The 56,917-nt window shown below is 64.7% G+C and carries 50 protein-coding genes (1 of these 50 cut by a window edge); 27 read left to right on the top strand and 23 right to left on the bottom strand.

From position 1 onward, the window contains the following. The 3 genes from ilvC to ilvB all read right to left on the bottom strand — a co-directional run. Positions 1-864, bottom strand: partial view of a ketol-acid reductoisomerase gene (gene ilvC, locus C725_RS12930; RefSeq protein WP_008603620.1) — the 5' portion only. Its footprint begins 156 nt before the window's first position; only the first 864 of its 1,020 coding nucleotides appear in the window; its start codon is at positions 862-864; the stop codon falls past the left edge of the window. Positions 865-956: 92 nt separating this feature from the next. Continuing rightward, positions 957-1,463 (bottom strand): acetolactate synthase small subunit, encoded by a 507-nt coding sequence (gene ilvN, locus C725_RS12925; RefSeq protein ID WP_008603619.1) that lies wholly within the window; start codon positions 1,461-1,463, stop codon positions 957-959. Then, on the bottom strand, positions 1,463-3,202 hold the full coding sequence (gene ilvB, locus C725_RS12920) for a biosynthetic-type acetolactate synthase large subunit (RefSeq protein WP_008603618.1): 1,740 nt from the start codon (positions 3,200-3,202) through the stop codon (positions 1,463-1,465). Before ilvB ends, ilvN begins: the two co-directional genes overlap by 1 nt. A gap of 196 nt (positions 3,203-3,398) precedes the next feature. On the opposite strand from ilvB, the gene C725_RS16250 reads away from it, so the two are divergent. Beyond that, positions 3,399-5,369, top strand: coding sequence for a CHASE3 domain-containing protein (locus C725_RS16250; RefSeq protein WP_008603617.1), 1,971 nt, complete (start codon positions 3,399-3,401; stop codon positions 5,367-5,369). 7 nt (positions 5,370-5,376) lie between these two features. On the opposite strand, the gene miaA is transcribed toward C725_RS16250, so the two are convergent. Further along, positions 5,377-6,273, bottom strand: coding sequence for a tRNA (adenosine(37)-N6)-dimethylallyltransferase MiaA (gene miaA / locus C725_RS12910; protein ID WP_008603616.1), 897 nt, complete (start codon positions 6,271-6,273; stop codon positions 5,377-5,379). Here miaA and serB point away from each other — a divergent pair. Next, entirely contained in the window at positions 6,260-7,141 is an 882-nt protein-coding gene (gene serB, locus C725_RS12905) for a phosphoserine phosphatase SerB (protein ID WP_008603615.1), read from the top strand. The two genes, miaA and serB, sit on opposite strands and share 14 nt — an antisense overlap. A gap of 7 nt (positions 7,142-7,148) precedes the next feature. On the opposite strand, the gene C725_RS16245 is transcribed toward serB, so the two are convergent. After that, positions 7,149-7,349 (bottom strand): hypothetical protein, encoded by a 201-nt coding sequence (locus tag C725_RS16245; protein WP_008603614.1) that lies wholly within the window; start codon positions 7,347-7,349, stop codon positions 7,149-7,151. A gap of 245 nt (positions 7,350-7,594) precedes the next feature. Continuing rightward, positions 7,595-8,569, bottom strand: coding sequence for an SPOR domain-containing protein (locus tag C725_RS12895; RefSeq protein ID WP_008603613.1), 975 nt, complete (start codon positions 8,567-8,569; stop codon positions 7,595-7,597). Between the two features lie 164 nt (positions 8,570-8,733). Here C725_RS12895 and C725_RS12890 point away from each other — a divergent pair, with 164 nt between their 5' ends. The 3 genes from C725_RS12890 to C725_RS12880 are packed head-to-tail and all read left to right on the top strand — an operon-like array spanning position 8,734 to position 11,511. Then, a complete protein-coding gene (locus C725_RS12890) occupies positions 8,734-9,450 on the top strand; it encodes a ParA family protein (protein WP_008603612.1) in 717 nt (238 codons plus the stop codon). 32 nt (positions 9,451-9,482) lie between these two features. Beyond that, positions 9,483-10,142, top strand: coding sequence for a hypothetical protein (locus C725_RS15470; protein WP_008603611.1), 660 nt, complete (start codon positions 9,483-9,485; stop codon positions 10,140-10,142). Positions 10,143-10,164: 22 nt separating this feature from the next. After that, positions 10,165-11,511: an SPOR domain-containing protein gene (locus C725_RS12880; protein ID WP_008603610.1), complete on the top strand. Its 1,347-nt coding sequence runs from the start codon at positions 10,165-10,167 to the stop codon at positions 11,509-11,511. A 19-nt stretch (positions 11,512-11,530) separates the two neighbouring features. Here C725_RS12880 and C725_RS12875 read toward each other — a convergent pair whose 3' ends face one another. Together C725_RS12875 and wecB are read right to left on the bottom strand one after the other, a co-directional pair. Then, the gene (locus C725_RS12875; protein WP_008603609.1) at positions 11,531-12,724 is read right to left on the bottom strand and encodes a TIGR04063 family PEP-CTERM/XrtA system glycosyltransferase; all 1,194 of its coding nucleotides are present in this window, start codon (positions 12,722-12,724) and stop codon (positions 11,531-11,533) included. Continuing rightward, positions 12,721-13,830 (bottom strand): non-hydrolyzing UDP-N-acetylglucosamine 2-epimerase, encoded by a 1,110-nt coding sequence (wecB, locus tag C725_RS12870; protein WP_008603608.1) that lies wholly within the window; start codon positions 13,828-13,830, stop codon positions 12,721-12,723. Before wecB ends, C725_RS12875 begins: the two co-directional genes overlap by 4 nt. A 187-nt stretch (positions 13,831-14,017) precedes the next feature. Between wecB and C725_RS16440 the strand changes: the two genes are divergently transcribed. The 4 genes from C725_RS16440 (at position 14,018) to C725_RS12855 (ending at position 17,816) form a co-directional block, all read left to right on the top strand. After that, a complete protein-coding gene (locus tag C725_RS16440) occupies positions 14,018-14,155 on the top strand; it encodes a hypothetical protein (RefSeq protein ID WP_008603607.1) in 138 nt (45 codons plus the stop codon). Position 14,156: 1 nt separating this feature from the next. Further along, positions 14,157-15,551 carry a DUF5935 domain-containing protein gene (locus tag C725_RS12865; RefSeq protein ID WP_008603606.1) on the top strand — a complete coding sequence of 465 codons (1,395 nt, stop codon included), beginning with the start codon at positions 14,157-14,159 and terminating at the stop codon, positions 15,549-15,551. A gap of 85 nt (positions 15,552-15,636) precedes the next feature. Then, positions 15,637-16,626 carry a DNA topoisomerase IB gene (locus tag C725_RS12860; RefSeq protein ID WP_008603605.1) on the top strand — a complete coding sequence of 330 codons (990 nt, stop codon included), beginning with the start codon at positions 15,637-15,639 and terminating at the stop codon, positions 16,624-16,626. 26 nt (positions 16,627-16,652) lie between these two features. Then, the gene (locus C725_RS12855; RefSeq protein ID WP_243442751.1) at positions 16,653-17,816 is read left to right on the top strand and encodes a mechanosensitive ion channel family protein; all 1,164 of its coding nucleotides are present in this window, start codon (positions 16,653-16,655) and stop codon (positions 17,814-17,816) included. Between the two features lie 92 nt (positions 17,817-17,908). Here the strand turns inward: C725_RS12855 and C725_RS12850 are convergent, their stop codons facing one another. Continuing rightward, the gene (locus C725_RS12850; protein WP_008603603.1) at positions 17,909-20,896 is read right to left on the bottom strand and encodes an L-glutamate gamma-semialdehyde dehydrogenase; all 2,988 of its coding nucleotides are present in this window, start codon (positions 20,894-20,896) and stop codon (positions 17,909-17,911) included. A gap of 64 nt (positions 20,897-20,960) precedes the next feature. On the opposite strand from C725_RS12850, the gene C725_RS12845 reads away from it, so the two are divergent. The 6 genes from C725_RS12845 to C725_RS12820 all read left to right on the top strand — a co-directional run bounded on the left by C725_RS12845 (position 20,961) and on the right by C725_RS12820 (position 28,263). Beyond that, positions 20,961-21,422, top strand: coding sequence for a MaoC family dehydratase (locus tag C725_RS12845; protein WP_008603602.1), 462 nt, complete (start codon positions 20,961-20,963; stop codon positions 21,420-21,422). A gap of 37 nt (positions 21,423-21,459) precedes the next feature. Further along, positions 21,460-22,638 carry an acetyl-CoA C-acyltransferase gene (locus C725_RS12840; RefSeq protein WP_008603601.1) on the top strand — a complete coding sequence of 393 codons (1,179 nt, stop codon included), beginning with the start codon at positions 21,460-21,462 and terminating at the stop codon, positions 22,636-22,638. 120 nt (positions 22,639-22,758) lie between these two features. Beyond that, entirely contained in the window at positions 22,759-23,262 is a 504-nt protein-coding gene (locus C725_RS12835) for a pyridoxamine 5'-phosphate oxidase family protein (protein WP_008603600.1), read from the top strand. A gap of 381 nt (positions 23,263-23,643) precedes the next feature. Further along, the gene (locus tag C725_RS12830) at positions 23,644-25,101 is read left to right on the top strand and encodes a TolC family protein (protein WP_051051419.1); all 1,458 of its coding nucleotides are present in this window, start codon (positions 23,644-23,646) and stop codon (positions 25,099-25,101) included. Further along, the gene (locus C725_RS12825) at positions 25,098-26,960 is read left to right on the top strand and encodes a type I secretion system permease/ATPase (protein ID WP_008603597.1); all 1,863 of its coding nucleotides are present in this window, start codon (positions 25,098-25,100) and stop codon (positions 26,958-26,960) included. The genes C725_RS12830 and C725_RS12825 overlap by 4 nt, the downstream gene beginning before the upstream one ends. Before the next feature lie 4 nt (positions 26,961-26,964). Next, positions 26,965-28,263, top strand: coding sequence for an HlyD family type I secretion periplasmic adaptor subunit (locus tag C725_RS12820; protein ID WP_008603596.1), 1,299 nt, complete (start codon positions 26,965-26,967; stop codon positions 28,261-28,263). Positions 28,264-28,294: 31 nt separating this feature from the next. Here C725_RS12820 and C725_RS12815 read toward each other — a convergent pair whose 3' ends face one another. Further along, positions 28,295-28,843, bottom strand: a complete 549-nt coding sequence (locus C725_RS12815) for a DinB family protein (RefSeq protein ID WP_078056285.1) — start codon at positions 28,841-28,843, stop codon at positions 28,295-28,297. Between the two features lie 85 nt (positions 28,844-28,928). Then, positions 28,929-31,493 (bottom strand): DVUA0089 family protein, encoded by a 2,565-nt coding sequence (locus tag C725_RS12810; RefSeq protein ID WP_008603594.1) that lies wholly within the window; start codon positions 31,491-31,493, stop codon positions 28,929-28,931. A gap of 155 nt (positions 31,494-31,648) precedes the next feature. On the opposite strand from C725_RS12810, the gene C725_RS16240 reads away from it, so the two are divergent. From C725_RS16240 to kdsA, 3 genes are all read left to right on the top strand, one after another. Beyond that, on the top strand, positions 31,649-32,185 hold the full coding sequence (locus tag C725_RS16240; RefSeq protein WP_149864679.1) for a hypothetical protein: 537 nt from the start codon (positions 31,649-31,651) through the stop codon (positions 32,183-32,185). Between the two features lie 151 nt (positions 32,186-32,336). Further along, a complete protein-coding gene (gene kdsB / locus C725_RS12800; RefSeq protein ID WP_008603592.1) occupies positions 32,337-33,107 on the top strand; it encodes a 3-deoxy-manno-octulosonate cytidylyltransferase in 771 nt (256 codons plus the stop codon). Continuing rightward, positions 33,107-33,943: a 3-deoxy-8-phosphooctulonate synthase gene (gene kdsA, locus C725_RS12795; protein WP_008603591.1), complete on the top strand. Its 837-nt coding sequence runs from the start codon at positions 33,107-33,109 to the stop codon at positions 33,941-33,943. The genes kdsB and kdsA overlap by 1 nt, the downstream gene beginning before the upstream one ends. 3 nt (positions 33,944-33,946) lie before the next feature. Here kdsA and C725_RS12790 read toward each other — a convergent pair whose 3' ends face one another. Further along, on the bottom strand, positions 33,947-34,606 hold the full coding sequence (locus tag C725_RS12790) for an ABC transporter ATP-binding protein (protein ID WP_008603590.1): 660 nt from the start codon (positions 34,604-34,606) through the stop codon (positions 33,947-33,949). Between the two features lie 53 nt (positions 34,607-34,659). On the opposite strand from C725_RS12790, the gene C725_RS12785 reads away from it, so the two are divergent. After that, positions 34,660-35,775: a polysaccharide biosynthesis/export family protein gene (locus tag C725_RS12785; RefSeq protein WP_008603589.1), complete on the top strand. Its 1,116-nt coding sequence runs from the start codon at positions 34,660-34,662 to the stop codon at positions 35,773-35,775. Between the two features lie 12 nt (positions 35,776-35,787). Here C725_RS12785 and C725_RS12780 read toward each other — a convergent pair whose 3' ends face one another. The 5 genes from C725_RS12780 to C725_RS12760 are packed head-to-tail and all read right to left on the bottom strand — an operon-like array spanning position 35,788 to position 41,575. Continuing rightward, positions 35,788-36,939 (bottom strand): KpsE/RkpR family capsule polysaccharide export protein, encoded by a 1,152-nt coding sequence (locus C725_RS12780; RefSeq protein WP_008603588.1) that lies wholly within the window; start codon positions 36,937-36,939, stop codon positions 35,788-35,790. 10 nt (positions 36,940-36,949) lie between these two features. Further along, complete coding sequence (locus C725_RS12775; RefSeq protein WP_008603587.1) at positions 36,950-37,741, bottom strand: ABC transporter permease; 792 nt, start codon at positions 37,739-37,741, stop codon at positions 36,950-36,952. Beyond that, entirely contained in the window at positions 37,738-38,898 is a 1,161-nt protein-coding gene (locus C725_RS12770; RefSeq protein WP_008603586.1) for a glycosyltransferase family 4 protein, read from the bottom strand. The genes C725_RS12775 and C725_RS12770 overlap by 4 nt, the downstream gene beginning before the upstream one ends. A gap of 5 nt (positions 38,899-38,903) precedes the next feature. Further along, complete coding sequence (locus tag C725_RS12765) at positions 38,904-40,088, bottom strand: capsule biosynthesis protein (RefSeq protein WP_008603585.1); 1,185 nt, start codon at positions 40,086-40,088, stop codon at positions 38,904-38,906. Then, complete coding sequence (locus C725_RS12760; RefSeq protein WP_008603584.1) at positions 40,085-41,575, bottom strand: capsular polysaccharide export protein, LipB/KpsS family; 1,491 nt, start codon at positions 41,573-41,575, stop codon at positions 40,085-40,087. The genes C725_RS12765 and C725_RS12760 overlap by 4 nt, the downstream gene beginning before the upstream one ends. Before the next feature lie 154 nt (positions 41,576-41,729). Here C725_RS12760 and C725_RS12755 point away from each other — a divergent pair, with 154 nt between their 5' ends. Then, the gene (locus C725_RS12755; RefSeq protein WP_008603583.1) at positions 41,730-42,329 is read left to right on the top strand and encodes a DedA family protein; all 600 of its coding nucleotides are present in this window, start codon (positions 41,730-41,732) and stop codon (positions 42,327-42,329) included. On the opposite strand, the gene mmsB is transcribed toward C725_RS12755, so the two are convergent. Then, positions 42,326-43,213 carry a 3-hydroxyisobutyrate dehydrogenase gene (gene mmsB, locus C725_RS12750; RefSeq protein WP_008603582.1) on the bottom strand — a complete coding sequence of 296 codons (888 nt, stop codon included), beginning with the start codon at positions 43,211-43,213 and terminating at the stop codon, positions 42,326-42,328. The two genes, C725_RS12755 and mmsB, sit on opposite strands and share 4 nt — an antisense overlap. A gap of 141 nt (positions 43,214-43,354) precedes the next feature. Here mmsB and C725_RS16435 point away from each other — a divergent pair, with 141 nt between their 5' ends. Further along, a complete protein-coding gene (locus C725_RS16435) occupies positions 43,355-44,095 on the top strand; it encodes a hypothetical protein (RefSeq protein ID WP_008603581.1) in 741 nt (246 codons plus the stop codon). A 121-nt stretch (positions 44,096-44,216) separates the two neighbouring features. Further along, positions 44,217-44,861, top strand: a complete 645-nt coding sequence (locus C725_RS12740; protein WP_008603580.1) for a D-Ala-D-Ala carboxypeptidase family metallohydrolase — start codon at positions 44,217-44,219, stop codon at positions 44,859-44,861. Positions 44,862-44,962: 101 nt separating this feature from the next. Here C725_RS12740 and C725_RS12735 read toward each other — a convergent pair whose 3' ends face one another. From C725_RS12735 to C725_RS12725, 3 genes are read right to left on the bottom strand one after another with little or no spacing between them, the layout of a single operon-like run. Next, positions 44,963-45,739 (bottom strand): enoyl-CoA hydratase-related protein, encoded by a 777-nt coding sequence (locus C725_RS12735; protein ID WP_008603579.1) that lies wholly within the window; start codon positions 45,737-45,739, stop codon positions 44,963-44,965. A gap of 60 nt (positions 45,740-45,799) precedes the next feature. Then, positions 45,800-47,740, bottom strand: coding sequence for a S9 family peptidase (locus tag C725_RS12730; RefSeq protein WP_008603578.1), 1,941 nt, complete (start codon positions 47,738-47,740; stop codon positions 45,800-45,802). Between the two features lie 13 nt (positions 47,741-47,753). Further along, on the bottom strand, positions 47,754-48,896 hold the full coding sequence (locus C725_RS12725; RefSeq protein WP_008603577.1) for an acyl-CoA dehydrogenase family protein: 1,143 nt from the start codon (positions 48,894-48,896) through the stop codon (positions 47,754-47,756). 214 nt (positions 48,897-49,110) lie between these two features. Between C725_RS12725 and C725_RS15465 the strand changes: the two genes are divergently transcribed. After that, positions 49,111-51,585, top strand: coding sequence for an ATP-binding protein (locus tag C725_RS15465; RefSeq protein ID WP_008603575.1), 2,475 nt, complete (start codon positions 49,111-49,113; stop codon positions 51,583-51,585). A gap of 35 nt (positions 51,586-51,620) precedes the next feature. Beyond that, positions 51,621-52,016, top strand: a complete 396-nt coding sequence (locus tag C725_RS12715; RefSeq protein ID WP_008603574.1) for a response regulator — start codon at positions 51,621-51,623, stop codon at positions 52,014-52,016. A 31-nt stretch (positions 52,017-52,047) separates the two neighbouring features. Here the strand turns inward: C725_RS12715 and C725_RS12710 are convergent, their stop codons facing one another. Continuing rightward, positions 52,048-52,443: a response regulator gene (locus tag C725_RS12710; RefSeq protein WP_008603573.1), complete on the bottom strand. Its 396-nt coding sequence runs from the start codon at positions 52,441-52,443 to the stop codon at positions 52,048-52,050. Between the two features lie 429 nt (positions 52,444-52,872). Here C725_RS12710 and C725_RS12705 point away from each other — a divergent pair, with 429 nt between their 5' ends. From C725_RS12705 to C725_RS15870, 3 genes are all read left to right on the top strand, one after another. Next, the gene (locus C725_RS12705) at positions 52,873-54,738 is read left to right on the top strand and encodes a ribonucleoside-diphosphate reductase subunit alpha (protein WP_038283283.1); all 1,866 of its coding nucleotides are present in this window, start codon (positions 52,873-52,875) and stop codon (positions 54,736-54,738) included. A gap of 242 nt (positions 54,739-54,980) precedes the next feature. Beyond that, positions 54,981-56,018 carry a ribonucleotide-diphosphate reductase subunit beta gene (locus C725_RS12700; protein WP_008603570.1) on the top strand — a complete coding sequence of 346 codons (1,038 nt, stop codon included), beginning with the start codon at positions 54,981-54,983 and terminating at the stop codon, positions 56,016-56,018. Between the two features lie 104 nt (positions 56,019-56,122). Then, positions 56,123-56,773 carry an MT-A70 family methyltransferase gene (locus C725_RS15870; protein WP_078056283.1) on the top strand — a complete coding sequence of 217 codons (651 nt, stop codon included), beginning with the start codon at positions 56,123-56,125 and terminating at the stop codon, positions 56,771-56,773. Here the strand turns inward: C725_RS15870 and C725_RS16955 are convergent. Continuing rightward, a partial coding sequence (locus C725_RS16955; RefSeq protein WP_420804925.1) for a BglII/BstYI family type II restriction endonuclease occupies positions 56,774-56,917 on the bottom strand: 144 nt, incomplete at its 5' end.

Below are 56,917 nucleotides of genomic sequence, written 5' to 3'. Positions count from 1 at the left end.
GACGAAGCGGCCCGCCTGAATATCGGCCAGCACACGCTTCATCTCCGCCTTCGTTTCGTCCGTGATGATGCGCGGACCCGTCTTGTAGTCGCCATATTCCGCCGTGTTCGAGATGGAGTAGCGCATATTGGCGATGCCGCCCTCGTACATCAGGTCGACGATCAGCTTCACTTCGTGCAGGCATTCGAAATAGGCCATTTCCGGTGCATATCCGGCTTCGGTCAGCGTCTCGAAGCCGGCCATGACAAGTGCGGTCACGCCGCCGCACAGAACGGCCTGTTCGCCGAACAGGTCTGTTTCGCATTCCTCCTGAAAGGTCGTCTCGATGATGCCGGAGCGACCCCCGCCCATGCCGCTGGCATAGGCGAGCGCGATGTCATGAGCATTGCCGGTCGCGTCCTGCGCAACGGCGACGAGACAGGGAACGCCGGCACCGCGCTGGAATTCGCTGCGCACCGTATGGCCCGGTCCCTTTGGCGCGATCATGATGACGTCCAGATCGGGCCGCGCCTCGATCAGGCCGAAATGAACGTTCAGTCCATGCGCGAAGGCTAGGGCGGCGCCCTTCTTCATGTTCGGGGCCAGGTCGTCTGCATAGATGGCGGCCTGCGTCTCGTCCGGCGCGGCCAACATGACGATGTCCGCCCACTTCGCCGCCTCAGCGTTGCTCATCACCTTGAAGTCCGCGCCCTCGGCCTTCTTCGCGGTGGCCGATCCCTCGCGCAGCGCGATCGCGACCTCGCCGGCGCCGCTGTCGCGCAGGTTCTGCGCATGGGCGTGGCCTTGGCTGCCATAGCCGACAATGGCAATCTTCTTGGCCTTCAACAGGCCCAGATCGGCGTCGGAATCGTAATAGACCTTCATTCTTCTTCGCTTCCTTGAATGGTTCGGGGGTTCAGTGCTTTTTCCGGATGTTCAGGTGCCGTGCATGAGGCAAGACTTTCGCCGGCGCTCCATCAGGCAGCGTCCTTGCCGCGGCTGATCGCGACGATACCGGATTTGCCGATCTCGACGAGGCCGATCTGACGCATCAGGTCGACGAACTGGTCGACCTTCTCCGCCGATCCGGTGATTTCGAACACGAAGCTTTCCATCGTCGCATCGACGACGCGTGCGCGGTAGATATCGGCCAGCCGGATCGCCTCCAGCCGGGCATCGCCCTTGCCGGCAACCTTTACCAGCGCCATCTCGCGTTCGACATGGCCGCCGGACGCGGTCAGATCGGTGACCTTGTGAACGGGAATCAGCCGGTCGAGCTGCGCGATGATCTGCTCGATGACGTGATCGTCGCCAGTCGTCACGACGGTGATGCGGCTGACGTCGTGGCGTTCCGAAATGTCCGCCACGGTGAGACTCTCGATATTGTAGCCCCGCGCGGAGAACATGCCGACGATACGGGCAAGGGCTCCCGGTTCGTTGTCGACCGTGATCGCCAGCGTATGCGGTGTTTCTTTCCCGCGCATCAGACCAGCGCCTCCGCATCGCGTTCGACCCGCCCGGTGACCTCGGTGCCTTGGAGGATCATTTCCGTGTGGGCGGCGCCGGACGGGATCATGGGGAAGCAATTCTCCACCTTCGCCACGCGGCAATCGACGAAAACCGGCCCGTCATGCGCGATCATTTCCGCAATACTGTCATCCAGCGAGGAGGGATCCTCGATCCGCATCCCCTTCCAGCCATAGGCCTCTGCCAGCTTTACAAAGTCCGGCAGGCTTTCGGAATAGCTGTGCGCGCGGCGTCCGGAATAGGTCAGGTCCTGCCATTGCCGGACCATACCCATATATTCGTTGTTGAGGACGAAGACCTTGACCGGCAGCCGGTACTGGCTGGCAGTCGCCAGTTCCTGGATGTTCATCTGGATCGATGCCTCGCCGGCAATGTCGATGACCAGCGCGCCCGGATTGCCGAGCTGCGCGCCGATGGCGGCCGGCAGCCCGTATCCCATCGTGCCGAGCCCGCCGGAGGTCAGCCATTTGTTCGGCTTCTCGAACCCGAAATACTGCGCTGCCCACATCTGGTGCTGCCCCACTTCCGTGGTGATGATCGGCGACCGCTTGGCCGTCAGCGCGTGCAGCCGCGATATGGCATGCTGCGGCAGGATATCGTCGCGTCCCTCCTGAACGTAATCGAGCGAGCCGCGTGCGCGCCAGCCCTTGATACGGTTCCACCATTCCTCATGCGCCGGCGCCTTGATACCGCGTGCGCGCCACAGGCGCATCAGATCCTCGAGCACATGGCCGACATCGCCGACGATACCCTGATCCACCCGGATATTCTTGTTGATGGATGAGCGGTCTATGTCGATGTGGATCTTCTTGGAATTGGGGGAAAAGGCGTCGATGCGGCCGGTGACGCGGTCGTCATAGCGCGCGCCGATGCAGAACATCACGTCGCACTGGTTCATGGCCATGTTCGCCTCGAACGTGCCGTGCATGCCCAGCATGCCCAGCCAGGCCTCGTGGAAGGCCGGAAAAGCGCCGAGACCCATCAGCGTCGCGGTGACGGGCGCATTCAGGCTGCGCTGCAAGTCGCCGACGAGCTGGCAGGCGCCGGGGCCGGAATTGATCGCGCCGCCGCCGACATAGAGGATCGGCCGCTCTGCGGAGGCAAGCATATCGACAGCGGCCTCTATGTCGGCGCGGTCGCCCTTCAGCGGCGGACGATAACCCTTGTGCAGATCGTGTCGCCCTTCATAGGGCGCGTCCTCGACCTGCACGTCCTTGGGAACGTCGATGACCACCGGGCCGGGTCGTCCCGTGGTGGCGATGCGGAACGCCTCCTTCACGGAACCGACGAGAAGGGCGGGGTCCTTCACCAGATAATTGTGCTTGGAGCAGTGACGCGTGATGCCGACGGTGTCGCATTCCTGGAATGCGTCCGTGCCGATCAGGTGCGTCGCGACCTGTCCGGTAATGACGACCACCGGTATCGAATCCATCAGCGCGTCGGTGATGCCGGTGACGGTGTTCGTCGCCCCCGGGCCGCTGGTGACCAACGCGACGCCAGGCCGCCCGGTTGAGCGGGCATACCCCTCGGCCGCGTGGATGGCGGCCTGTTCGTGGCGGACGAGGACGTGCTGGATGCGCGGATGTTCGAACAGCGCGTCGTAAATGGGAAGGACGGCGCCGCCCGGATACCCGAAGACCGTATCGACGCCCTGTTCAACGAGCGCGCGCACCAGATTTTCTGCGCCGGATGCCATTTTCCGTAGTTCCCATTTCCGTTTCTGCCCGCGGAAGCGGCTTTTACCGTCTGCGGAGAGGGGCCGCTACCAGACAGGGAATGTCCATTCAACATCATATCGAGACATTAAATGTCGCAAATCAACCCAATATTGCAATTCACCTCACCACAGAGGTGGGTCTACATCGCGCCCGCGAACCGCTAAGAGTATTGATATGAATCAATCCGTGCCGCGAACCGCGCGGCAACTTTATCTTTGGGTGGCGGCGCTTTTCGCTCTGGTTGCGGGCCTCGTCGGGATCGGTGTTCTCAGCGCGGCCGCGTTTCAGCAGGCGGTCGGCGACGACGGCGCGCGGCTGGAGGCTGGGCAGCTTTATTCGCAGTCGAACGCAACCATCTCGGCTGCAGCGGCAGTCTACGACGCCCTGCAGGATGCGGAGCGTGGCCAGCGCGGCTTTGCACTGACGCAAAATCCGGTGTTTCTCGATCCCTACAATGAGAATGTCTCACGCGTGCAGCCTCGTATCGATACGCTTGCGCGGCTCATCGGTGATGACGCGGTGGACGCTGCCACCATCGACTCGCTGCGCACCATTGCGCAGTTGAAGCTCGAGGAGATGGCGGGCGTTGTCGGCATGGTCGAACGTGGGGATGTTTCTGCCGCAAGGCAGGACATCAGTACCGGCTATGGCCGCCGCCTCATGGAACAGATTCGTGAAATGACGGAGGAAATTCGCCGTCAGGAAGAAGTTCGGCTGGAAGAGCGGCGCACGGCGCTCGCCACCGCCGAATCGGAGACCTCTGAATCAATTCAGCGCCTGGCCATCTTCGGAACGGCGCTTCTGGTGGCCGCGCTGGTGGCGGTCATAGCGCTCGCGGCGCTCCTGACCCGCGCCTACCGAGCGGCAGAGCGCGAGCATCTGATCGAGGCGCAGAATGAGGCTCTGGAAGCAGCCGTTGCGGAGCGTACGCAGGAACTCACGGTCGCCAACGAGCGGCTGATTGCCGAGGCGCACTCGCGCGAATCGGCGGAGGCACGCCTGCGTCAGGCCCAGCGCATGGAGGCGGTGGGCCAGCTGACCGGCGGCATCGCACACGATTTCAACAATATGCTCTCGGTCGTGATCGGGAGTCTCGATCTCCTGAAACGCCGCACGAGGGACGATGAGAAGCTCCAGCGCCTGATCGACAATGCGCTCGAGGGCGCCGACCGTGCCGCCACGCTTACGGCGCGGCTTCTTGCCTTCTCACGTCAGCAGTCGCTGAAGCCTCAGGTGACGGACACGAACGAGCTTCTCGGGAACCTGCGGGACTTTCTGCAGCGGACGCTGGGTGAGCAGATCCAGATCGACTTCGATTTCGCGACCGATGCGCCGCCCGTGTTCGTCGACACTGCAGAGCTTGAAAACGTCATCATCAATCTGGGAGCGAATGCCCGGGATGCGATGCCGGCGGGTGGGACGTTGAACATCGCCAGCGCTCGCGAGGAACTGAAAACGGCCCGCGATCTGAACGGCCATGTTCTGGCTCCGGGAATCTATGCCGCCATTTCCATCGCCGATACCGGAGAAGGTATGCCCGCCGACGTTCTGGCAAAGGTATACGAGCCGTTCTTCACGACGAAGCCGGTGGGCAAGGGGACGGGGCTCGGCCTCAGCCAGGTTCACGGGTTCGTCATCCAGTCGGGCGGCGCCATCGAGATTGAATCCGAACCCGGCAAGGGAACCACCATCCGCCTGTTCCTGCCAGAGGGGGAGCATCGGCAGGAGTTCGTTCGGCTGGATGCCGATCCGGTGGGATTCATGCCGGAAGCGCGGCCCGGAGAGCGCGTCCTGATCGTTGAAGACCAGGATCAGCTCCGGAACCTGACCGTCGATGTTCTTCGCGAGATGGGGTACGAGGTGGAAGCGGCAGAGTCCGCTGATGCTGCGCTTGAAATCCTGGCGCAGAAGGACGGTGCCTTTTCCCTGCTCTTCACCGACATCGTCATGCCGGGAAAAAGCGGCGACCAGCTCGCGCGCGCGGCTCGCAGCGACTACCCGGACATCAATGTTCTCTACACCAGTGGCTACACGCAGGCAGCCGGCGTCGATGCAAGGGAACTGGATCCGCCGGGCGATCTTTTGCGGAAACCCTACACGGTGGACCAGCTTGCGATCGCCATACGGCGTGCGGTCGACGGATAGGCTTGCCTCAGCCGCGCGTGAGGGCCTGTGCTGCCCAGCGCATCTGTGTGCGAAACCAGGTCTGCTGGCGCTTCGCGTAGCGCCGCGTATCCCGTTTTGCGAGTTCGGTCGCTTCGGCAAGGGTCGTCTGTCCCGCCAGATGGGCGGCGAGCGGCGGCACGCCGATGGCCTTCATCGCCGGTAGGTCCGCGCTGAGACCGCGCCCCATCAGCGCGCGAACCTCCTCCAGCGCGCCGCCGGCCAGCATGGCGTCGAAGCGCGCATCGCAGCGGGCATAAAGATCTGCCCGCGGTCGGTCGACGATCTCGACCGTCAGCCTCACGGACCCCGCGATCCCGCCCTGCCGGCGTTCCTGCCAGTCGGCCAGCGAGACGCCGGTGGAGCGCATGACCTCCAGCGCGCGCGCAAGCCTCTGCGTATCGCTGGGCCGCAGCCGTGCGGCCATTTTCTCGTCCTCCCGCGACAGTGCGGCTGCCAGCGCGGTGGTCGAGAGTTCGCGTACTCCGGCGCGCACGGGTGCATCGATCTCCGGAACCGGCGCAAGGCCGCGCAGCAGCGTATTGAGATAGAGGCCGGTGCCCCCGACGAGGATTGGCAGCCGGCCGCTCTCATGGGCCGCCACGATCTCCCGCTTCGCCATCTCCGCCCAGGTCGCGGCGGAACAGGCCTGCGCCGCATCGGTGAGGCCGTACAGCCGATGGGGCGCCTCCGCTTCCTCTTCCCGGTCGGGCCGCGCCGACAGCACCCGCAGATCGCTGTAAAGCTGCGATGCGTCCGCATTGATAATCACGCCGTTAAGGCTCTTCGCCAGCGCAAGCGCGCGCGCGGACTTGCCGCTGGCGGTCGGTCCTGCGATGACCGCCAGCGGCGGTTTTTCGGGAAGGTTTTCGATGTTTTCAGTCACTCTGGTCGGCACGCCGACACTATCGGACGCAGATGTGTCGCTCGCCAGCGAAATTTCCGGCGGCACCTTCGCAGGCTGGCTTGCAGATGACCGCGCGGCCGATCTGTCCTTGCCCGTAGAAAACGTCGATGCCGGGGCGCTGACGGTTCGAATCGAGGCGGCGCTGCCGCACGCCGACGTCTTCGTTCAGCGGCAATCCGAGCGGCAGCGCCGCCTGTTCGTCGCCGACATGGATTCGACCATGATTGCCGTCGAATGTATCGACGAGCTTGCCGACTTCGCCAACCTGAAGGCGGAGGTTGCCGCGGTGACGGAGGCGGCGATGCGCGGTGAACTCGATTTCGAGGCTGCCCTCCGCCGGCGCGTTTCGCTTCTGAAGGGACTCGATCGCAGCGCCATCGACCGCTGCCGCGAAGAACGGGTGCGCTTCACGCCGGGCGCCGAAACGCTGATCGCGACACTGCGGGCAGAGCGCGTACGCACGGTTCTGGTGTCCGGCGGCTTCACAGCATTCGCGCAGCCGGTCGCGGATGCGCTTGGGTTCGACGTGGTCCAGGCCAATGTGCTGGGGCTGGGCGCCGACCGTCTGACCGGCGACCTTGACGGGGCCGTCGTCGATGCGGTGGCCAAGAAGGCGCTGCTGCTCTCCGAAGCGCGGCAGATGGGCGTTCCTGTATCGGCGGCAATTGCCGTCGGCGACGGCGCCAACGACCTGCAGATGGTCAGGGCTGCCGGCCTTGGCCTCGCCTACAGGGCGAAGCCTGCCCTGGCGGAGGCGGCGGACGCACGCATACGGAACGGCGATCTGACGGCGATCCTGTTTGCTCTCGGCATCCCGCAGCGGCGCTGGACCTGTTCCGCGGATTAGCGGCGGCTTATCCGGCGCGCTGTGCAGGATCGGCGGGCCGCGTCATGTCATGAGCATGGACCGCGATGGCGAACGCGCTCGATTCTTCCGTCAGGATGAATTCGACCGCGATGCCGTCGAGCCTGTGGGCGGACACGTCCGCCACGATCGCCCCGACCTCCGGGTGGAAGAGATAGACCTCCGTTCCGAGGGGCGGGCGGGCAACCATCTCCAGAAAGGCACCCCGCGCCGAAAGGCTGCGGATTCGGCACGGCCATTGCCCGACTTCCGCGTCCAGAATGCAGACCGGTGGATCCGCAGGGCCTCGCGCAGAAGGAAACGACACGCAGCCGGCATTATTGGACCGGAGGGTATCGGACATCACGACTCCTGGTTGTGGCGGCTGACTGCAATCGGGCGAAGTGGGAACGCCTAAGCGGGCTCGCCAAAAATTCCGTTAACGCGCTTCGCCGCTCAGTTTGCCGCCGCCACGAAGCAGGGCTGACCCGCATCCTGGATCCGTGCGCATAGGGAGGCTGCCCCGCCCCGTGCGGGAAAGCCGCCGACCTGCAACCGGTATCCGCCCTCGAATTGGGCATAGACGGGGGAAAGGCCCGAAAGAACGGCCGGATGGCGGGCCTGCATGGCTTTCCAGCCCGCCTCTGCCAGTTCCCGGCGCGAGAAGGCACCAAGCTGCACGCGGTAGTCGCCGGTCGCGGCGGCCGGGCGGCTGCGGCTGGAGGATGCGGACGCAGTCGAAGCCTGCGGGCGCGGGGCGGGCACGGGCACGTTGGCAATGGCAGGCGCACCGGGCGTTCCCGCGGCCGGTGCCGGCGTTCCGGGGGCGCTCAGCTGCGCCGCGATCCGTTCGCCCGCCTGGCGCTCCTCCGGGCTGACCAGTTCGTCCATCCGGCGAAGTGCCTTTCCGGCCTGCGTCAGACCGGCGTTCGAGGCGACCAGCATGTAGCCATAGGCGCGCGGTACGTCCTTTTTCAGATCCTTGCCGTTGAAATAGCGAACGCCCAGCATGTAGCGCGCATAGGGATCGCCCTCTCGCGCCGATTGTTGCCACAGATCGATGGCTTCGGCCGTCTCTCCGCGTTTGGCGAGGAAGATGCCGACATAGGTTCGTGCCGGCGCATGGCCCTTGGCGGCTGCTCGGCGAAAGAAATCCTCCGCCTTCCCCATGTCCTGGGGCACCCCGCGGCCCTGTCGGTGCGCCAGGCCCAAATTGAACAGCGCGTGCGCATTGCCGCGCGCGGCAGCCGGCAGCCATGTCATGACCGCCGCGCGGTAATCACCGGCCTGCCACTCGGCGATACCGCGTTCGACATCGTCGCTTTCCTCCGCAGCCGTCTGCGCCGATGCGGGAAAGGCGCCAAGGGGCAGCGCCGACAGTGCCGCAAGAAAAAGGGCCGCCTGCACCGGGCCGAAACGCTTCATCATCATCACCTGTCCTGAACGCGTGCGGAGACGCCTGCTCCTTTCAATCGTCCGCGCCTATAGCAATAGGCTGCTTGAATACCCAGTGAACCCGCCTTTACCGAAAATTAGGCCATATCGGCGCATGTCTCCACCCTCGAACAGTGGGCCAAAAAGATTCGGGGGACATCATGCGGGTTCTGGCCATTGCGTCTCAGAAGGGCGGATCGGGCAAGACGACCCTGTCGGGTCACCTCGCGGTGCAGGCGGAGCGAGCGGGGGCCGGTCCGGTCGTCCTAATCGACATCGATCCGCAGGGCTCGCTCGCCGACTGGTGGAACGAGCGGCAAAGCGAGGCGCCCGCGTTCGCGCAGACAACCGTCGCGCGGCTGACGACGGATCTGGAGGCTCTGCGCGGGCAGGGCTTCAAACTCGCGGTCATTGATACACCTCCGGCGATTACGGTGGCGATCCAGAGCGTTCTCTCCGTTGCCGAACTCGTCGTCATTCCGACGCGCCCCAGCCCGCATGATCTGCGCGCTGCCGGTGCCACGGTCGATCTGTGCGAACGGGCCGGCAAGCCGCTGATCTTCGTCATCAATGCCGCGACCGCCCGGGCGAAGATCACCTACGAAGCCGCTGTCGCGCTGTCGCAGCACGGCACGCTGGCCCCCGTCACCATGCACCACCGCACGGACTATGCCGCCTCCATGATCGATGGCCGCACCGTCATGGAGGTCGATCCGAAGTGCAAGTCCGCGGGCGAGATGGAACAGCTCTGGTCCTATGTTGCCGGCCGGCTGGAACGGAATTTCCGCCGCACCGTGTTCAACGCGCCCGGGCACGCCGCCATTGCCGCCCCGCGGCCGCGCGGTGCCGGCGGCTTCGGCCGCAAGGCGGCGCTTTAGGTTCCGGTTCAGTCAGGGGGCGTTCGACGATCATGATGCAGGAAAAAGCCTTCGGCGCGCTGACCGGCAGCCTTCTGGCGCGCAAGGGCGGCGCCCGGCCCGCCATGCGGCCGCAGGCCTACCGCTTCGACGCGGGGGATCCCTCCGCCGCCGACGATGATTGCGGGTGGAACGATATGGGCGGCGCGGAGGCGATGAGCGCCGATATGCTGACCCCCGAACAGCGCGCCTCGCTGCTGCCGAGCGAAAAGGTTACCGGCATCGTCGCTCCGGCGGATACGGCCTCCGCGAGTTTCTCGGCTGCCGCATCCATGTCTCCGGCACGACGACAGCAGTGGGATCTCGCCGCCGGGCTGTCGGCAACGCCGCAAATGTCCGAGGGTGTCTGGGAGGCGGAAGCGGGCGCAAGGCTTGCGGCCGACGACCGTGCAGAGCAGGACGCCTTTCTCGCCCGGCTTCGCGCGGAATCGAGCGAAAGCAATCCGCAGGAGGAAGAGAGAGACGCTTCGGCGCCAAAAATGCGCGCCGTTCCGGGAATGAACGCAAAATCCGCCTTCACCCTTCGGCTCGACAAGCAGCGTCACCTGAAACTGCGTCTCGCCTGCGCCTTCTCCCACACCAGTGCCCAGCGCCTGCTGACGGAGGCGCTCGACGAATATCTCGAGCGCCATCACTCCGATCTGCCGGCCTGAAGGGCAAGAGGAACCGAAGATCATGCCAAAATTCGGGAGCAGGATAGCAGCGCTGACGGCCGTGCATATCGCCGTCCTGTTGCTGGCCGCGTGCGCCGGCGGCACGCCGGGTCCGACGACGCTCGGCGAGGCACCCGCGACCCGCGCGTTGATAGAACGGACACTTGCTGAGCGCGAAGCAAGAATGACGCGTCCATCGCCCTTCGAAAATCGCGGCGCAGCGGGCAGTGCCCATCGTTTTGCCGAGAATGCCGAGAAGGCCCGGATCGCTGGGAATTTCGATGAAGCCGCCGCGCTTGCAGAACGCGCCATTGCCGCCGATCCGCGAGCGGCAGGCGCGCGTCTGACGCTTGCGCAGGCCTATTTTTCCGGGGGCCGTTTCCGGTCCGCGCGTCAGGCCTATGCGGACCTGATCGCGCTTGCACCGCAGGACCCGGAGCTCAAGATCGGCGCGGCGATTGCCGCGCTCGCGCTCGGCGACACCGCCGATGCGCGATCGCTGCTTGCCGCTGCCGGTCCCATATCCGCGCGGGTCGCCGATATCGGGCTCGCCGAAGTCCTCCTGGGCGACATCTCGCAGGGGCTTGCGACGCTCGAGGGCGCCGTTCGCAGCGGCGCCTCGACGGCTCGCACGCGTCAGAACCTGGCGCTGGCCATGGCGCTTGCCGGTCGCTGGAACGACGCCCGGGCAACCGCCGCCATCGACCTGCCGCCGCAACAGGTGGAAAAGCGGGTGGCGGCCTGGGCGGCATTGGCGGTCAGCGACGACAGCGCGTGGCGTACCGTGACGCTGCTCGGCATTTCACCGCAGACGGTGGATCCGGGGCGGCCGCTGGAACTTGCCTATGCGCCGGAGGATACGCGGATTGCAGCCGCATCGCCCGAAGATCGGCCGCGGGCGGCGGTGGAGGCTGTGGTGACGTCCGCCGAGCTACCGGTGCCCGCCCCAGCACCGGAGCCTCGCGAGACGAACAGCGCTCCGGACGCCTTCGTTCGAACAGGCGAGGCCGCTCCGCTCCGGCCCCGCCGTTCGCAGGCGGCATCGAAACCTTCGCGGGCGAGAGCGCAGAACGGTACGGCGGCACGCATAGCGCTGCCAACGGCGGCGCAGGCGGGGGAATGGCTCGTACAGCTGGGGTCCTACATGAATGCGGAGGATGCGCGCAGCAACTGGCAGGTCCTGAAGTCGCGGAGCGCGTTTCTGGCCGACTATACCGCCATGCGCAGCCGTACGCATATCGACGGCACGACCTATTACCGCTTGTCCGTAGGCCGCTTCGACAGTGTGTCCGATGCGCAGACGCTGTGCCGTGCAGTCAAGGCTGCCGGCGATGGCTGCTTCGTTCGGGCGGGGAAGTTCAACAGCTAGATGGCCTCGCCCCCGGTCGTCAGCTGCGGCGGCGGTCAATCAGCCTTTCGTAGACCGGCGCATAATTGGCGACGGTCCGATCCCAGTTTCGCGCCTCCGCCACCCAGCGCTTGGCTGTCTGAATACGCTGCGGCCAGCTCTCCCGCTCGGCCAAAAGGTCGCTGACCGCCGTCGCGGCGGCTTGCGGGTTGCCGGCCTTGAACAGGGTTCCGGTCACGCCATCCTCGATCAGCTCCTTGTGACCGCCGACGTCGCTTGCGACGACGAGTTTTTCCTGCGCCATCGCCTCCAGCGGTTTTAAGGGCGTCACCAGCTCAGTCAGGCGCATCGGCTTGCGCGGATAGGCCAGGATGTCGACCAGCGAGTAATAGCGCGGCACATCCGCATGGGGCACGCGTCCGGTGAAGGTCACGCAGTCCGACAGGCCGAGCGCGTCCACCTGCGCCTTCAGGGCCGCCTCCATCGGGCCGCCGCCAACCAGCAGCAGCCGCGCAGCGGGACGACGCGCGCGAATGGAGGGCATGGCGGCGATCAATTCGTCCAGCCCCTCATAATCGTAGAAGGACCCCAGAAAGCCGATGACCTCGGCACCTTCAAAGCCCAGCCTTGCCGCCAGCGCCTCGTCTCGCGGTTCCGGCGTTCCGAACTGCGTCAGGTCGACCGCGTTCGGAACGGTAAACAGCTTGTCCTCCGCAATGCCGCGACGCTTCAGATCGTCAATCAGCCCGTTGCAGATCGCCCCCACCGCATCCGCTTGGCGGCAGGCGGACGTCTCCATGGCCTTCGTCAGGCGAAATTTGAAGTCGCCTTCACGCCCCGTGCCGTTTCCGACCGCCGCATCCTCCCAGAAGGCGCGGATTTCATAGACGATGGGAAGGCCCGCCGCCTGCGCTGCTCCCCGTGCGCCGAGGAACGTCAGGACGGGCGAATGGCAATGGACGATATCGGGTTTCTCGGCTGCGATCAGCTCGGCGGCCTTCCGCCTCGTTGCCCGGATCTCTCCCAGCAGCGGCAGGGGGCCGGGCGAGGGGGCTCGGTGAAAGGTCAGGCCATCGACATGTTCCGGGTTCGGCCCGCCCTGCCGGTGGCGGGGCGTCGTCATCATGACGGGGGTCCAGCCCCGCCGCTTCTGCCCCTCGATCAGCGCGCGCGTGCGAAAGGAATATCCGCTGTGCAGCGGCAGCGAATGATCGAGGACGTGCAGGATCTTCATGCCGGCTCGTTACCCCGCCCGGCGCGTCGCCGCAGATCCTCGACGCAGCGCAGTGCCGTTTCGCCGTCCCAGAATTCCGGTTTGGAACGCGTCGTCCGGTCCGCAGAGAGCGCGGCATCCAGCGCCGCAACCAGTCCGTCAGCTTTTACCAGCTGGTTCGTTCCCTCGTCGATGGTGATCGGCCGTTCGGTGTTGTCGCGCAGCGTCAGACAGGGAATGCCCAGATAGGTCGTTTCCTCCTGCAGGCCGCCGCTGTCGGTAATGACGATGGCGCTGTCCTTCATCAGCGACATGAAGGGCAGATAACTTTGGGGCGGCACCAGTCGCACGCCGGCGCGTTCCAGCCGCCCCTTCAGTCCGAACGCCTCCAGCCGGGCGGCCGTCCGGGGATGCTGGGGAAAAACGAGCGGCAGACGCTGCGCAGCCTCTGCCAGGGCATCGACGATGGGGGACAGCATCGCCTCCGTATCGACATTTGAGGGGCGGTGCAGCGTGACGATTCCATAATGGCCGGGACGCAGATCCATGCCAGCGGCTGCGGCCACCGCATCGAGACGGGGGCGGATCAGCTCCAGGCTGTCCATCATGATGTTGCCGACGCGGGTAATGCGGTCCGCCGGTATGCCCTCTGCAGCCAGATTCGCGTCGGCATCGGGGGACGGCGTCCACAGAACGTCGGCAAGAACGTCCGTCATCAGCCGGTTCAGTTCCTCCGGCATCGCCCGGTCGCGTGAGCGCAGGCCCGCTTCCAGGTGGACGGTGGGAATATGCAACTTCGTCCCGGTCAGCGCGCAGGCGGCGGTGGAGTTCACGTCGCCGACCACCACCAGCCAATCCGGCCGATCCTCCGATGCGATCTTTTCATAGGCGACCATGACGCCGGCCGTCTGCTCGGCATGGCTGCCGGACCCCACGCCCATATGATGGTCGGGGGCGGGCAGCGACAGGTCGCGGAAGATGTCGTCCGACATGTTCGCATCGTAATGCTGGCCGGTATGGATCAGCACGGGCGTGAAATCCCCCGCCGCTGTCAGCGCGTGATAAAGCGGCGCGACCTTCATGAAGTTCGGCCGCGCGGCGGCGATCAGGTGGACGCGTGATGTCACGAATTTCCCCGTTTGCTGGAGGGCGTCTGCGTTTCGGCATCAATTTATGGGCCGTTTGTTAATGCGTGCTTGTCTATGCGAAGCAAGGCGGGCCTTCGCAAGGGCCAGCGTGCTACGGATTTCGCTTTCTGTAGGCGCGGCGGCGGCGGGCTGCTATCGCGGTTGCACCGAATGACGAGTTGAACGGATGATCGACAATTTCGCCCTGATTGTTGCGCACGGCTGCATGGGATATTTCCTGTGGCGCGCCATCCGCTACGAGATGGACAAGCGCGCCAGTGAGCATGCCGAGCGGGCCAGCCGCATTCGCAAGGCGCGCCGCTGACATGCGCGATATTTTCCTCGTCCTGATCCTGCTCGCGTTCGTGATCAGCAGTTTCCGCGTGCCCTATTTCATGGCGCTCGGATATCTCTGGGTCGACTTCCTGCAGCCCCAGCGCATGGGCTATTACCTTTTCAACCAGCTTCCTGTTGCGATGATCCTGGGGGCCGGTGCGTTTCTCGCCTACATCCTGTTCGACCGGGAACGACGCCTGCGCCTCGACACGCTTCAGGTTCTGGTGCTGCTTCTCGTCGGCTGGGCCACGCTCGCCACCTTCGGATGGGGCGAGGTCGACGGATCGGCCAAGTGGGACTGGGTATCGAAGGCGCTGCTCTTCTCCGTTTTCCTGCCCTTCGTGCTGACGAACCGCGTGCGTATCGAGGCCGCGCTTGCCGTGATGATCTTCAGCATGAGCGCAATCACGATCTCCGGCGGCCTGAAAACGCTGATGGGCGGCGGCGGCTACGGCACCCTGAGCCTTCTGGTCAGTAATAACACCGGCCTCTACGAAGGAAGCATCCTCTCGACAGTCGGTTGTGCCACAATTCCACTGGTCTGGTGGTTATATAAGAACAATAGCTTCGTTCCTCCGTCGAAAATCACGTTCTTATTGGCGAGCGGACTAAGCCTTTCCTTTATTCTTATCACCTTTGGTTCCGAAGCTAGGACCGGTCTCTTGGCTCTGGGTGTTCTTTTGGTGATACTATGGTGGCAATCGAAACGAAAAATACTCTACGCAACAGCTATATCTATAGCGTTCTTATTAGCGCTACCCTTTGTTCCGAAGAGCTTCACAGATCGTATGGATACCATAGGCAGCTTTCAGGCGGATCAGTCCGCGTCAACGCGAATTGCAGTGTGGAATTGGACGCTTGATTATCTAAAAGACAATCCTTTGGGTGGTGGATTTGATCTTTATAAAATAAATTCGGTTGAGGTAACGCTTGTAGAAACCTCTGGATCTGAAGACTCTACAAACACCACTTATCGGACAGTTACGGATAAAGCTCGTGCGTTTCATTCAAGTTATTTTGAGGTTCTTGGAGAGACAGGTTATATCGGGTTTTTTATTTGGTCTTCTATCATGGTGGTTTTCTACTTATCCGGGATGCGTTTGCACAAGAAGAATAAAGATATAGTGGAAGAACAAGGGTCTGATCGCGTATCGGATGCGGAATGGTGTTCTTCGTTTGGCCGCGCGATTATGATCTACGTTCCTGTGTTAATGACCGGCTCTTTGTTTGTCGGGATCGCATTTCAGCCGGCGCTCTTTAACATTGTGGCTCTTACGGTAGCGGTAAAGAACTATCAGTTTTCGAAACTGGAACCTTATCAGCGAGGCGCCAAAGCTACGCGTTCCCGGAATGCGTCGTTACGAGGCCGTCGTGTGTCCGCGTAAGGGCTGATCGAATCATGATGATCTGCGGGGGGTCTTTCCAAGCGGGCGGGAACGGGCGGGGCCGGTCCGCGTTCCAACCGAACCTATGGCCGCCTCCGCATCCGATCTCCGCTATGTCGACGATACAGAGCCCGGTTACTCGCGACGCCGGCGTGGCAAGGGCTGGCACTATTTCGCACCGGATGGCGACCGGATTTCCGCGCCGGAGGAAATCGCGCGGCTGAACGCCCTCGCTGTGCCGCCCGCCTATACCGACGTCTGGTACTGCCGATGGGCGGACGGACATTTGCAGGCGACCGGACGCGACGACAAGGGCCGCAAGCAATATCGCTATCATGCCGATTACCGCGCGCAGCAGGAGGCGGACAAGTTCAGCCGCACGGCCGCCTTCGGCTGCGCACTTCCCGAGATCCGCGCGCGGGTCGAGGCCGATCTGCGCCGGCGGAACCTGTCGTTCGAGCGAATGCTGGCCGCGACGGTGCGCATGCTCGACATCGGTGCGCTGCGGGTGGGCAATCGCAGCTACGCGCGCAGCGGCGCCTATGGCGCCACGACGCTGACCAAGGCACATGCGGAGGTCAGCGGGAACACGGTGCACCTTCATTATAAAGCGAAGGGGGGCAAGGACCGCAACATCCGTCTCAGCGACGCCTCACTCGCGCGATTGGCAAAGCGTTGCCATGACCTGTCGGGCCAGCATCTCTTCGCGTGGACCGATGAGGGGGGACGGACGCGCGGTGTCTCGTCGGGCGAGGTCAACGATTATATTCGCTCCGCGATGGGCGGTGATTTCACGGCCAAGAACTTTCGGACCTGGCACGCCAGCGCCATCGCCTTCTGGGAAATCGTCAAATCGGACGGCGGGATCACGCTCAAGGATATGCTGACACCGGTTGCCGAAAGACTGGGAAACACCATCACGATCAGCCGCAAGTCCTATGTGCATCCGGCGCTGATCGAATGTGTGAAGAATGACGGGTGCGGCTCGGTCGCAGGGTTGAAACTGCCCCGCAAAACGAAATATCTGGCGTCCTACGAACGAGGCCTGATCGAATTTTTGGGCCGGTATGACTGACTGTCGCCAGGAGATTTCGATTGCAGGTGGAAGACGATGCGCGTGAGTTCGCGGCAAGCGGGTTCGGTTTTCTAGGGGATATTCGCCGTTGGATCGCTGAAGATTCGACGGAGGCGCTGATCTATGTCGGTGCAGGCGTTGTTCTGTACCTTCTTCTCACGATGGCACGCTCCGCACTTGCCCGGATGCTGGGAAATCCCGACGAACATGACGGGACCAGCTGGCGCGGGATCGTCGCGCGCGTCCTTTCGAAAACGCGCGAATGGTTCCTGATGCTGGTTTCGGCGGAAATCGTGTCGCTGATCGCCGCCCCGCCGGCAGGGTTCATGGCGGTCGTGAATTTCCTTTTCACCGTAGCCTTTGTCATACAGGCAGCGATCTGGGTGCGGGAAGTCGTCATCGCGCTGATCCAGCGTAAGGCGATGTCCGCGGACCATTCGGACGGAACGCTGGCCAATGCGCTCGGCCTCATCCGGCTGCTCGTCAATATCTTCGTGTGGGGCATCGCCCTCATTGTCATTCTCGACAATCTCGGTGTCGACGTCACTGCGCTGATCGCTGGCTTCGGCATCGGCGGTATCGCCATCGGCCTTGCGGCCCAGGGGATTTTCGCCGACCTGTTCGCGGCCCTGTCGATCATCTTCGACAAGCCGTTCAAGAAGGGCGACACCATCAATTTCAGCGGAACGACCGGTACGGTCGAGGCGATCGGCCTTAAGACGACCCGGCTGCGCGCGCTGTCCGGCGAGCAGATCGTCGTGTCCAACACGAACCTTCTCAGTGAGAATATTCACAATTTCGCATTGTTTCAGCGTCGCCGCGTGGTGATGCCCTTTGGCGTCATCTACCAGACATCGCCCGAACAGCTGAATGCCATTCAATCGATGGTGAAGGGGATCGTGGAGGCGGAAGAAGGAACGACGTTCGACCGCGTTCACGCAACCGGCTTCGGCGGCAGTTCCATCGATTATGAGATGGTCTTCTACTCGGAGAGTGCCGACTATGCGGAGATGATGCAGAGACGGCACAATATTATGGTGACGATGGCCGAGCGGTTCGCAGACGCGGATATCGACTTTGCATATCCGACGCAGATGGGCTTCCTCGCCGGGCCGGACGGCAAGCCGATTGATCCGCGGGAAACCTCGCCGGCGGTGAAGGCGAACAGCCCGAGCAGCGGCGGAGAATAGTTCGCCGCATCCGTAAGACGCGGCAAAGAAAAAGCCCCTGCGCGGCCGTTCGCTGCGCAGGGGCTTTTCGTTTTGAACAGGATGCGGGACCGTCAGGTCGCGTCGATCGACAACAGGCTGGCGTTCCCGCCCGCGCTGGTCGTGTCGACCGTCACGACCCGCTCGACGGCGAAGCGGGGCAGGTAGTTCGGCCCGCCCGCTTTCGGTCCCGTTCCGGAAAGCCGCTCGCCGCCAAAGGGCTGCGACGCAACGATGGCGCCGGTCATGGAGCGGTTCACGTACAGATTGCCGACGCGCGCCTCATTCGCGACCTGATCGGCAGCATCGACGATGCGGCTATGAACGCCCATGGTCAGCCCGAAGCCGAGCGCATTCACTCGGCGCACCGTTTCCGCCAGCTGCCCCTGTTTCCATGTGGTCACGTGCAGGATCGGCCCGAACCATTCTTGCTCAAGATCTTCGATCTCGCTCAGGCGCACGATGGAGGGCGGCACGAACGTATCCGTATCCGGCACATCGATCTGGTGCACGATCCGCTCACGCACGCGCTGCAGATAATCGTTCAGCTTGGTTTGCGCATCCGTGTCGATAACGGGGCCGATGTCGGTCGCTGGGTCGACCGGATCGCCGGCGATCATGGTATCCATGGCGCCCGCCAGCATGTGCAATGTCCGGTCGTAAACGTCTTCCTGCACCAGCAGCAGACGCAGGGCAGAGCAGCGTTGTCCCGCCGACAGGAACGCGCTGGCGATCACGTCCATGACGACCTGTTCCGGCAGTGCGGTGGAATCGACGATCATCGCATTCAGGCCGCCCGTTTCCGCGATCAGCGGTACGATCGGCCGCGTATCGTCTTCCGCCAGCGTGCGCTGAATCCCCTTCGCCGTCTTGGTCGAGCCGGTGAAGGCGATGCCGGCCACCCGCTTGTCGCTGACGAGTGCCTGGCCCGGTTCCGCCCCACCTGGCGCAAGGTGCAGGACACCGCGCGGAATGCCGGCCTTGTACGCAAGGTCGACGGCCGCCTTCGCGATACGCGAGGTTTGCGGCGCGGGCTTGGCGATGACGGTATTCCCTGCCACCAGCGCTGCGGCCATCTGGCCAGTGAAGATCGCCAGCGGGAAGTTCCACGGAGCGACGCAGCCGAAGACGCCGCGTCCTTCCAGCCGCAGGGTGTTCGTCTCTCCCGTCGGTCCGGGCAGCGGCATCTCCGTGAAGTCCGCACGGGCGCGGCGGGCATAGTATCGGCAGAAGTCGATGGCCTCGCGCACTTCGTCCACGCAGTCCTGATAGGTCTTCTTCGCTTCCTTCGCGCACAGGCCCATCAGCGGGATCATGTCCTCCTGCATCAGGTCGGCCAGTCGCTCCAGCGCGGCCGCACGCGTTTCCACCGGCAGGTCCGACCATTCGTGAAAGGCGAGGGAGGCCGTGTCGATCATCTCCGACACCTGCTCGGCCGTGGCGTCTTCGGGGCGCGGCGGCAGTTCGAAGTTCCGTATCGACTCATGAACCTCTTCCAGGATCTGGGAGTCGTTGAGGTCCAGTCCGGCGGAATTGCGGCGTGCCGGCTCGAAAATGTCCGAGGGCAGCGAGATTGCCGGGTGGGGGGTGCAGTTCACCTTCTCGATCTTTTCGACCGGGTCGGCGAGCAGGTCCGCAACCGGAATATTCTCGTCCGCAAGCTGGTGTACGAAGCTGGAATTCGCGCCGTTCTCGAGCAGACGCCGAACCAGATAGGCGAGAAGGTCGGAATGGCCGCCGACCGGCGCATAGATGCGGCAGCTATACCCGTCTTCCCGCACCAGCCGCTCGTACAGACCCTCGCCCATACCGTGCAGACGCTGGAACTCGAAGTCGCGGCGGTCGCCGGCCCAGTCTAGAATGGTCGCCACCGTCAGCGCATTGTGGCTGGCGAAGGCGGGGCGAATATGGTCCGATTCCAGCATGGCCTTCGAACAGGCGAGATAGCTGACATCCGTTGCGGGTTTGCGCGTGAATAGCGGGTAGCCTTCCAGCCCCTCCTGCTGCGTCAGCTTGATTTCCGTGTCCCAATAGGCGCCCTTCACCAGGCGCACGGACAGGCGGCGGTTCGTCTCCGCGCCCAGCGTGTCTGCCCAGCCGATCACGGCGCGGGCGCGCTTCGAATAGGCCTGCACGGCCATGCCAAGGCCGTCCCAATCCTTGATCCGCGGGCTGCGCGCGACCTGTTCGATCACGTCGAGCGAAATCTTCAGGCGTTCCGATTCCTCCGCATCGACCGTCATCAGGATGTTCGCTGCGGCCGCTTCCTCCGCGAGATTCTGTACCATCTCGGACAGTGCGGGGACGCAGGTTTCCGCATGCGCGGTCTCATAGCGGGGATGCAGTGCCGACAGCTTGACGGAAATCGAGTGGCCGTGATCGCGGTTCGATTGGCCCAGGCGGCGGATCGCGCTGCTATAGGCCTCGTAATAGCGCTCCGCATCCTCATAGGTGCGCGCCGCCTCGCCCAGCATGTCGAAGCTGGCGGTGAAGCCGCGGTGCGCCTTGTTGTCCATGCGTTCCATCGCTTCCTCGATGGTCTGACCCATGACGAACACCTTGCCCATGACGCGCATCGCCGCGGCGACGGCGGTGCGCACGAAGGGCTCCGACGTCCGGTTGATCAGGCGGGAAAGGGCGGTCTTCTTCGCCTCGTCGCCGACAAGCGCCCGCGTGACGACCAGCCCCCAGGTGGCGGAGTTCACGAGCGCGGAGGGGCTTTTCGACCGATGCGAGCCCCAGTCCGCGTCGCCGATCTTGTCGGCGATCAGCAGGTCGCGCGTCTGCTGATCGGGGACGCGGAGGAATGCTTCCGCCAGTGCCAGCAGCGCCACGCCCTCGTCCGTGTTCAGTCGGTATTCGTGCAGGAAGGTGGCGACCCAGCTGTCCCGCTCGGCGCGTTTGATGTCCGCCAGAAGGCCGAGAGCGGTATCCTCGATCCGTTCGCGCTCGGACGGTTCCACCCTTGCCGGCGGGATCAATCCCTTCAGCACTTCCGCTTCGGGCGCCCGGTGCATGGCGCGCATGTCTTGCAGATATTCGTCGAGGCTGGCGGTGGTCATAGGTGGCGAGTCGTCCTTCACAGGGTTAGAAAATCGGCCATAACAGCCGGTGGAGGGCACTTAAATGGCAGTTTCATCGATCACGCCGGACGAATTTGTCCAGCGGGACGGAAAAGACATCGGAACCTCTGACTGGTTCGAGGTAACGCAGGATGTCATCGATAAGTTCGCCGATGCCACCGGCGATCACCAATTCATCCATGTCGATCCGGAGCGGGCGAAGCAAACGCCCTTCGGATCGACCATTGCGCACGGGTTCCTGACGCTCTCCCTGATGCCGGTCCTGGCATATTCGGTTCTGCCGCCCGTCGAGGGAACGAAGATGGGGGTGAACTACGGGTTCGACAAGGTCCGATTGATGGCTCCGGTGAAATCCGGAAAGAAAATCCGGGCGAATTTCAAGGTTAAGGAGGCCAAGGAGCGCGGTAAGGGCATTCTCCAGGCGGTTTACGATGTGACCGTGGAAATAGAGGGAGAGAAGAAGCCTGCGCTGAAGGCGGAATGGATCACTTTAACCTACGTATAAAAAACTCCATTATTTGTTAGTCGAAGGGAAATATTCTATGCGCAACGCCGTTATCGTATCCACTGCCCGCACGCCGATTGGCAAGGCCTATCGCGGTGCGTTCAACAATACGCCCTCGCCGACGCTTGCCGGCCATGCGATCAGCGAGGCGGTGAAGCGCGCCGGCATCGACGGCGCCGAGGTCGATGATGTCGTACTGGGCGCGGCGCTGCAGCAGGGCGTGCAGGGGGGCAACATCGCGCGCCTGTCCGCTCTGCGTGCCGGGCTTCCCGTTTCGGTATCGGGCATGTCGGTGGACCGCCAGTGCGCGTCCGGCCTGATGGCCATCGCAACGGCCGCCAAACAGATCGTCGTCGACAATATGGACGTCGTCGTCGGCGGCGGCGTCGAGAGCATCTCCATGGTGCAGACGCCGGAAATGCGCACGGGTGTCGACAAGGAACTCGTCGAGATGCAGCCCGACATCTACATGCCCATGCTGCAAACGGCAGAGGTCGTCGCCTCCCGCTACAATGTCAGCCGAGAGGCGCAGGACGAATATGCGCTGCAATCGCAGGAGCGCACGGCCGCGGCGCAGCAGGCCGGCAAGTTCGATGACGAGATCGTGCCCCTGACGCGCAAGATGATGATGAAGAACAAGGAAACCGGAGAGGTCTCCGAGCACGAGATGACGCTGGAAAAGGATGAAGGCAATCGTCCCGAAACCCAGCTGTCCGGCCTTCAGGGACTGCAGCCGGTCCTCGGCCCCGACAAGAACATAACGGCGGGCAACGCCTCCCAGCTTTCCGACGGCGCCTCGGCCTCCGTCCTGATGGAGGCGAAGGAGGCCGAGCGCCGCGGCCTTACGCCGCTTGGCCGCTATGTCGGCATGGCGGTTGCGGGCCTTGCACCGGACGAGATGGGCATCGGTCCCGTCTACGCCATTCCGAAGCTTCTGAAGCAGACCGGCGTGTCCATGGACGATATCGGGCTGTGGGAACTGAACGAGGCGTTCGCCGTGCAGGTCATCTATTGCCGCGACAAGCTTGGCATTCCGAACGACCGGCTGAACGTCAATGGCGGCGCCATCTCGATCGGCCATCCCTATGGCATGTCCGGCGCGCGCATGACGGGCCATGCGCTGATCGAGGGCAAGCGTCGCGGCGTCAAATATGTCTGCGTGACCATGTGCGTCGGCGGCGGCATGGGGGCGGCCGGGCTGTTCGAGGTGCTTTGACGTGAAGTCTCGTCCGGGCGCGGCGCCGGGTTGCCGCGCCCGGACGTTTTGAAAGGAACCAACCGCCGCAATTTCTGTTGACGAGGCACATGAAAACGCAAGCCTTATCAGGAGATTATCATGGCGAATGCGGACGAGAAGTTTCAGAAGAAGTTCTGGAATGCACTGGACAAAAGCCCTTTCGTGATGCTGGCGCTCAGCGGCAATGATCGCGGCCACAGCCAGCCCATGACGGCGCAGTTCGACGATGATTTCTGCGACCAGCTCTACTTCTTCACCTCTTCCGACAACGGCTATGTGAAGGGCCTTCAGGCCGGCCAGTCGGATGCCGTGGTCAGCTTCTCCTCTAAGGGCCACGATCTTTTCGCTTCGCTGCACGGCCGGCTCAGCATCGACAATGACGAGAAGAAGATCGATAAGTTCTGGTCGAAGACGACGGCCGCCTGGTTCGACCAGGGTCGCGAGGATCCGAAGATCACGCTGCTGCGCCTCGACCTCGGCAGGGCGGAAATCTGGGAGGCGGACAATGGTTCGTTCCTTGAGGAGATGTTCACCGCCGTCGTGAAGGACAATGCCTGGCACGCCGCCAAGGAGCATCAAACCGAAACGCGCTTCGCCGGCTGAGCGGAACTACCATATTTATCGAGAAGGGCCCCGCCGGATCACGGCGCGTGGCCCTTTTCTAGTCGCCCCCCTTTGTTTGGCGTGAGTGGAGTGCAGCGCCGCAATCAGTCCCACAGAGCACGCTTGGGCGGATAAACGTCGCTTCCGGTGAAGCGCAGGCCATGCTCCCGGTTTTTCGCGATCAACAGGAGGCCGTCCAGATCGTCGAAATGGCCGTTCATCGCGGTATAGAAGGCGGGCGCGATGCCCGGCGACGTCGAAAGCAGCGGCCCGTATTTTTTCTAGGCGAACAAGCGGATTGCCGATTTGTCGACGACCGCTTTTGCCGCTAGGAGGGGGCGGCGCCTCGGGGTAAGGCGCGGGGGTTTAGCGGGTTTGTCCATGTCGTTTCGTAATGTGTTTCTGGCCGCCGCCGGCACGCTTGCCCTGACGGTGCCTGCGGGCACGGTGGCGCAGGAAACCGATCTGACGGCGCCGGAGGGGATCGACCCGCAGGTGCTGGGAGCCACGACGCTGCCGGCGCGCGGACATGATCCGATGGCCGCCATCGACGTTGCGGAGGATCCCGTCCTCTCCCTGTCGGAACGGGCCGCGCCGATGGCGGCGTTCCGTGACGCCATATCCAGTGCCGTTGCCCGCAATCCGAGCATCGATGAGGCACTGGCCAATCTGAGCGTCGCCGACGCCCAGCGCGACGAGGCGCGCGCCGGCCTGTTTCCAGACGTGACGATCGGCTTTCAGGGCCGGCAGACCATCGACCGGGAGTTTTCAAACGACCCGGACAATGTGCTGGAGAGGTCGCGCTCGCTGTCCCGCTACGACGCCACCGCCTCGGTCGAGCAGGCGATCCTCGACTTCGGCGCCACCTCTGCGCGGATCGTCGCTGCGACTCACCGGATGAAGAGCGCGGCGTTGGAAATCGATGCCACGGCAGAGCGGGTTGCGCTCGCGGCCGTTGCGGCATGGTATGATGTGTTCGCCTACCGCGCGCTCGTCTCCCTGTCCGAAAGTTTTCTTGCCAACCAGCAAAAGGCATTGGCTTCCATCCAGGACCGCATCGATCAAGGCGTCAACGCCCCCGGCGATCTTGCGCGCGTAGAATCCTCGATCGCTCTGACGGGCACTGGGCTTGCCCGCTATCGGCGCCAGCTCGCCAATGCCGAGGCGCGATACACCGAGCTGATCGGTGCGCCGCCGCCGCAGGGACTGATGCGCGCGCCTGCGCCCGACATGCCGGCGATGAGCCGCGAGATGGCGGAGTATCTTGCGCGGACGTCGCCCGCAGTGGAGGCCGCGCAGGAGCGTGCCCGCGCAGCCTATCACGACAGCCGCGCGACGAAGGCGGACCGCTTGCCTCGGGTCGTCGCCGGGGTCGACGCCGGTCAATATGGTATCTTTCGCGATCGGGAGGGCGAGGATTACGACGTCCGCGCTCGCGTATCGGTACAGCAGCGCTTCTTCGCCGGAACATTTGCCCGGGCGGATGCGGACGTGGCCCGCGCCGATGCCGCGCAGGCGCGGGCGCTCGGGCTGGAGCAGGAGGCCGTGCGTGAGGCGCTGATCGCGTGGGCCGACATGGACGCGCTCGAGGATCAGCTTGCGGCGCTTTCGGAAAATTACATTGCCAGCCGCCGGACCCGGGACGTGTTGGCCGAACGGTTCTTCTACGCGCGCGGATCCCTGTTCGACGTGCTGCAGGCGGAGGACAATTATTTTGCCGTTGCAGGCAATTATATTCAGGCGCTGACTGAACGGGATTCGGCGCGCTATGTGCTGCTTGCACGCACGGGCCGGCTGCTCGATGCGCTGGCGATTCCGACGCAGGAGAGTGCCGAGTGAGGGGGGAACTGGAGTTCGAGGGGAAGCCGCCGCGCTTCGCCGACTGGCTGATGGAGCCGATGCGGCGCAACCGCCCGATCTACATGCGCGTGGCGCTGGCGGCGGTCTTCATCAACATTTTCGCACTCGCCTCCAGCCTGTTCACCATGGTCGTCTACGACCGGGTCGTGCCCAACAACGCCGTGGACTCGCTCATCGCGCTGTCCATCGGCCTCGCCATCGTCGTCATCTTCGATTTCATTCTCAAGCTGCTGCGCTCCTATTTCACCGATATTGCCGGTGCGTCCATCGACCGGGAGGTTGGCGCCAGCGTCTTCCAGCAGCTTCTGAAGGTGCGCCTCGATGCGAAGAAGGGATCGACCGGCGCGCTTGCGGGTCTGATGCGGGAACTGGAGACGCTGCGCGACTTTTTCGCCAGCGCGACCATTACCGCGCTCGTCGACGTGCCGTTCATCCTGCTGACGCTCAGTGTCATCGCACTTATCGGCGGGCCTGTGGTGTTCGTGCCGCTCGCCATGGTGCCGCTCGTCATTCTCGCGGGCTATCTGACGCATCCGGCGCTCGACCGGCTGAGCGCGCGGAACATGGGGCAGGGGCTCTTGAAACAGTCGGTTCTCGTGGAAACCATCGGCGGTCTCGAAACCGTGAAGACGACAAATGCCGGCTATCTGCTCACAAACCGCTGGATCGGCGCCATTGACGAGCATGCCTCCACCTCGCTGCGCCAGCGCCTGATCGCCAATCTGGCGACGACGCTGGCGCAGAGCGCGCAGATGATTTCCTATGCCGGCGTCGTGATCGTTGGCGTCGGTTTGATCGCGGAGCGCGAACTGTCCATGGGCGGCCTTATCGCCTGCTCGATTCTCGGCGGGCGTGCGGTTGCGCCGCTCGGGCAGATCGCCAGCCTGCTTTCGCGTCTCAGCACGACCCGCGCCGCCTATCGCCAGATCAACGGCCTGATGGCAACGCCCGTCGAGGGGCCGGCGGGGGAGGCGTTCAAGCTGGGCAAGGCACGCGGCGAGATCGAGTTTCGCGGCGTCAGCTTCAAATATCCCGATACGGCCGATCCGGCACTGGAGAATGTCAGCTTCAAGATTCAGCCTGGCGAGAAGGTGGCACTGCTCGGCCGCGTCGGATCCGGCAAATCGACCATCGCGAAGCTGATCCTCGGCCTCTACCCGCCGGCTGAGGGCACGGTTCTTCTCGACAGCCTCGACGTGCGGCAGATCGATCCCGCCACCCTGCGCGAGAAGGTCGGGTCATCGCTGCAGGAAACGGTGCTGCTGTCCGGTTCGGTTCGCGACAATATCATCCTCGGCCGACCGAATGTGGATGATGAGGAAATGCTGCGCGCGGCCCAGATCGCCGGCACGCACAGCTTCATGCAGCATGTGACGAACGGTTATGATCGCCGGCTCGCCGACCGGGGGGAGGGGCTGTCCGGCGGTCAGCGGCAATCCATCGCGCTCGCCCGCGCGCTCGCCGGCCGTCCGCAGATTCTCCTTCTCGACGAACCTTCTAGCCAGATGGATGCGCAGACCGAGCAGCAGGTTCTGGGTGCACTGCAAAAGGAACTTGCCGGCAGAACGCTGGTGGTCGTCACGCACCGCCCGCCCTTCCTGAAGCTGGTGGACCGCATCATCCTGATGGACAGGGGCAAGGTCATTGCAGACGGTCCGCGCGATGAAGTCATGAAACTGCTTCAGAAGCAGGGCGCGGTCCCCGCCGCAGGCACGGGGGCGGCCCGGCCTGAAGCGAAACCGGCGGATCGCGGCCTCATCACCTCCAGCATCCGGGCGGGCGACAACAGGCCGGGCGGTGCGCCGCCAGATGGTAACAAGCCGGGGGGCAATTCGTAACGCCATGGCGACCTTTCTCGAAGATCGTATGGAGAGTTTGCGTCCGCGTTCGGCGGCCAACATCCTGCTTTTCATGGTGGTGCTGATCGTCGTCACCTTCGGCATCTGGGCCGCTCTGACGGAACTCGACGTCGTCGTACGCGGTCAGGGACGCGTCGTCCCCTCCTCACAGCTTCAGATTGTCTCGAACCTGGAGGGCGGAATCGTCGAGCGTATTTACGTCGATCAGGGCGATACGGTGGCGAAGGGCGATCCGCTGATGTCGTTGGACCAGACGGAGACGGGCTCCAATCTCGGCTCCACCCAGGCAGAGGTGAATGCACTCACCGCGAAGATCGCGCGTCTGGAGGCCGAAGTGGCCGGCCGGGAACCCATATTCCCGGGCGGCGGCGATCCGGCGATGCGCGAGCAGGTGGAGATCGAACGCTCCCTGCATGCCAGCCGCATGGCCGATCTCGCCAGCCTGACGAACGCCGCGAGCGCGCGGGTGCAACAGTCGCTGCGCGCGGTGGCGGAGGCCGAGGCGAACCTTGCGTCCCGCAGATCGTCGGCGACAGCTGCGCGCGCGGAGGTCAACCTGCTGCGTCCGCTGGTGGAGCGCGGCATCGAACCGCGTCTTTCCCTGATCCAGGCCGAGTCGCGGGCGGACGTTGCGGAAAGCGAGATCGCGGCGGCCGAGGCCAGTCTGACCCGCGCCCAGTCCGCCGTCGTCGAGGCGCGCGCGAGTCTGGAACAGCAGCGGCAGGACTGGCGCGCCCGGGCGGCCAGCGAACTCGCCGCCGCCCAGAGCGAGATCGCGTCGCGTCGCCGTACGCTGCCGGCGCTCGCCAGCCGCGTCGACCGGACCACCGTCCGCGCACCCATGAACGGACGCGTCAACCGCGTGCTGAAATCCACCGTCGGCGGCAGCGTGTCACCGGGTGAGGCGCTCGTGGAGATGGTGCCCATGAACGACCAGCTCCTCGTGGAGGCGCGGATTCAGCCGAAGGATATCGGCTTCGTCGCCATCGGGCAGGAGGCGAAGGTCAATATCACTGCGTACGACCCGACCGTGTATGGCGGCCTGGAGGGTGAGGTCGTGACCATCAGCCCGGACTCCAGCATTGATGAGCGGACCGGCGAGATCTATTACGAGGTGGATGTCCGCACGGACGAGAACGCCATCGTCGATCGGTATGGCGACCGGCTTGAAATCGGCTCGGGCATGACGGCGGAGGTCAGCCTTTTGGGCAAGAAGCGGTCCATCCTCAGCTATATCTTCCGCCCCATCACGCGCTTGCAGCAGAACGCGTTTCGGGAGTGATGGGAAGCGGGTGCGAGCCCGGCCGTCTCCTTCAGACGGACTCGTCCGACGCCTTGTCCTGATCGTCTCGTGGCCAGCGCGACCCCGGCATCAGGAACAGGTCCGTGTCCTCGGTTCTCACGCCGGCAGCGGTCAGCATGGCATGGACCTGACCCCGGTGATGCGTCTGATGGTTGAACAGGTGAGTGGCGACGACCCAGACGGGCGCTCTTGCGTGCTGCTGCGAGGAGCCGCTGAACCATTCCAGCACTGAAGCGAGCGCGGCCTTGCCAAGGCTCGCAGTCCAGCTTTCCATCAGCACGTCCGTCTCGTGGCGCGCCGCCCGCATCGCCGCCCATTCACCACCATAGGATGCGCTGTCCTTCTGCAGGACGCCGGGGCGCGCACATTTATCGAACCGGGACAACCAGACATGGTCCGCCCACAATATGTGCGCCAGGGTTCCGTGAATGGATCCGAAGAAGGCGCCGCGATCACGCATCCGCTCTTTTCCGTCCAGCGTGGCGGCCGCGGCGTAGATGGCATCGTTCTGCCAGCGATTATATGCCGCCATCGTTCTGACGTGGCTGCGGGAAATCATTCCTTTGTGTCCTTCCGACCGTCAAAACGAAAGGGGCCGCCCGCAGCATCTGCGGACGGCCCCCAACTTTCTACGAGAATCCGCTTCAGGCGAAGAGGATCTCCACAGCGTCGACCGGCTGGCCGCCCATGTCGACAAGCAGGTCGGCGACGCCGTCGCCGTCCGTATCGCCCATCAGCATGGTGTTGCCGCCATCGTCTTCGTAGCGAAGCTCGCCGGCCGTGCCCGAGAAAGCATCTTCCCCGATCCACGAGAAGCCGTCATTCGCTTCCGTGCCCGCATCAGCGTCGATCCCCGTCAGGTCGATGGTTTCGCCCGCTGCCAGATCGGTAATGACGTTGATCTCTCCGTCGGCCACATCGAACACGAACGTGTCGATGCCCGCACCGCCGGCTAGCGTGTCGGCGCCGCCGCCTGCGGACAGCGTGTCGTCTCCGGCGAGGCCATACAGGATGTCATCGCCGTCGCCGCCCATCAGCACGTCGGCGCGGCGACCGCCGTACAGCGTGTCGTTGCCAGCGCCGCCTTCCAGCGTGCCGCCAATCGAGCCCGCCTGCATCAGATCGTCGAAATCGGTGCCGATGATCCGCTCGACACCGATCAGTCGGTCGCCCGCCGCTGCACCGGACACGCCGCTATACTGCGTGACGACGATGCCCTCCTCGGCATTGGCATAGCTGACCGTGTCGAAGCCTGCACCGCCATCGAACGTGTCGGCACCGCCGCGACCCATCATGAAGTCGTCGCCGGCATTGCCGCGCAGGATGTTGTCGGCGTCGTTGCCCATCAGCACGTCATCGCCCGAACCGCCCGTGGCGTTCTCGATGACGACGCCGTTCGCGATGGTGTAGCCGCCCCAGATCCCGTCGAGGAAGGAGACGACACCGCCACCGGTGGGCGAGTAGTCGAGCGTTGCCGCCAGAAGGTCGATCTGGGCATCGAGCGCGCCGCCGTAGCGGATTTCGTCGGTACCCGCGGAATCCCAGATCGTCTGGTAGTAGGTGCCCTCTTCATTGACGTCGAGCAGTTCATAGACATTGTTGCCGGTTTCGCGTTCGGTGACACCATAACGCTCCTGCAGGACGGCAATGTCGAATGCGCTCAGCGTGCCGGACCAGCCGCTGTCGATGTTCGCGCCGGTGTAGGGCGTCGGACCGTTCGGACCGGTGTCCCAGGCGTCGTTGTACGACATGACCGTGTAGACACCCTGGTTGAGGTCGTAGAGGCCCAGCGACGACGAACCGGCAACACCAAGCATGACGTCCGAACCGCCGCCCTGATCGTGCGGATGGGCGAGGCCATGTGCGTGACCGAACTCGTGCAGGATGACGGCGAAGGCGAAGCCGCCCTTTTCCAGGCTCTGCTGCTGGTCGAACGTCCAGCCGCCCGACAGGACGTTGAAGACGCCGATTCCCTGACCTTCGCCATAGGCCGGATCCTGCGGATAGAAATAGGCGCCGTACTGTTCCGATTCCGTCTTCAGCAGGCGGAACGTCGCTTGGTCGACGTCGGTCGTGATCTCGTAATTGACGCCCAGGATGCGCTCGAACTCCTCCAGCGCCTCCATGACCTGACCTTTTTCAAAGTCGTTCCAGTCAATGGTGACCATCGGGTTGCCGTCATCGCCGGTTTCGCCGAAATTCTCGTCGGAATCGCCGAAATAGACATAGGCCGTCGGAACGCCGTCAACGTCCGTGAACGGCACGTTGGCCGCATTTTCCCAGCGGATCGAATCGAGCGGATCGAGTTCGCTGAGCGGCGAACCGGTCACGTCGAGCGTGTAGCCGCCGGTTTCGCCCGGATAGGCCAGAACGTCGACATAATAGGTGCCGCTCTCCTGAACGAGATAGCTGAGACCCGAACTGACATCGCTCGGGAAGCCGAGATCGTCGTTCGAGGCGACGAGCACGCCCTCGGAATTGTAGAGACCAAGGATGGTGTCGAGTTCATTATCCGCAACCGGAAAGCTGGTCGCGCCGCCAGACAGGAAGAAGTTGTAGATCTGCCCGGCTTCCAGCTGGATCTGGTAGGTATCGACGTCTTCACTGACCTCGATGTGCCCGAACGTCGCGCCGAGGCCGATCTCGACGGCATCCGCAAACGTGTCCGGCACCTCGTCTGCCTCCGGCATCTCCCAGACGTCGAGCGTCCAGTCACCGGTGTCGATGGAGGGGTCGCCCTCCGCAACCGTGAAATAGGACGTGAGACCCAGATAGTAGGTGCCCGCCGTCGCCGCCGTGAAGGTGATGAGCGACGTGCGGCCGAGACCGCCATCGTCGTCTTGCACCAGCACATTGTCGTCGGAATCGAACAGAACGAGATACGGATCCTCGATACCGCCTTCCTCTGCGCCGCGATAAGCGAACGAGTAGGTCTGTCCGGCTTCCATCTCGATGGAAACGAAGTCGAATTCTTCCGTACCAGACAAGGATCCGGTCAACGAGAAATCGGCCTCGACCGCAATCGTACTGTCTGCCTGGGCAGCCGTGAAGATGAAGTCGGCATCGACATAATCGGCGATGCTGATCGTGCCCTCATAACCGTCGAAACCGCTTTGGATCGCCAGTCCCTTGCTGTCGCAAGCAACGCAGCCACATCCCGTATGCGTAACCGATTTTTCGGTCGCAAGGTAAGATTCGGAAATTCGCATGAACCGCCCCTCTCCTGATTTAAGTGTCCCCGCGTTCCTCCCTGGCCCGCGAATGAACGGAGGAAACTACTTTTCCCCTTGCCTAGCAAGGCGTTTTCACGAAGAATTTGTGGAGGCGTTAACGATATTCGGCAATGCCGTAGGGATTGAACCGCATGATCGGAAAACAATCTTACAGAGCGGTAACTTTATGCTGCGCCGCCCTCCTGGCAGCGTGCACGGAAGGCGCTGTCGGAGGAGGTCGCGACTCGGCGGAAACCGGCGCATCCCTCGAACGGGCGGCGGTCGAGGAGGCACCGAACGACGCGCCGGATGCGGATGCGCAGGAGGTGTCGGGCCGGCCCGATCGCCCCGCTGTAGCAAGCGGTTCCGAAGGCCAAATGGCCGCTGGGGCAGAAAGCAGGAGTGCTGAGTTGCGAGACGAGAGCAAACAACAGCGGCAGGAGGATTCCGGCGCACGTGCAGGCGAGCCGGTTGGGGGATTGCCCTGGGCGGGAACGCGCAGCTTCGATACGCTCGACGAATATCTTGCCTATCTCGACCACGGCGCGGCCATCGGAAAGCCGCACTATAAGGAAATCGAGCCGGACCTGTTCGTTCTCGTGCCGGGAAAGATGACCGACGCGCCGAAGAACGATCCCATCACCCGCGAGGCGCTGGCGCAGAAACTCGGGTTTTCGGAGAGCGAGTGACGCCTCTCGCCAGGCGATTGATGGCTTCACCCCTCGGCCCCGACGTGCGATACGCGCCGCGCTTCTGAATTGAACGTGCCGCATAGTCGCGCCGCGATGGGGCGAGAAGAGGTTTGTTATTTCGAACTCCTGTTCCGTCGGCGGTGTCGCTGTGCTGGTGCCGGCGCGCTATCGATCCCAGCGCTTCCCCGGCAAGCCTCTGACGCCGATCGTGGGTGCGGGCGGAACGCCGCGCCCCCTCGTCGTTCGCAGCTGGCAGGCGGCCACAGCGTCCGGCTTTCCAAGCTGGGTGCTGACGGATGACGAGCGCATCGCGGACTGCGCCGCCTTGGCCGGCGCCAAGGTTCTGATGACGCCGGAGCGCTGTGCCAACGGTACGGAACGCTGCGCCGCCGCACTCGGCGACCTGGCGAAGGATACAGAAATCCTGGTCAATCTGCAAGGCGATTCACCCTTGGTGCCGCACGGGCTGATCGCGCATCTGGTGTCGGAGCTGCGCGCCCGCCCCGCTGCCGCCATGGTGACGCCGGTCTTCGCGGCGCCGAGGGCGGTCCGCCAACGCTTGATTGAGGACTGGTCAGCGGGGCGGGTCGGCGGCACCAGCGCCGTCTTCGGTGCGGGCGGCCGCGCACTCTATTTCTCGAAGCGTCCGCTGCCCTACGGCGTGGAGGCGGACGAGACGCTGCCGCTTCACCTTCACATCGGCATCTATGCCTATCGCCGCGCGGCGCTTGCGGCATACCCCGGCCTTCCCGCCTCGCCGCTGGAACTGGCAGAGGGGCTGGAACAGCTTCGTTTCCTGGAAAACGGCCTCAGGGTGGATGTGGTGACGATTCCCCCCGTGCCGGACTTCTGGGAGGTCAACAATCCCGGCGACGTTCCCATTGTCGAGCGCGCCCTGGCAATGCGCGGGACCGAGTGATGCGATTGCTCGGACAAGAGGTGGGGCCGGACCGGCCATTTTTCCTGATCGCCGGCACCTGCGTTATCGAGAGCGAGGACAGCGCGCTCGAAACGGCGCAGGCCATCGCGGAGATCGCCCGCCGCCTCGGTATCTTCACGGTCTACAAGTCCAGTTTCGACAAGGCCAATCGAACCGCGCACGACAGTTTTCGCGGACCGGGCCTTCAGGAGGGGCTTCGAATCTTGCAGCGCGTGCGAGAGGCGACTGGTCTGCCTGTCCTGACGGACGTGCACGAAACGGCTCAGGTCCAGCCAGCGGCGGAGGTGGCCGATATCCTGCAGGTGCCGGCCTTCCTCGCGCGCCAGACCGACCTCGTCGCCGCGGCCGCGCGAAGCGGGCGGGCGGTGAACGTCAAGAAGGCGCAGTTCATGGCGCCCGAGGATACGCTGCCACTCGTTGCAAAGGCGCGCGCCGCGAACCCGGCCGTGCCGCTGATGCTGACCGAGCGAGGCGCCGCCTTTGGCTACAACACCCTTGTCGTCGATATGCGCGGGCTGGCAGTGATGCGCGCATCCGGCTGCCCGGTCATCTTCGATGCGACCCATTCGGCGCAGCGGCCGGGCGGCGAGGGGACACGCTCGGGCGGGGACCGGCGCAGCGTGCCGGTGCTGGCGCGCGCGGCGGTGGCGGCCGGGATCAGCGGTTTGTTCATGGAGGTGCATCCGGACCCCGATCGCGCGCTTTCCGACGGGCCGAACAGCTGGCCGCTGAGCCGGTTGGAACCCCTGCTGCGTTCGTTGATGGCGCTGGACGCGGCGGCAAAGGCGCAGCCCTATGCCGAGGATACGCTCTGACGGTCAGGCCGCCGCCTGCAGCGCCTCGTGATGGGCGATGGCGTCCTCGATCCGGTCGAACGGGCGCAGCCTTCCGTTCTCCAGCACGGCCCCGCGCCGGCAATATTGCTTCAGCGTCGCGGGATCGTGGCTGACCATGATAAGGGTGCGGTTCTGCGAACGTTCGGTCAGCGCGGCAGCGCTGCGTTCGCGAAAGCGCACATCACCGGCGGCGGTGATCTCGTCCACCAGATAGCAGTCAAAGTCGATGGCCAGGCTGACAGCGAAGGCGAGGCGGGCCTGCATGCCGGCCGAATAGGTGCGCACCGGCTGGCGCAGGAACGGCCCCAGCTCCGCGAACTCCTCGACAAAGCGGATCAGGCGGACGGGATCGCGGCGATAGATGCGGGCGATAAAGCGCGCATTGTCCGCGCCTGTCAGGCTGGACTGGAAGCAGGAACCGTATCCCAGCGGCCAGCTGACAGACATGCCGCGATGGACCCGCCCGCCGCTTTGGCGTTCGGTGCCGCCGATGATGCGCATCAGCGTGGACTTGCCGGCACCGTTCGCACCGCAGATGCCGATCGCGTCGCCCGCATCGACGCGCAGGTCGACCCCGCGAAGGACCGTCTTCGAAAATCCGCGCAACTTGTAGCGCTTCGTGACCGCGTCTAGCCGAATCATGGTGCATCGTCTTTAAGCCGCGCGGCGGTGCCGGGGAAAGGTTGGGGCAAAGGATGCGGCGGTTTTCGGTTTTTTCTCGGGCGGCCCTGATCGCCGGCTCTTCCGCGCTTGCGTCCTGTGCCACGCTGCCGACGAGCGGGCCGACGACGGCCCAGGTGCTGAGCGAGGAGGCCGCTGCCGCCGCCGCGATCGGCTACCGGATTGTCGAGATCGACGCGGCGACGACGGCGACCATGGCGGATTCGGCGCCGTCCTCCGCACCGCTGGCCGTTCTGGCCGAGAGCGCGACGCCGGTCGCGACCGGGTTGATCGGCGCTGGTGACACGGTGGAGGTGACTTTGTTCGAGGTGGGGGCCGGGCTGTTCGGTGCGGCCTCGCCTGCGGCCGGGTTCGATCCGTCCGCGCGCGGGCGCAGCCTCGGCGCCTTTCCCGTCTCACCGGATGGGCGTATCGACCTGCCCTATGCCGGCACGTTGCAGGTGGGCGGTTTGACACCGGATGCCGCCGCGCGGCGCATCGAAGCCGCGTTTCGCGGTCTCAGCCAGCAGCCGCAGGCCCAGGTGCGACTGACGGAGCGCGTGTCCTCCAGCGTGCTTTTCTCCGGCGCGGTGGCGCAGCCCGGCCGCTTCGCACTCTCCGCTCGCCCCGAAACGCTGACGGAGGCGCTGGCCATGCGCGGCGGCCCTTCGGCTTCCGCAGCCGATCTCGATCTGCGCCTGACGCGGGGGGACAGGAGCGTCTCGGTGCCGCTGCGTTCGCTTCTGGCGGGCAGCGCCGGCGACATCGTCCTGCGCCCCGGGGACCGTGTCGAGCTGCTGCCCGGTCGGCGGTCCATCCTCGCCTTTGGCGCGATGAATGCGGTGCGCGAAATCCCGTTCGAGACGGCGAGCGTGTCGCTGGCGGAGGCCATCGCCCGCGCCGGCGGACCCAGCGACGCGCGCGCGGATCCCAGCGCCGTCTTCGTCTTTCGCGACGATCCGCAGACGCCGACGATCTACCGCCTCGACCTGCTGCGCCCCTCCGGCTATTTTCTGGCCCAGCGATTTCCGATGCGCGACAAGGATCTGATCTACGTCGCGAACAGCGCGTCCAACCAGCCATCGAAGCTGATCGACATCATCAATCGCTTGTTCCAGCCGCTGTTCACCATCGAACAGCTTACGAACTAGGGCGCGTCCGGCTCAGGCGGCGTGTTCCCGAACGCCGGCCAGCAGCAACCAGCCGATCCCATAGGCCAGCGTCAGCCCGGCGAAGATGGTGAGGAGAATGGTCGCGCGCTTCGGATAGAGCGCCTCGTCGGGCAGATTCGGTTCGACGACGCGCACGACGAACAGGTTCTGACGCAGCGCCTGGTCACGCGCCTCCTCATAGGCGGCGGCGGCAAGCTCGTAGCGTTTGGCGGCGAATTCCTGCCGCAGGCGCAGATCTTCGTAATCGCCGACACGGGCGGAGAGGGAATCCTGCCGGCCGGCAAGCACCGCCTCTGCACCCGCGACCTCTCCGGCGAGCGCGGCGATCCGGCGGCGGAGGGCAACCCGCTGCGGGCTGTCCTCCGCCAGCGCGCCGGCCATCGCCCGCTCCTGCGCGCGCAGTTCGGCAAGCTCCGCGCGCAGGCCCGCGGACAGCTCCACCTGCGCCGCGCCGCTCGCTTCCGGATCCACCTGCTGCTCGCGGCGGCGGTAGCTGGCAATCCCCGCCCCGACGCGGGCAAGCTCCCCCTCTGCCAGGGCAAGCTGTTCCTGCGCCGCCTCCAGCAGGCGCTCCCCGGCGCGGGCGTTGAGGGCGTTCACCCGGTCCTCGCCCAGCGCCAGCAGCGTATCAGCCAATGCCTTCGAATCCGCCGCGCGGTAGGTGTGGACGGTCAGGTTGGCGATGCCCGTGTCGGGATCGACAAAGACCTTCACCCGGTCGTCATAATGTTCCGCAAGGTCCTCCGCGCTGGGCGCGGCATCCCACAGGCGAGAGAGGAGGTCCGCCTCCGGCCGGCGGAAGATTGCCGTCAGATCCAGTCGTTCGTCCGCGGCGGCGGCGGCATCGTGGGACGTCAGGTAGGCAGCGACGGCCTTTACCTCGCCCGCCGCCGCGCTGCCGGCGCCGAGGCCGATCATCTGGGCGAGGCCGCCGGCGCCGATGCTGGGCGTCCCGCCGTCCGCCGACCGCACCAGGAACTGTGCACGGCTTTCATACTGATCGGCGGCAAAGCCGTAGAGCCAGATTGCCGCCAGCAGCGTCGGCAGCAGCACGAAAAGGCTGAACGGCAGGGCGCGCCGCCAGCGGGGCGCGGCCTCATGATCGATGTCTGTCAGCAGATAGGGTGGGGTCTGGCGGTCCATCGGCGCGGTCCTAGTTGATCTGCACGTGACTGCGAACCGCGCGCACTGCCAAGAGGCCGGCGAGCAGGACGCCCGCGCACCAGAATGCGAGATAGACCGGCTCCACATAGGTATCCTCGGCGGCGGAGAATTGGCCGTAGCGGATCAGTTCGAACATCTGCGTCATGGGAAATTTCGCAACCCAGTCGCGGTAGGGCTGCGGCAGCCAGGACACCATGTAGAAGGCGCCCGACAACGGCAGCAGGATATAGCTGATCGGGTGGACGAATTTTTCGACCACACGGTTCTCGTTCGTCGCCGCCGTGACGATCAGCGCCAGGCCGAAGGACCAGACCCACAGATAGGCGATGCCCGCCAGCATCGCGAGCGGCCGCTCGGGCGGCTGCGCATAGCCGAACAGGACCGCCGCGGTCAGAAGAAGCGCGAGCACGGAGAGAATGCTGCCGAGTTCCAGCAGCGCGCGGGCCAGCACCATGTCGAAAATCGTGACCTGTCGGTGATAGAGCAGCGGCCCGTTCGATTCCAATATGCCCTCCGCCCGGGTGAAGATGCTGCGAAAGAGGATGAAGGTCGAATAGCCGATAATGGTGAAGGGGGCGGGGTCGATGCCGTGCCCGTCCGCGCCCCCTGGCGCGCCGGCATGGATCGCCAGCACCGCCAGCGTCAGGATCGCCGGCTCCACGAACATCCACAGATAGCCGATATTGTCGCGGCCGTAGCGCGTGTGGATCTCGCGCATCAGCAGCGCGCCGACGACGTTCGCCTGCACGGCAAGACCTGTCTTTAGGGCGGCTGCGCTCATGGCAGGCTCTTTTCCGCCGCGGCGAGGACGATGTCCAGATGCCGGTCCCACCCGGGCGACTGCCAGTCCGCCGCCGGCTTGCCGCGCGGACCGGATGCCGTATCGCGGATCGCCGCCATCCAGCCTTCCCCGTCCAGCGGGCTCAGATACCGTGCCGCCGCGCCCGCGACTTCCCGGTGGGCAGGGATGTCGCTGGCGAGGACCGGCGTCCCGACGCTCAGCGCCTCGGCAACTGGCAGGCCGAAGCCCTCCGAGAAGCTGGGCATCAGAAGGGCGTGCGCCCCCCGATAAAGAGCCGCCAATTCCCGCTCCGGCAACGCGCCGAGTTCGCGCACATGCGGCTGGATGCCCGGCGCACGCTCCAGCAGGTCGACGACCTGCTCGTTCTCCCAGCCGCGCCGCCCCACAAGGAGCAGTTCCGGGATTTCGGCGTCCCGCCGTTCCTCGGCCATTTTTCTCCAGACATGCAGCAGAAGGAGGTGGTTCTTGCGCGGCTCGATGGTGCCGACCATCAGGAAATAGGGCCGGTCTCGCCGCGCGGACTCCGCGCATGGAAGCGCGTCGATACCCAGCGGCGCAATGGCGATGGCGGGTGCCGGCCAGCCGCTCCAGTGCCGGGCAAGGCCCTCGGCCGTCGCCGTCGAATTGGCGATCACGGCGAAGGCTTCCCGCCGCAGCGTCTCGATGCGCCGAGCATGTTTTTCGGCGCCGCCGGGCCGCGCATATTCGGGATGCGTGACCGGGATCAGGTCGTGTACCAGCGCGGTCAGTGTCGCGTTGAGGCGGTTCTTCATATGCGCGATCCGTCGCGGCCGGTGCAGGTTCGCCGGGGATGCCAGGATCAGCGCCGCGGTCTTGCCTCCGTCCGGCGCGCGCGGCCGAATCCGCGCGAGGCTGGCGAGCGCGCCGCGATCTCCGCCGCCCGCCCGGCCGTGCCATCTCTCCTGCGTCTCGTCGAGAAAGCGCGCCACGTCCTGGTCCGCAAGACGACCGAACGCGCCGGAGGGGTGGCGCGCGCAATATCCGAAATCCCCGCCGGCAAGATCGGGCAGGCGCCGGGCATAGCTCATCTCCACCCGGTCGACGCCGGTCGGCGCGCTATGGCGAACGCGGCTGAGCAGACGCGACAGGTCGAGATAGAAGCGGCGCCGGGCCATGGGTTTCAGGCTGCTCTGGCGAGGGGGTCGGCATAACCGCCGGTCAGCTGCGGCATGGCCGCCGCGATGAGCGCGGCGCGGCCCTTCGCGCAGCCAGGGTCCCCGGGAATCTGCGCCTTCGCGACGACGAGCGCCCGGAAATCGTCGAAAAGTGCGGAGTCGGGCGCGGACGGCCGGTGCCAGAAGTCCGCCAATGGCTTCCCATCGGTCAGACCGGGCACGTTGTAGATCGCGCGGCCGAGCGCCTTGACCGGGATGCCGCGCTCGAGAGCGGGCAGGGCGGCCGTACTGTTGACCGTCACCATGCCCACGGTATGACCGAGCATCTGATGCAAGTCTCCTCCGGGTGAGAAATGGACGCGCGGCGCCGCGCACAGGGCGCGCCAGTTGACGAGGCCATTGTCGAGCGGGTGCCGCTTTACGAGAAGGTGCGTGTCGGCGGGGGCGGACGCCGCGAAACTTGTGAGGATCGCGCGGAGCGCCGCCTGCATCGAGCCCTCTTCCGAATGAGAGCGCAGCTGAAAGTCGCAGTCCAGTTGCAGCGGCAGAAGGAAGTGGCGCCGCCCGGCGACGCCAGCCTGCGCCTTCGCGGTTTGCTGTTCTTCACGGGAGCGCAGCAGATGCCGCTTTACATATCCCAGCCCTTCCGTCAGCGGCGCAGCGCCGCGATGCCAACGCACATGCGGGAATTGCAGCGCCACCTTCGACACATGCGCGCGCGTATAATAGCGTACGGCCTCGCCGGCGCGCGGCTGCGTTCCGGTCACGGGCGGCGGCACCGTTTCAATTCTGGCAGCGGCGCGGCGAATGGTACCGGGGTCGCGGGGCAGGGCGGAATGGCCGTTCACGCCGCCGCGCTCCAGCGTCATGTAGCCGGGCCGGAAATAGGCCTCCTCGAACACATGCACGGCCGCGCCGAAAATCCGGGCGGTGTCGATTGCGGCGCGGTGGATGGGGCGGCAGTCGCCATAGAGGACCAGACTGTCGATCCTGTGCCGTCCCATCATCGACTGCACCGCCGCCGGCCAGTCCGTCATCCGCCCGCGATAGGCGGTGCCCCGCGGCCAGTCGTGAACGTCGCCGCCGTGAAAATTCACGCGGTGTACGACATGACCGGCGCGCTGAAGCGCATCGCCCAACTCGTGGAAGAACGGGCCTTGGGGGCCCTGCAGGAACAGGAAGCGCTTCATCCGGCGCGGCGCAGCGCGTTGCGGGCGCGCCCCTGCCAGCGGCGCGCGCGCGTCAGAAGCGTTTCGGAGGGCGACGCCGCGGACAGGCGCCGCACCAGTATTTCGGGCGGGCAGGGAAGGCCGGTCTCCGGATCCATATAGCGGGGATAGAGGATGAGGGCCGCCGCGACGAGTTCGTCCAGCATTCGCCGCGCCGTGCGCCGGCCGGGCACCTTGCCGCGGTCTTCGGTCAGGCCCCAGCCGGCATAGAAGGGGGCGCCGTAGGTTGTAACCGGAACGCCGCGCAGCAGCGCCTCGAATCCCGTCAGCGACGTCAGCGTGTGGACGGCATCGACCTGGTCCAGCAGCGACTCCAGGGAAGCGCCGCGCGCGGTCATGTCCGCCAGCCGGTCCGCCTCGGCCGGGGAGGGGCCGCCCGCGCGCAGGCCGGCCTCCACGTCCGGGTGCGGCTTGTAGATCAGAAAGGCGTCGGGCGCCGCCTCGCGAACGGCGCTCAGCAACCCGGCATTGGTATGGATGCCGCCGCCGCCCAGTTGCACCGAACGGTCGTCCTCCACCTGCCCCGGCACAAGGATGCGGGTGCGTCCCTTTGCGCTTTGCGGCAGCAGGACGGGAACGCCGCGTGCGCCATATTTGGCCAGCCTTGCGGAGACGATGGCCTCGCGCAGCGCGGCGGCACGTGCCGTCAGCGGCGCATCGAACCGGCCGTGCTGCAACAGCATCTCCAGGTCGCTGGGGCCGGAGGGGTCGTAATAGATGCCGTTACGGTCGACCGCGATCGACAGCGGCACGCGCAACTCGGCGCCCAGACCGATGGATCGCAGGAATCCGTCCTCGATCTGCCAATCACCGGGTTCCGCCTCCGCACGGCTGGGCCAGACGGCGCGCTCCGGTCCCGGCGGTGCGCCGCCCGCCCATAGGAACCGCTCGATCGCGCGGCGCTTCCACGCCGCAATGCCCGCTACGCTGCCGATTGCCCGGTTGCGGTCGATCTGGCGGCGCCACAGGCCGAGGAGCGCGATCGCCTCTTCCGGCTCCCACTCCTGCCCGGTGAAGGGGTTGCGGAAACGGACGTTTGGCGCCGCGAAGAGCGCGCGTGCAGTTTCCACTGCATCCGGCCACAGCTGTCCGCTTCCGGTTCGCACCGGCCGCCCGGCGAGCGCTGCCAGCGTACCGATCGGCGATCCCGTCTCCGCCACGACCGCCTCCGCCGCCTCGATGGCGGGCCAGGGATCGCAGCCCGGTTCCGGCGTCCAGCCTCGCGCTCCATCGTCGCTCAGCGTGAACGGGCCATTTGGCAAGCTGGACGGCGGACCCCAGAATGTGCCGCCCACCCGCGCACCTGCCAGCGCGGCGGCCAGTGCGAGGGCGCGTTCCCGGTCGATGGGGCGGGGCGGGGCGCCCGGCGCCTCGACGCAAACAGCTGACCTTTGCGGGTTCACCCAGGGAAAGGGCGGAGCCGCCAGCACCTCTACACTCGATAGCATCGTCAAACTTACACCCCCGCGCCGCACAAAGGCCGGTATCCGATGTCCCCTTAGCCGCAGACCATTACAGGCTTATGCCTTTCTTGCCCATGAAGCAGTTCGGCGTCTCGCACCGGGCGGGAACCTTTTGTCGAGGGGGCGGTGTTGTAGCGCCATGACCTCCTGGATCGAGAGCCTGATCACGCATCTGGGCTATGCGGGGATCGCGCTGCTGATGTTCATCGAGAATGTCTTTCCGCCGATCCCGTCCGAAATCATCATGCCTCTTGCGGGCTACACCGCCGGGCGCGGCCACCTGAATATCTGGCTGGTCATTGCCGCCGGGACGGTGGGCACCTTCTTTGGCGCGCTGTTATGGTATTATGTCGGCCGCTGGCTGGACGAGGACCGCATGCGAAGCTGGACGCGGCGTCATGGCCGCTGGCTGACCATGACGGTGCGCGACCTGAACCGCGTCGACCGGTGGTTCGACCGCAGCGGTCAGTGGGCCGTGCTGATCGGACGTGTGATCCCGACCATCCGCACGTTGATCTCCGTTCCGGCCGGCATTTTCCGTATGCCGCTTCATACCTTCTGTCTGTTCACCTTTTTCGGTTCGCTCGCGTGGAACGCGGCGCTTGCCCTCATCGGTCGCAGCCTCGGCCAGAATTACGAGGCGGTGGACACCTATCTCGGTCCGGTGTCGATGACGGTCATCGCCGTCATTCTCCTCTATTATCTCTACCGCCTCGTGACCTTCCGGCCAAAGGACTAGCCTTCCTTTTCCGCCAGCATCTGGATGATCGCGGAGAAATCACGACCGCCGCGCCCGCCGTTCACGACCATCTGGTAAAGCTGTCCGGCAAGGGCGCCCATCGGCACCGGTGCATCCACCGACCGCGCCGCGTCGACGGCCAGTTTCAGGTCCTTCAACATCAGCGCCGCCGCGAAGCCGCCCTGATAGTCATTATCGGCCGGGCTCTTGGGACCGACGCCGGGCAGGGGGCAATAGGATGTCAGCGACCAGCTCTGGCCGGAGGAGACGCTGGCAATGTCGTAGAAGGTCTGCGCATCCAGACCGAGCTTCTCGGCCATGGCGAGCGTCTCGCACGTTGCTGCCATCGTCGCGCCAAGCAGCATGTTGTTGCAGATCTTCGCGGCCTGCCCCGCGCCGGTTTCTCCGGCATGGATGACCGCCTTGCCCATTGCCGACAGGATCGGTTCGGCGCGCTTGAAGGCGCCTTCGGATCCGCCAACCATGAACGTCAGCGATCCGGCGCTGGCGGCGGCGATCCCGCCCGACACCGGGGCATCGACCATGGCGAAACCGCGTTCCGCCGCCTCGCCGCCCACCTTGCGCGCTGTCGCGACGTCGATGGTCGAGCAGTCGATCAGCAGCATGTCGCGGTCGGCAGCGGCGAAGATGTCGCCCTCATAGACGCTCGTGACGTGGGTGCCGGCCGGCAGCATCGTCACGGCCGCCTCCGCCCCGCGCACCGCCTCTGCCGCCGACCCGGCGATCAGGCATCCTGCCTCTTCCGCCTGCTTCAACGCGGTCTCCGACAGGTCGAAGGCGCGCACGTCGTGTCCGGCCTTCACCAGGTTCGCGGCCATGCCGCTGCCCATGTTGCCGAGGCCGATAAAGGCGATGATGGTCATAAAGGCTCCTCGCTATTGCCCGGCGGGTCTTCGCCCGCCCTCTGTGATTGGCGCGGTCCGGCCGGCACCTTGTGTGCAACGGCGTTCGGCCCGGCGCGTTCATGATGCTCCCGCCCTTAAGCAATCGGAGTGTGCCGCGCCATGAAAACGCCGACCCTTCTGTCCGTCCTCCTTCTGCCTGCCGCCCTGACGGCGTGTGACGGTGCGCCGGACGAGGCGGAGATCGATTCCGCCGCAACCGTCACCGAGGAAGATATCGCCGCCGCCAGCGAGACGCCCGTTGGGCGGTCCGTCGAGGAACGCGGCAACGCGCCGCTCGAGGAGGACGAGGCCCCCGTTTCGGTTGAACAGGCAGCCGGCATGTCGCCGGCTCCCGCTGCCGAGGGGGCGAACGACCCGCCGACGCCCGCACCCGCCGTTGCGGAGAATCCGGAGGCGGGGTTGATCATCGGCGACGGCCAGTTGCAGGCAATTATCAAGGCGACCGGCAGTACGCGAACCTTCCCCTTTGGCGCGCCGAGGGAGCAGGTGATGACTATGCTGGATGCGGTTCGCGGCACCCCATCTCGCGCGCCGAGCCTCAGCAAATGCGCGGGCGGTCCGGTAACGGCTGCGCGCTGGCCGGATGGGCTGACGGTGTTCTTTCGGGGCGGCGAGCTTGCCGGGTGGAAGGTCGCCGGCGGCAGCGAACTGACGACGATGACCGGGCTGGGTATCGGCACCACGCTTGCCGATTTCCAGCGCGACTTCGCCGCAGACCCGCAGGAAACGCCGGCGGGATGGGAAGCCCGGACAGGCAATCTGACAGCCCGTTTCAGTGGCGGCACGCCGGATGCCGTCGTGCAAAGCCTGTCATCGGGCGCGGTGTGCGAGGATCGCTGATGGTTCCCTGGCGCCTCGCTGAGGTGCCCTTCTGACGCGGTGAACCGTCCCGCAGGTTAACCATAGGGCCAGCTTTCCATGTTATAGTATCTCCTCATTCGGACAGAACCGGGGGGATATCATGCTCAGGACACTTCTTGCTGCGGCGGCCACGCTTGGTCTGATGTGCAGCCAGCCCGCCGCTGCTTATGGCGAGGATTCGCCGGGTCTCGATCTTTACAAGACGTGGCTCGCGAAGGGCGACAATGCCGCCCGCGTGGCCACGTTCGAGGCAGAGCTGCGGAAACGCGGCCTGGACGGCGTCGTCCCGACCTATCAGATTTTGCGCACCGCGCTCATGTGGAAGCAGTGCAAGGCGGAACCGTTCGAGCTTCCCGCCGCGGGCCTTTGGCACGGCGCCTTCGACTCGCTGCGGGTCCTGAAGGACGAGATTATTCCGGCGGTCGGTCCGGTCATGATCGTGTCCGGTTATCGGCACGAGGCGCTGAACAGCTGCGCCGGTGGGGCGTCGCGCTCCGTACACCGCCAGTTCGGGGCGTTCGACGCCTACGCCATCAATTCGACACGCTCGGCGATGATCGACCAGCTTTGCACGTGGCATGGGCAACATGGCGCCGAACTCGCTGCGGGTCTCGGCATCTATCGCGGCCCCAAATTCCACATTGATGTGGGTCTGCGCGGCAACCGCCGCTGGGGCAGCGATTATTCCAGCGCCTCCTCGCCCTGCAACGGCCGGGGCGGCGGCGCGACGGTCGCGGCCAAATAATCGCGAAAGCAGGGGCGCCGCTCAGGGCTGAACATGCGGGGGTAGCGTCGGGACGGATCGGGGCGGGTGGCGGTTTCTAGCGTCGCCCGCTCCAAAATTGTCTAGCGGCCCTTGAAGGCGCCCTTCCGCTTTTCGGAAAAGGCGGCCATGCCCTCCTTCTGGTCCTCCGTCCCGAACAGGCCGTGAAAGACGCGGCGTTCGTAATTGATGCCCTGCGCCAGCGTCATCTCATAGCTCGCATTCACCGCCTCCTTGGCGGCGATGGCGGCAAGCGGCGGCATCGCCGCGATGGCCTCGGCCGTCGTCATCGCATCGTCCAGCAGAGTGTCCGCCGGCACGACGCGCGCGCACAGGCCGGCCGCTTCGGCTTCCTCGGCCTTCATGTTGCGGCCGGTCAGGATCATGTCCATCGCCTTCGCCTTGCCGATCGCCTGCGTCAGCCGCTGCGACCCGCCCATGCCGGGAATGACGCCCAGCTTGATTTCCGGCTGTCCGAAGACGGCGGTGTCGGCCGCGATCAGGATGTCGGCCATCATCGCCACCTCGCAGCCGCCGCCGAGCGCATAGCCCGCAACCGCCGCGATCCAGGGTTTCCGGGTACGGGTGATGCTTTCCCACCCGGCGAAATAGTTGGACCCGTACATCTCGCCAAAGCTTTGCGGCGCCATCTCCTTGATGTCCGCGCCGGCGGCAAAGGCCTTTTCGCTGCCCGTCAGCACCAGGCAGCGCTGGCTGTCGTCGGCGTCATAGGCACGGAACGCCTCCGTCAGCTCCTCTAGGACGGCATTCGCCAGCGCGTTCAGCGCCTTCGGCCGGTCGAAGGTGACCAGCGTCACCGCGCCCTTCTGCTCGACCTTGATCGTTTCGTAGTTCGCCATCGAACCGTCTCCCATTCGTCTGTCTGCGTGGGCGCCGCCCGGCGGTGGGCGGCGCGCCGATCAGTTGCTTTCGGTCTCGCCGAACAGGTCGCGCAGGAATACCGCCTCGACCTCCCGGCGCAGATCGTTGTTGGCCTTCTTGTGAAAACCGTGCCCCTCGTCAGCGAACAGGACGTACCAGGTATCCACATCGTTCTGGCGCAGGGCGGCGACGACCTGATCGGATTCCGACTGCGGCACGCGCGGATCGTTGGCGCCCTGCATGACCAGCATGGGCTTCGAGATCTTCTGCAGATTGTTCATCGGCGCGATGCGCTCGAACACGGCGCGCATTTCGGGATCGGTCTCGTCGCCATATTCGCCGCGCCGATTGGCCCGGCGGTAATCCTCGGTATTTTCCAGGAAGGTGATGAAGTTCGAAATACCATAGCGTTCGACGCCGCCGACCAGCCGGTCCGAATAGTGCGTCATGACCGCCAGCGACATGTAGCCGCCATAGGACTGGCCATAGACGGCGATCCGCTCCGCATCCAGGTTCGGCTGCGTTTCGATCCAGTCGATCAGCGCGCCGATGTCGCGCACGCTGTCCTCGCGCTTTTCGGCATTGTCCAGGTCCAGATAGGTGCGGCCATAGCCGTCGCTGCCGCGCACGTTCGGCAGGATGACCGTCGCGCCCAGCGCGTTGGCGAAGAACTGTGCGCCGTAATTCCACACCGGCCGCGTCTGCGATTCCGGGCCGCCGTGAATGTCCATGATGACGGGCGTCTTCTGGCCCTCCGGAATGCCGGCCGGCCGGTAGACGAAGGCGGGAATTTCGCGCCCGTCGAACGTCTCGAAGCGGATCAGCTCCGGCTCGGAAATCTCTTCCGGGCCAAGGCCGCCAAGCTCCGAATTGGTCCAGCGCGTCAGCTCGCCCTGCGGCACGGAAAAGCTGTAGACGTCGCCTGCCGCCGTCGGACCGGTCAGCCCGATGGCGAGCTTCGATCCGTCGGGGCTCCATTTCAGGCCGGTCAGCACACCCTTCGGCAGACCCTCCGGCTGGGGCAGGGCGCGTCGCGTCAGGAAATCCTGCACCGCGACGCGCGAATAGCCGCCCTCGTTCACGGCATAGGCGAGGACGCGCCCGTCCTTCGAAGCATCGAAGGCTTCGACGTTCCACTCGATGTCGGGTGTGATCGCGCGTTCCTCGCCTGTCGCCGGGTCGAGTTCCAGCAGCCGGCGATAATCGCCGCCATGATCGGAAATCGTCAGGATGCGGCCGCCGCGAATATAATGCGGCTCGTCATAGCGCGCCTCGGCGCCCGCCTCGGTCAGCCGCCGCGCCTCGCCGCTGGCGATGTCCAGTTCCCAGACCTCGCTCTGGCGATTGGAGAAGGAACGCACGAACAGGAGCGTGCTGCCATCCTCGGAAATGTCGCTCGGGTCGATGGAGCCTTCCACCGTGTAGAGCGTGCGCGCGGCTTCGGGCGCCAGCGGATCGGCCGCCTGCAATTCATAGCGGGCCGTGCCGCGCACCGCCTTTGCCCAGACCGCCAGATGCCCGTCGTCCGACAGCACGGGCGGGCTGTTGCGCGTTTCCGGCTCGGTCAGGCGCTGCTCCGTGCCTGTGAGGCCGCGTACGTAAAGCTGGAACCACTCGTCGCCGCCTGTGTCGCGGCGCACGATGAAGCGGTCGCTCCCGGGAATGGCGTGGGCGCCGGCAACGGGCTCGGCGTAGAAGCTGACCTGGGTTCGCGCGGCGCCGGGCGCTCGCACATGATGCACCTGATCGGTGCTGCCGAACCGGGTGGTGATCAGCATGCTGCCGTCCGGCTGCCAGACCTGAAACTCGGCCGAGCGCGAATTCTGGTAGCGCTGCACAGCCTCCGCAATGTCGGCGGGAATCGCCGGCACGTTTTCCAGCGTCGCCGTTCCCACGGTACGCGTTTCGACCTGCTGCGCCGCCACCGGTGCAGCGACGGCGAGCAGCGCCGCCGACAGGAACAGTTTCGTCGTGTTCATTTCTTCCCCCCTTTTACTGACGCAGCAGATCGCGTCCGACGATCATGCGCATGATCTGATTCGTGCCCTCCAGGATCGAATGGACGCGCAGGTCGCGCCAGAACCGCTCGATCGGATAATCTTCCAGATAGCCGTAGCCGCCGAACAATTGCAGCGCGTCGTTGACGATCTCGCTGCCCGAATCGGTCGCCAGCCGCTTCGCCATGGCGGCAAAGCGTGTCTTGTCGGGCGCGTTTTCCGTCACCTTCGCCGCGGCGAGGTAGAGGAGCGCGCGCGCCGCCTCCAGCTTCGTCGCCATGTCGGCCAGCATGAACTGCGTGTTCTGGAAATCGGCGATGGGCCGCCCGAACTGCTGGCGCTCCTTCGTATAGGCGACCGCCTCGTCCAGGCACCGCTGCGCCCCGCCCAGCGAGCAGGCGCCGATGTTCAGCCGCCCGCCGTCGAGGCCCATCATGGCGATGCGGAAACCCTCGCCCTCGGCGCCGACCAGGTTCTCGGCCGGCACGCGCACGCCTTCAAGCATCACCTGCGCCGTCGGCTGCGAATGCCAGCCGAGTTTGCGTTCCTGCGCGCCGAAGCTGACGCCCTCCATGTCCTTTTCGATGACCAGGCAGGAAATGCCCTTCGGCCCGTCCTCGCCTGTCCGCACCATCGTCACATAGACGTCGTTCTCGCCGCCGCCGGAGATGAACTGCTTGGAACCGCTGACCACATAATGGTCGCCGTCCTTCACGGCCTTCGTCTTCAGCGCCGCCGCGTCTGAGCCGGAGCCGGGTTCCGTCAGGCAGTAGCTGGCGATCTTGTCCATGCCGACGAGGGCGGGCAGGTATTTCTGCTTCACCGTGTCCGACCCGAACCGGTCGATCATCCAGCTTGCCATGTTGTGGATGGAGATGAATGCGCTGGTGGAGGGGCAGCCATAGGCCATTGCCTCCATGATCAGCGCCGCGTCCAGCCGCCCAAGCCCGATGCCGCCCGACTCTTCGCTCACGTAAATGGAACCGAAGCCCAGCTCGGCCGCCTGCTTCACGGTCTCACGCGGGAACACGTGTTCCTGATCCCAGCGCGCGGCGTGCGGCGTGATGTTGTCCTCGGTAAAGCGCCGCGCCATGTCTTGGATCGCACGCTGGTCGTCTGTCAGATCGAATTGGGTCATGGCCGGGTCTCTAGCACGCCGCGCGCGCTGCTTGGCAATGGCGAAACGCGGACCGATGGGCCCATCGGCGCCGCCTTGTTTTTCCCGGCGGCGGCCGCCCGCGCATTTTTCTGCACGTTTCGTTAGGATAACGCGCCCAGAACCGGCACACGCTGATATGCTGGAAATTGAAAGCAGACGGGCGGCGACACGGCCGCCTTTTGGGGGACATGTCTTGCGGCTTTGGTTCTTTACCGTGCCGATCATTATCGTGCTGGGCTGGCTCGCCGGTACGCTGGCAGCTCCGGTAGACGCGCAAAAGGATGAGGGGCAGCCTGCCCGGCAGGCGGAACGGCTTCTCGACCGCGCAGAGCGGGGCGTGAATGACGATCCGGCTGCCGCCGATATTCTGATCGAGCGGGCGCGTCGGCTCATTCCGCAGATCGAAAGCGAACGCGAGCAGGGCTATGTTCGCGCGAAAAGCCTGCGCATCGAGGCCGCTGCGGCACTCGCGACCAACCGCGTCGAGGAGGAGCAGGGGCATCTTGATGAAGCTTTGTCGATCCTTCAGCGCGTCGCGCCCGGCAGTGAGGAACTCGGGGAGGTTCAGCGGCAGCGCGCCGCCTTTTTCTACCGTACCGGCCGCTATGCGGAATCGCTGCAGGCGGCGACGCAGGCGCACGACGTCCTGAGAGAGGCCGGCGCCGCGCGTTCGCAGTCTTTGACGCTGCAGATCATGGGCATCCTCTATGCCACCGCCGGAGACGACGACCGGGCCTTGCGCTATTTCCGGCAGGCGGCCGAGGTGTTCGACGACGATCCGACCCTGCGCCTCGCCCTGCAGAACAATATCGGATATGTTCTGGTTGAAATGCAGCGGTACGAGGAGGCGGTTCGCGCATATCGGACGGCCCTGGCCATCGCGCAGCAGCAGGACAATGCCCTGCTGCAATCCCGAATCCTCACGAACATCGCCGCGGCGCAAGCGAAATCGGAATCCTGGCCGTCCGCTCGCCGCTCCATCGCGCAAGCGCGCAGCCTGGCCGAGCAGGCAAACGGCGAGAACTGGCTGCCCTATGTGAGCGGGGTAGAGGCGCAGATCGCGGCGGGCATGGGACAGACCGAGGAAGCGGCGACCCTTCTCGACCGCACGTTTGAGGGGAGGGATCTGTCCACGACGGATTCCATGTTCCGCGACTTTCACGAAACGGCCTACCAGACCTACGCCGCGCTCGGCCGCGACGGCCTCGCCCTCCAGCATCTCCTGGCGCTGAAGCGTCTCGACGACGATGCGGCCGAGGTGACGGCATCGGCCATCAACGCCCTGATCGGCGCCCGTTTCGATTTCGCCAATCAGGAACTGCAGATCCAGCGGCTGCGCGCGGGCCAGCTGGAACGGGACGTCAAGATCGCGGAACAGACCGCGGAATTCAATCGGCGCATCGTCATCTTCGTGTCTATCGCCGCTTTCGTTATCGCCGCGCTCTCTTACATCGCCGTGCGTAATATCCGCCGCCGGCGCGACGAGGCGAAGGCTGCCAATGTCGTCCTCACCAGCACCAATCTCGAACTGGAAAAGGCGCTGGCCGCGAAAAGCGAGTTCCTTGCAACGACCAGCCACGAGATTCGCACGCCGCTGAACGGCATACTCGGCATGACGCAGGTGATGCTTGCCGATCATGCGCTGAACGAGGAGGTGCGCAGCCGCGTCGAACTGATGCACGGTGCCGGCAGCACGATGAAGGCGATCGTCGATGACATCCTCGACATGGCGAAGCTCGATTCGGGCAAGGTCATGCTGCGGCGCGAACCGTTCGAGCTGCGCCGCAGCCTGACGGAGGTCGGCAACGTGTTCGGCGATGCAGCGCGCAGCAAGGGACTGGAGTTTTCCTGCAAACTCGACGGGACGCCGGATCGGGCGCTGGGGGATGAACAGCGCGTTCGTCAGATCGTATTCAATCTCGTATCCAACGCCGTGAAGTTCACCTCCGAGGGGAAGGTCACCATCACCGCCCGTGTGGAGCCGGAAGCGCCCGACGACTTGGTTGTCGTCGTGACCGATACCGGCATCGGCATCGCGCCGGAGGATCTGGAGGAAATCTTCATTCCCTTTCATCAGGTGGACAGCTCTCGCACCCGGCAGCATTCCGGCACGGGGCTCGGCCTGACCATCTCCCGCGAATTTGCCGAGGGGATGGGTGGATCGCTCGGCCTCGAAAGCGTGCCGGGCGAGGGAACGGTCTTCACGCTCGTCCTGCCTCTTTCCCTGTCGGAAGCCAATGCCGTTCGCGCGGACGACGCCGCACAGGCGACCGAACATGGCCGCATCGCAGTCTACGCGCCCGCGCCTCTTCCCGCCGCCGTCGCCCGCCGCGCCTTGCAGGACCGACCCGAATCCGTGCAGTTCGTCGAAAATTTCGAAGAGGCGCTCGCGCTCGCCGAAATGCCGGAAACGCGCGCGCTTCTGCTGGTTTTCGGACCCGGCGCCCGGGATGTGAATCTGCCGCCGCTACAAGATCTTCGTATCCGCCGCCCCGATCTTTCGCTGTGGTTTGCGGGCTGGCCGATGGACATGAACATGCCGCCGGAATCGCTCGAAGCGGCGCATGTCGCCGACGTTTCGCACGTTGCAGAACTCGTCCGGAATGATACTGGCGAGAAATGGAGCCGACATGCGAACGACATGCGCGCCAATAAAGCTGTCCGTTAGTAAATAAGGTTAATTCGTTCAAGTAAAGGTTTGATATGCGCGTATTGTTCATTGAGGACGACGATCTGAATCGCCGCATTGTGGAGGATATGCTCCGCGTCGGCGGTGCTGACATGGTCGGCGCCTCCGATGCGGGCGAGGGGTTGCGGATTTTCGGGGAGGATCGTTTCGACGTCGTTCTTGTCGACCTGCGTATGCCGGCCGTCGACGGTTTCGAAACGATGAAGCGTATCCGCCAGTGGGATGATGAGCGCCGGAACGTGCCGCTGATCGTGGTGACGGCCGATACGGGCGAGCGGATCGATGATGAGTGCCGCGCCGCGGGCGCCGACGCCATCCTGTTGAAGCCGGTGGCCATGCGAGAGCTTTTCGAGGTGATTGCCGACCTGGTGGTCTCCAACCCGCGGCCACCCGCACCGCCGGCGGCCTAGGCGCGGGCGGCGGCGTCTTCGATTCGCGGATTCATGGACAGGCGCGGACGGCCGGCCTCGGGTCCTGGGCTTCGACCGCGTCGAGGAACGCGAACAGGTCCGCCATCATCACCGGCTTGGTCAGGAACTCGTCGGCACCAGCCCGCCGTGCCTGTGCGCCGAGGTTCGAATCGGGATCGGCCGTGACGATGCAGACGGGCAGGGACGCCTTGGCGTCGCCGCGCCCGCGTATGCGCCGCAGCACTTCGAAACCGTCCATGTCCGGCATGCGCAGGTCCACCAGCACGGCGTCGACATCCTCGGCATCCAGCATGGCAAGCCCGACCTCTCCGTTCGGCGCCGACAGCGCCTGGGCCGAGCGTATGCCCAGCATGGCTTCGATCACCTTCAGGTTGATCCGGTTATCGTCGATGTAAAGGACGCGCATGCCGCGACCTTGCCGTGGAGGGATTAGGATTTGGTGAAGGTCGCCGCACCGCCCCCGACGCTGGATCCGTGCATCCGCCGAGTCGCCTCGAACATCCGTGACGGGAGGGAAATTTTTGCGCTGCGGGGGCAATTTGCGCTTGCGTGTGGACCCGCATTGAACCACAATCTGTAGTCGTCGGGCCGGGGAGTAGCCACTAGGGATGGTGTTTCGGCGCAGGGGGCTCGCCTCGGCGCATTGCCATTCCTATGTCTGCCCGGACCGCGCGCGGCGGCGCCGCTCTTTGTGGATTACGGGGATATCGGGGACAAGTCCGAATCCGCCCTCGCCACGGACCGATTGCCGCCATTAGGGTTCAGGAACGAACGGCACGCGTGCGGTACGGACGGCGCGGGTGCATCACAGATGAAGATTGGGGATAGAAGCGTCATGGATTTCAGCGGCGTCGAGACCGAAGCTCCCGAAACCGAAGCGCGCGGCACGGCGGCCAAATCCGCCTACGCCCCCCGCTTCCCGGTCAAGGTGGACCGGTCGCGCGATTCGAACCTGACCGTCTTCGGCAAGGAGACGCTGGCCGACCGCTATCTGCTGCCGGGCGAGGAGCCGCAGGACCTGTTCGCGCGTGTCGCGGCCGCCTATGCCGATGACGAGGCGCATGCCCAGCGCCTGTACGACTATATCTCGCGCCTGTGGTTCATGCCGGCGACGCCCGTCCTGTCGAACGGCGGCACGGGGCGCGGTCTGCCCATTTCCTGCTACCTCAACTCCGTGCCGGACAGCCTGGACGGCATCGTCGGCACGTGGAACGAGAATGTCTGGCTGGCGTCGAAGGGCGGCGGCATCGGCACCTATTGGGGCCATGTGCGCGGCATCGGCGAATCGGTCGGTCTGAACGGCAAGACCTCCGGCATCGTGCCCTTCGTCCGCGTCATGGATTCGCTGACGCTGGCCATCAGCCAGGGCAGCCTTCGCCGCGGGTCCGCTGCCTGCTATCTCGACGTGACGCATCCGGAAATCGAGGAGTTCCTGGAGATCCGCAAGCCGTCCGGCGACTTCAACCGAAAGGCGCTGAACCTGCACCACGGCGTGCTCCTGACCGACGCGTTCATGCAGGCGGTGCGCGACGGCGAGGAGTTCGACCTTCTGTCGCCAAAGGACGGCAGCCCGCGCGCGAAGGTCGATGCCCGCGCCCTCTTCCAGAAGATCGTCGAGACGCGCCTTGCCACGGGCGAGCCGTACATCATCTTCATCGACCGCGTGAACGAGGCGATGCCCAAGCACCAGCGCGATGCGGGCCTGAAGGTGACGACATCCAACCTGTGCTCCGAAATCACCCTGCCGACCGGCTTCGACCAGCATGGCGAGGATCGCACGGCCGTCTGCTGCCTCTCCTCGCTCAACCTCGAAACCTGGGACGAATGGTCGAAGGAGGATGGCTTCGTTGAGGATATCATGCGCTTCCTCGACAATGTCCTCACCGACTATATCGAGCGCGCGCCGGACGAGATGGCGCGGGCGAAATATTCCGCCATGCGCGAACGCTCCGTCGGCCTCGGCGTCATGGGCTTCCACAGCTTCCTGCAGGCGCGCAAGATCCCCTTCGAGTCCGCGCTTGCCAAATCGTGGAACATGAAGATCTTCAAGCATATCCGGGCAGAGGCGGACGAGGCGTCGATGCTGCTGGCGAAGGAGCGCGGCGCGTGCCCCGATGCCGCCGACATGGGCGCGATGGAGCGGTTCAGCTGCAAGATGGCGATCGCGCCGACCGCCTCGATCAGCATCATCTGCGGCGGCACGTCCGCCTGTATCGAGCCGATCCCGGCCAACATCTACACGCACAAGACGCTGTCCGGCAGCTTCACGGTGAAGAACCCGCACCTGGAGGACATCCTGAAGGCCAAGTCGAAGGACACCGACAAGGTCTGGAATTCCATCCTGGAACGCGGCGGCAGCGTCCAGCATCTCGATTTCCTGACCGCCGACGAAAAGGGCGTGTTCCGCACCGCGTTCGAGGTCGATCAGCGCTGGCTCCTTGAACTCGCCGCCGACCGCACGCCCTATATCGACCAGTCGCAGTCGCTGAACCTGTTCATCCCCGCCGACGCGGAGAAATGGGATCTGCTCATGCTGCACTACCGCGCATGGGAACTCGGCATCAAATCGCTCTATTATCTGCGGTCGAAGAGCGTGCAGCGCGCGGGCTTCGCCGGCGGCGTGGAGGCGGACAACACGCCCGAACTCGCCAAGATCGACCTGCCGTCGACCGACTATGACGAATGCCTGGCCTGCCAGTAGTAGGACCGCGCCGCCCGCTAACCCGGGCACACCAGTTTCCCTCCCCCGAGACGGGAGGGAGAGCGCATCGATTTCCCCTCTCCGAAAGGGAGGGGAGCGTATCAAATTTCCCCTCCCTGAAAGGGAGGGGTCAGGGGAGGGTCCGCGAGCCGCAAGGCTCGCCCGGCGCCGCGCCGGACCGGCCCCTCCACAGATCCTCTTCCCGGCGGGAAGGGCAAACGAATGTAACGGGAGCCACCACCATGTCCCTTCTCGAAGCCCGCAAGACCTACAAGCCCTTCGAATATCCCTGGGCCTATGATTTCTGGAAACGCCAGCAGCAGATCCACTGGATGCCGGAGGAGGTGCCGCTGGGCGAGGATTGCCGCGACTGGGCGCAAAAGCTGAGCCCGCACGAGCGCAACCTCCTGACCCAGATCTTCCGCTTCTTCACCCAGGCCGATGTGGAGGTGCAGGACTGCTATCACGACAAGTACGGCCGCGTGTTCAAGCCGACCGAGATCAAGATGATGCTGACGGCGTTCAGCAACATGGAGACGGTGCACATCGCCGCCTATTCGCACCTGCTCGACACGATCGGCATGCCGGAATCCGAATATTCCATGTTCATGGAATATGAGGAGATGGCCGACAAGCACGACTATCTGCAGCAGTTCGGCGTCGACAGCGACGAGGATATCGCCCGCACGCTGGCCATGTTCGGCGGCTTTACGGAGGGGCTGCAGCTGTTCGCCAGCTTCGCCATGCTGATGAACTTCCCGCGCTTCAACAAGATGAAGGGCATGGGCCAGATCGTCAGCTGGTCGGTGCGCGACGAGAGCCTGCACTGCGAGGGGATCACCCGTCTGTTCCACGCCTTCATCGAGGAGCGCCAGTGCCTGACCAAGGCGGTCAAGGAGGACATTGTCGACATCTGTCAGAAGACGGTGCGGCTGGAGGACGCCTTCATCGACCTCGCCTTCGAAATGGGGCCGGTGAACGGCATGAGCCCCAAGGAGATCAAGAAGTATATCCGCTACATCGCCGACTGGCGCCTGGGCCAGCTTGGCCTGAAGCCGATCTACCTGATCGAGGAGCACCCGCTCCCCTGGCTGACCCCGCTCCTCAACGGCGTCGAGCACGCCAATTTCTTCGAAACCCGCGCCACGGAATACTCGAAGGCGGCAACGCGCGGCAACTGGAACGACGTCTGGACCAGCTTCGACAAGCGCAAGGCCAAGCCGGCGGCATCGGCGAACGAAGAAGATGAGCCGAGCTTGCTCGGGGAAGCGGCGGAGTAGGCGTGAATTTGACACGCTAAGTTCTTTGCGTAAGAACATAAAAAGAACATAAAAGAACATACCTGCGTCGCTAGTCGTGGGGCCGTAAGGTAGGACTGATCGCGATGGATGCACTAAGCCCGTCATTGTTGGTGAAAAATTCCCTGAGTAGTGTTGCGCGTTCGCGCGCATTCGGCACGATTCTCGCCGATCCGCCTTGGCAGTTCCAAAATCGCACAGGCAAGGTCGCTCCGGAACATCGGCGCTTGGCGCGTTACGGCACGATGGGGCTGGATGATATTTGTGCATTGCCCGTCGCGGATATCGCGGCCGATCCCGCCCACCTTTATTTATGGGTGCCGAATGCCCTTTTACCCGACGGCTTGCGGGTGATGGAAGCCTGGGGTTTCACATATAAGTCCAACCTAATCTGGCGAAAGATCAGAAAGGACGGCGGTTCAGACGGACGAGGCGTGGGGTTTTATTTTCGGAACGTAACAGAAATGCTGCTTTTTGGTGTTCGAGGTAAAAACGCACGAACACTCCAGCCTGGTCGTAGCCAAGTCAATTATATGGAAAGCCGCAAACGAGAACATAGTCGCAAACCCGACGAGCAATATGATCTTATTGAGGCTTGCTCTTGGGGGCCTCGCATTGAGCTTTTTTCTCGCGGCAAGCGTAAGGGCTGGAGTGTTTGGGGCGATCAGGCCTGTGACGATTACAAGCCGACTTGGGATACCTACCGCTATAATAGCGCCGCGATACTTGCGGAGTAATCAGCAGTCTTCTACGTAAAGACTCGGCTTCATGGCAAAAGTCAGCACGGGACAGCCACCTCCGCCGCCACCCTCCAAACGAGGCCAAAGCTTTTCATGGTGCGTTGTCGATGCACCATAGGATGTTCCTTTGCCAAGTTTTTT

Source organism: Pacificimonas flava (assembly GCF_000342165.1).
Lineage (GTDB): Bacteria > Pseudomonadota > Alphaproteobacteria > Sphingomonadales > Sphingomonadaceae > Pacificimonas > Pacificimonas flava.
Note: the sequence above shows the minus strand (reverse complement) of the source record. Positions and strands in the feature narration are given on the sequence as shown.

What these genes read in the sequence shown, in the direction of transcription:
- ilvN (WP_008603619.1), bottom strand. Translation starts at nt 1,463, where the DNA reads ATGCGCGGGAAAGAAACACCGCATACGCTGGCGATCACGGTCGACAAC.
- ilvB (WP_008603618.1), bottom strand. Translation starts at nt 3,202, where the DNA reads ATGGCATCCGGCGCAGAAAATCTGGTGCGCGCGCTCGTTGAACAGGGC.
- C725_RS16250 (WP_008603617.1), top strand. Translation starts at nt 3,399, where the DNA reads ATGAATCAATCCGTGCCGCGAACCGCGCGGCAACTTTATCTTTGGGTG.
- serB (WP_008603615.1), top strand. Translation starts at nt 6,260, where the DNA reads ATGTTTTCAGTCACTCTGGTCGGCACGCCGACACTATCGGACGCAGAT.
- C725_RS16245 (WP_008603614.1), bottom strand. Translation starts at nt 7,349, where the DNA reads ATGGTTGCCCGCCCGCCCCTCGGAACGGAGGTCTATCTCTTCCACCCG.
- C725_RS12895 (WP_008603613.1), bottom strand. Translation starts at nt 8,569, where the DNA reads ATGATGATGAAGCGTTTCGGCCCGGTGCAGGCGGCCCTTTTTCTTGCG.
- C725_RS12890 (WP_008603612.1), top strand. Translation starts at nt 8,734, where the DNA reads ATGCGGGTTCTGGCCATTGCGTCTCAGAAGGGCGGATCGGGCAAGACG.
- C725_RS15470 (WP_008603611.1), top strand. Translation starts at nt 9,483, where the DNA reads ATGATGCAGGAAAAAGCCTTCGGCGCGCTGACCGGCAGCCTTCTGGCG.
- C725_RS12880 (WP_008603610.1), top strand. Translation starts at nt 10,165, where the DNA reads ATGCCAAAATTCGGGAGCAGGATAGCAGCGCTGACGGCCGTGCATATC.
- C725_RS12875 (WP_008603609.1), bottom strand. Translation starts at nt 12,724, where the DNA reads ATGAAGATCCTGCACGTCCTCGATCATTCGCTGCCGCTGCACAGCGGA.
- C725_RS16440 (WP_008603607.1), top strand. Translation starts at nt 14,018, where the DNA reads ATGATCGACAATTTCGCCCTGATTGTTGCGCACGGCTGCATGGGATAT.
- C725_RS12865 (WP_008603606.1), top strand. Translation starts at nt 14,157, where the DNA reads ATGCGCGATATTTTCCTCGTCCTGATCCTGCTCGCGTTCGTGATCAGC.
- C725_RS12860 (WP_008603605.1), top strand. Translation starts at nt 15,637, where the DNA reads ATGGCCGCCTCCGCATCCGATCTCCGCTATGTCGACGATACAGAGCCC.
- C725_RS12850 (WP_008603603.1), bottom strand. Translation starts at nt 20,896, where the DNA reads ATGACCACCGCCAGCCTCGACGAATATCTGCAAGACATGCGCGCCATG.
- C725_RS12845 (WP_008603602.1), top strand. Translation starts at nt 20,961, where the DNA reads ATGGCAGTTTCATCGATCACGCCGGACGAATTTGTCCAGCGGGACGGA.
- C725_RS12840 (WP_008603601.1), top strand. Translation starts at nt 21,460, where the DNA reads ATGCGCAACGCCGTTATCGTATCCACTGCCCGCACGCCGATTGGCAAG.
- C725_RS12835 (WP_008603600.1), top strand. Translation starts at nt 22,759, where the DNA reads ATGGCGAATGCGGACGAGAAGTTTCAGAAGAAGTTCTGGAATGCACTG.
- C725_RS12830 (WP_051051419.1), top strand. Translation starts at nt 23,644, where the DNA reads ATGTCGTTTCGTAATGTGTTTCTGGCCGCCGCCGGCACGCTTGCCCTG.
- C725_RS12820 (WP_008603596.1), top strand. Translation starts at nt 26,965, where the DNA reads ATGGCGACCTTTCTCGAAGATCGTATGGAGAGTTTGCGTCCGCGTTCG.
- C725_RS12815 (WP_078056285.1), bottom strand. Translation starts at nt 28,843, where the DNA reads ATGATTTCCCGCAGCCACGTCAGAACGATGGCGGCATATAATCGCTGG.
- C725_RS12810 (WP_008603594.1), bottom strand. Translation starts at nt 31,493, where the DNA reads ATGCGAATTTCCGAATCTTACCTTGCGACCGAAAAATCGGTTACGCAT.
- C725_RS16240 (WP_149864679.1), top strand. Translation starts at nt 31,649, where the DNA reads ATGATCGGAAAACAATCTTACAGAGCGGTAACTTTATGCTGCGCCGCC.
- kdsA (WP_008603591.1), top strand. Translation starts at nt 33,107, where the DNA reads ATGCGATTGCTCGGACAAGAGGTGGGGCCGGACCGGCCATTTTTCCTG.
- C725_RS12790 (WP_008603590.1), bottom strand. Translation starts at nt 34,606, where the DNA reads ATGATTCGGCTAGACGCGGTCACGAAGCGCTACAAGTTGCGCGGATTT.
- C725_RS12785 (WP_008603589.1), top strand. Translation starts at nt 34,660, where the DNA reads ATGCGGCGGTTTTCGGTTTTTTCTCGGGCGGCCCTGATCGCCGGCTCT.
- C725_RS12780 (WP_008603588.1), bottom strand. Translation starts at nt 36,939, where the DNA reads ATGGACCGCCAGACCCCACCCTATCTGCTGACAGACATCGATCATGAG.
- C725_RS12775 (WP_008603587.1), bottom strand. Translation starts at nt 37,741, where the DNA reads ATGAGCGCAGCCGCCCTAAAGACAGGTCTTGCCGTGCAGGCGAACGTC.
- C725_RS12770 (WP_008603586.1), bottom strand. Translation starts at nt 38,898, where the DNA reads ATGGCCCGGCGCCGCTTCTATCTCGACCTGTCGCGTCTGCTCAGCCGC.
- C725_RS12765 (WP_008603585.1), bottom strand. Translation starts at nt 40,088, where the DNA reads ATGAAGCGCTTCCTGTTCCTGCAGGGCCCCCAAGGCCCGTTCTTCCAC.
- C725_RS12760 (WP_008603584.1), bottom strand. Translation starts at nt 41,575, where the DNA reads ATGCTATCGAGTGTAGAGGTGCTGGCGGCTCCGCCCTTTCCCTGGGTG.
- C725_RS12755 (WP_008603583.1), top strand. Translation starts at nt 41,730, where the DNA reads ATGACCTCCTGGATCGAGAGCCTGATCACGCATCTGGGCTATGCGGGG.
- mmsB (WP_008603582.1), bottom strand. Translation starts at nt 43,213, where the DNA reads ATGACCATCATCGCCTTTATCGGCCTCGGCAACATGGGCAGCGGCATG.
- C725_RS16435 (WP_008603581.1), top strand. Translation starts at nt 43,355, where the DNA reads ATGAAAACGCCGACCCTTCTGTCCGTCCTCCTTCTGCCTGCCGCCCTG.
- C725_RS12740 (WP_008603580.1), top strand. Translation starts at nt 44,217, where the DNA reads ATGCTCAGGACACTTCTTGCTGCGGCGGCCACGCTTGGTCTGATGTGC.
- C725_RS12735 (WP_008603579.1), bottom strand. Translation starts at nt 45,739, where the DNA reads ATGGCGAACTACGAAACGATCAAGGTCGAGCAGAAGGGCGCGGTGACG.
- C725_RS12730 (WP_008603578.1), bottom strand. Translation starts at nt 47,740, where the DNA reads ATGAACACGACGAAACTGTTCCTGTCGGCGGCGCTGCTCGCCGTCGCT.
- C725_RS12725 (WP_008603577.1), bottom strand. Translation starts at nt 48,896, where the DNA reads ATGACCCAATTCGATCTGACAGACGACCAGCGTGCGATCCAAGACATG.
- C725_RS12715 (WP_008603574.1), top strand. Translation starts at nt 51,621, where the DNA reads ATGCGCGTATTGTTCATTGAGGACGACGATCTGAATCGCCGCATTGTG.
- C725_RS12710 (WP_008603573.1), bottom strand. Translation starts at nt 52,443, where the DNA reads ATGCGCGTCCTTTACATCGACGATAACCGGATCAACCTGAAGGTGATC.
- C725_RS12705 (WP_038283283.1), top strand. Translation starts at nt 52,873, where the DNA reads ATGGATTTCAGCGGCGTCGAGACCGAAGCTCCCGAAACCGAAGCGCGC.
- C725_RS12700 (WP_008603570.1), top strand. Translation starts at nt 54,981, where the DNA reads ATGTCCCTTCTCGAAGCCCGCAAGACCTACAAGCCCTTCGAATATCCC.
- C725_RS15870 (WP_078056283.1), top strand. Translation starts at nt 56,123, where the DNA reads ATGGATGCACTAAGCCCGTCATTGTTGGTGAAAAATTCCCTGAGTAGT.